The organism is Nocardioides pinisoli, assembly GCF_024199985.1.
Lineage (GTDB): Bacteria > Actinomycetota > Actinomycetes > Propionibacteriales > Nocardioidaceae > Nocardioides > Nocardioides pinisoli.
In genome coordinates, this window is record NZ_JANARS010000012.1 from 55,538 (window position 1) to 100,054 (window position 44,517).

At 74.0% G+C, this 44,517-nt stretch carries 46 protein-coding genes (1 of these 46 running past the window's edge); 22 read left to right on the top strand and 24 right to left on the bottom strand.

Annotated features, from left to right (window positions below):
- The 3 genes in view from NCI01_RS20500 to cobU are tightly spaced (at most 17 nt apart) and all read right to left on the bottom strand, a layout consistent with a single transcriptional unit that may run on beyond the window.
- A protein-coding gene (locus NCI01_RS20500; protein ID WP_254183344.1) for a nucleotidyltransferase domain-containing protein crosses the window boundary here: on the bottom strand, positions 1-278 show its 5' portion. It extends 334 nt beyond the left edge of the window; the window shows 278 of its 612 coding nt (coding positions 1-278); the start codon lies at positions 276-278; the stop codon falls past the left edge of the window.
- Positions 275-808 (bottom strand): AAA family ATPase, encoded by a 534-nt coding sequence (locus NCI01_RS20505; RefSeq protein WP_254183345.1) that lies wholly within the window; start codon positions 806-808, stop codon positions 275-277. Before NCI01_RS20505 ends, NCI01_RS20500 begins: the two co-directional genes overlap by 4 nt.
- 17 nt (positions 809-825) lie before the next feature.
- On the bottom strand, positions 826-1,353 hold the full coding sequence (gene cobU, locus NCI01_RS20510) for a bifunctional adenosylcobinamide kinase/adenosylcobinamide-phosphate guanylyltransferase (protein WP_254183346.1): 528 nt from the start codon (positions 1,351-1,353) through the stop codon (positions 826-828).
- Positions 1,354-1,413: 60 nt separating this feature from the next.
- Here cobU and NCI01_RS20515 point away from each other — a divergent pair, with 60 nt between their 5' ends.
- Positions 1,414-2,259, top strand: coding sequence for an SDR family NAD(P)-dependent oxidoreductase (locus NCI01_RS20515; protein WP_254183347.1), 846 nt, complete (start codon positions 1,414-1,416; stop codon positions 2,257-2,259).
- A 19-nt stretch (positions 2,260-2,278) separates the two neighbouring features.
- Here NCI01_RS20515 and NCI01_RS20520 read toward each other — a convergent pair whose 3' ends face one another.
- Together NCI01_RS20520 and cobT are read right to left on the bottom strand one after the other, a co-directional pair.
- Positions 2,279-3,043, bottom strand: a complete 765-nt coding sequence (locus tag NCI01_RS20520; RefSeq protein ID WP_254183348.1) for an adenosylcobinamide-GDP ribazoletransferase — start codon at positions 3,041-3,043, stop codon at positions 2,279-2,281.
- The gene (gene cobT / locus NCI01_RS20525; protein WP_254183349.1) at positions 3,040-4,104 is read right to left on the bottom strand and encodes a nicotinate-nucleotide--dimethylbenzimidazole phosphoribosyltransferase; all 1,065 of its coding nucleotides are present in this window, start codon (positions 4,102-4,104) and stop codon (positions 3,040-3,042) included. Before cobT ends, NCI01_RS20520 begins: the two co-directional genes overlap by 4 nt.
- A 54-nt stretch (positions 4,105-4,158) precedes the next feature.
- On the opposite strand from cobT, the gene NCI01_RS20530 reads away from it, so the two are divergent.
- From NCI01_RS20530 to ctlX, 5 genes are all read left to right on the top strand, one after another.
- Positions 4,159-4,707, top strand: coding sequence for a 2'-5' RNA ligase family protein (locus NCI01_RS20530; protein ID WP_254183350.1), 549 nt, complete (start codon positions 4,159-4,161; stop codon positions 4,705-4,707).
- A 33-nt stretch (positions 4,708-4,740) separates the two neighbouring features.
- Positions 4,741-4,944 carry a hypothetical protein gene (locus tag NCI01_RS20535; protein WP_191196112.1) on the top strand — a complete coding sequence of 68 codons (204 nt, stop codon included), beginning with the start codon at positions 4,741-4,743 and terminating at the stop codon, positions 4,942-4,944.
- Between the two features lie 28 nt (positions 4,945-4,972).
- The gene (locus NCI01_RS20540; RefSeq protein WP_254183351.1) at positions 4,973-6,073 is read left to right on the top strand and encodes a threonine aldolase family protein; all 1,101 of its coding nucleotides are present in this window, start codon (positions 4,973-4,975) and stop codon (positions 6,071-6,073) included.
- 78 nt (positions 6,074-6,151) lie between these two features.
- Positions 6,152-8,449: a hypothetical protein gene (locus NCI01_RS20545; protein ID WP_254183352.1), complete on the top strand. Its 2,298-nt coding sequence runs from the start codon at positions 6,152-6,154 to the stop codon at positions 8,447-8,449.
- Between the two features lie 31 nt (positions 8,450-8,480).
- On the top strand, positions 8,481-9,512 hold the full coding sequence (gene ctlX / locus NCI01_RS20550) for a citrulline utilization hydrolase CtlX (protein WP_254183353.1): 1,032 nt from the start codon (positions 8,481-8,483) through the stop codon (positions 9,510-9,512).
- On the opposite strand, the gene NCI01_RS20555 is transcribed toward ctlX, so the two are convergent.
- The 4 genes from NCI01_RS20555 to NCI01_RS20570 form a co-directional block, all read right to left on the bottom strand.
- Positions 9,491-10,291: a ceramidase domain-containing protein gene (locus NCI01_RS20555; RefSeq protein ID WP_254183354.1), complete on the bottom strand. Its 801-nt coding sequence runs from the start codon at positions 10,289-10,291 to the stop codon at positions 9,491-9,493. The two genes, ctlX and NCI01_RS20555, sit on opposite strands and share 22 nt — an antisense overlap.
- 19 nt (positions 10,292-10,310) lie before the next feature.
- Complete coding sequence (locus NCI01_RS20560; protein WP_254183355.1) at positions 10,311-12,359, bottom strand: PhoX family protein; 2,049 nt, start codon at positions 12,357-12,359, stop codon at positions 10,311-10,313.
- A gap of 128 nt (positions 12,360-12,487) precedes the next feature.
- The gene (locus NCI01_RS20565) at positions 12,488-13,780 is read right to left on the bottom strand and encodes an endonuclease/exonuclease/phosphatase family protein (protein WP_254183356.1); all 1,293 of its coding nucleotides are present in this window, start codon (positions 13,778-13,780) and stop codon (positions 12,488-12,490) included.
- Positions 13,781-13,881: 101 nt separating this feature from the next.
- Positions 13,882-14,328 (bottom strand): protein-tyrosine phosphatase family protein, encoded by a 447-nt coding sequence (locus NCI01_RS20570; RefSeq protein ID WP_254183357.1) that lies wholly within the window; start codon positions 14,326-14,328, stop codon positions 13,882-13,884.
- Positions 14,329-14,373: 45 nt separating this feature from the next.
- Here NCI01_RS20570 and NCI01_RS20575 point away from each other — a divergent pair, with 45 nt between their 5' ends.
- Positions 14,374-14,994: a DUF6198 family protein gene (locus NCI01_RS20575; RefSeq protein ID WP_254183358.1), complete on the top strand. Its 621-nt coding sequence runs from the start codon at positions 14,374-14,376 to the stop codon at positions 14,992-14,994.
- Between the two features lie 4 nt (positions 14,995-14,998).
- Positions 14,999-15,661 carry a GOLPH3/VPS74 family protein gene (locus NCI01_RS20580; protein ID WP_254183359.1) on the top strand — a complete coding sequence of 221 codons (663 nt, stop codon included), beginning with the start codon at positions 14,999-15,001 and terminating at the stop codon, positions 15,659-15,661.
- An 80-nt stretch (positions 15,662-15,741) separates the two neighbouring features.
- Here NCI01_RS20580 and NCI01_RS20585 read toward each other — a convergent pair whose 3' ends face one another.
- Positions 15,742-16,179 (bottom strand): Hsp20/alpha crystallin family protein, encoded by a 438-nt coding sequence (locus tag NCI01_RS20585; protein WP_254183360.1) that lies wholly within the window; start codon positions 16,177-16,179, stop codon positions 15,742-15,744.
- A 142-nt stretch (positions 16,180-16,321) separates the two neighbouring features.
- On the opposite strand from NCI01_RS20585, the gene NCI01_RS20590 reads away from it, so the two are divergent.
- Positions 16,322-16,621, top strand: coding sequence for a MerR family transcriptional regulator (locus NCI01_RS20590; RefSeq protein WP_254183361.1), 300 nt, complete (start codon positions 16,322-16,324; stop codon positions 16,619-16,621).
- On the opposite strand, the gene NCI01_RS20595 is transcribed toward NCI01_RS20590, so the two are convergent.
- Positions 16,613-17,596 (bottom strand): 5'-3' exonuclease, encoded by a 984-nt coding sequence (locus NCI01_RS20595; protein ID WP_254183362.1) that lies wholly within the window; start codon positions 17,594-17,596, stop codon positions 16,613-16,615. The genes NCI01_RS20590 and NCI01_RS20595 overlap by 9 nt on opposite strands.
- A gap of 37 nt (positions 17,597-17,633) precedes the next feature.
- Positions 17,634-19,157 (bottom strand): AAA-type ATPase lid domain-containing protein, encoded by a 1,524-nt coding sequence (locus NCI01_RS22885; RefSeq protein WP_254183363.1) that lies wholly within the window; start codon positions 19,155-19,157, stop codon positions 17,634-17,636.
- 204 nt (positions 19,158-19,361) lie between these two features.
- Between NCI01_RS22885 and NCI01_RS20605 the strand changes: the two genes are divergently transcribed.
- Genes NCI01_RS20605 through NCI01_RS20625 form a run of 5 tightly spaced genes read left to right on the top strand, consistent with a single transcriptional unit; the run spans position 19,362 to position 23,117 of the window.
- Positions 19,362-20,414 (top strand): amidohydrolase family protein, encoded by a 1,053-nt coding sequence (locus NCI01_RS20605; protein ID WP_254183364.1) that lies wholly within the window; start codon positions 19,362-19,364, stop codon positions 20,412-20,414.
- A 2-nt stretch (positions 20,415-20,416) separates the two neighbouring features.
- Entirely contained in the window at positions 20,417-21,238 is an 822-nt protein-coding gene (locus NCI01_RS20610; protein WP_254183365.1) for an iron-sulfur cluster assembly protein, read from the top strand.
- Positions 21,235-22,269 (top strand): NAD(P)-dependent alcohol dehydrogenase, encoded by a 1,035-nt coding sequence (locus NCI01_RS20615; RefSeq protein ID WP_254183366.1) that lies wholly within the window; start codon positions 21,235-21,237, stop codon positions 22,267-22,269. Before NCI01_RS20610 ends, NCI01_RS20615 begins: the two co-directional genes overlap by 4 nt.
- Before the next feature lie 11 nt (positions 22,270-22,280).
- A complete protein-coding gene (locus NCI01_RS20620; protein WP_254183367.1) occupies positions 22,281-22,784 on the top strand; it encodes a DUF1097 domain-containing protein in 504 nt (167 codons plus the stop codon).
- Between the two features lie 9 nt (positions 22,785-22,793).
- Positions 22,794-23,117, top strand: a complete 324-nt coding sequence (locus NCI01_RS20625) for a putative quinol monooxygenase (protein WP_254183368.1) — start codon at positions 22,794-22,796, stop codon at positions 23,115-23,117.
- Positions 23,118-23,143: 26 nt separating this feature from the next.
- Here NCI01_RS20625 and NCI01_RS20630 read toward each other — a convergent pair whose 3' ends face one another.
- From NCI01_RS20630 to NCI01_RS20640, 3 genes are all read right to left on the bottom strand, one after another.
- Positions 23,144-23,443, bottom strand: a complete 300-nt coding sequence (locus tag NCI01_RS20630; protein ID WP_254183369.1) for a hypothetical protein — start codon at positions 23,441-23,443, stop codon at positions 23,144-23,146.
- 262 nt (positions 23,444-23,705) lie between these two features.
- The gene (locus tag NCI01_RS20635) at positions 23,706-25,043 is read right to left on the bottom strand and encodes a PIG-L family deacetylase (RefSeq protein WP_254183370.1); all 1,338 of its coding nucleotides are present in this window, start codon (positions 25,041-25,043) and stop codon (positions 23,706-23,708) included.
- Positions 25,040-26,137 carry an acyl-CoA dehydrogenase family protein gene (locus NCI01_RS20640; RefSeq protein WP_254183371.1) on the bottom strand — a complete coding sequence of 366 codons (1,098 nt, stop codon included), beginning with the start codon at positions 26,135-26,137 and terminating at the stop codon, positions 25,040-25,042. The genes NCI01_RS20635 and NCI01_RS20640 overlap by 4 nt, the downstream gene beginning before the upstream one ends.
- A gap of 521 nt (positions 26,138-26,658) precedes the next feature.
- Between NCI01_RS20640 and NCI01_RS20645 the strand changes: the two genes are divergently transcribed.
- Positions 26,659-28,146, top strand: a complete 1,488-nt coding sequence (locus NCI01_RS20645; RefSeq protein ID WP_254183372.1) for an HNH endonuclease signature motif containing protein — start codon at positions 26,659-26,661, stop codon at positions 28,144-28,146.
- A 743-nt stretch (positions 28,147-28,889) separates the two neighbouring features.
- On the opposite strand, the gene NCI01_RS20650 is transcribed toward NCI01_RS20645, so the two are convergent.
- Positions 28,890-29,555: an AMIN-like domain-containing (lipo)protein gene (locus tag NCI01_RS20650; RefSeq protein WP_254183373.1), complete on the bottom strand. Its 666-nt coding sequence runs from the start codon at positions 29,553-29,555 to the stop codon at positions 28,890-28,892.
- 67 nt (positions 29,556-29,622) lie between these two features.
- Positions 29,623-30,600, bottom strand: a complete 978-nt coding sequence (locus NCI01_RS20655) for a zinc-binding dehydrogenase (RefSeq protein ID WP_254183374.1) — start codon at positions 30,598-30,600, stop codon at positions 29,623-29,625.
- 135 nt (positions 30,601-30,735) lie between these two features.
- On the opposite strand from NCI01_RS20655, the gene NCI01_RS20660 reads away from it, so the two are divergent.
- Positions 30,736-31,104, top strand: a complete 369-nt coding sequence (locus tag NCI01_RS20660; protein WP_254183375.1) for a DUF2256 and DUF3253 domain-containing protein — start codon at positions 30,736-30,738, stop codon at positions 31,102-31,104.
- Positions 31,105-31,129: 25 nt separating this feature from the next.
- Here NCI01_RS20660 and NCI01_RS20665 read toward each other — a convergent pair whose 3' ends face one another.
- On the bottom strand, positions 31,130-31,759 hold the full coding sequence (locus NCI01_RS20665; RefSeq protein WP_254183376.1) for a hypothetical protein: 630 nt from the start codon (positions 31,757-31,759) through the stop codon (positions 31,130-31,132).
- A gap of 59 nt (positions 31,760-31,818) precedes the next feature.
- Positions 31,819-32,112, bottom strand: a complete 294-nt coding sequence (locus NCI01_RS20670) for a hypothetical protein (protein WP_254183377.1) — start codon at positions 32,110-32,112, stop codon at positions 31,819-31,821.
- 105 nt (positions 32,113-32,217) lie between these two features.
- Here NCI01_RS20670 and NCI01_RS20675 point away from each other — a divergent pair, with 105 nt between their 5' ends.
- Entirely contained in the window at positions 32,218-32,832 is a 615-nt protein-coding gene (locus NCI01_RS20675; RefSeq protein ID WP_254183378.1) for a ClpP family protease, read from the top strand.
- On the top strand, positions 32,829-33,446 hold the full coding sequence (locus tag NCI01_RS20680) for a ClpP family protease (protein ID WP_308213241.1): 618 nt from the start codon (positions 32,829-32,831) through the stop codon (positions 33,444-33,446). Before NCI01_RS20675 ends, NCI01_RS20680 begins: the two co-directional genes overlap by 4 nt.
- A gap of 13 nt (positions 33,447-33,459) precedes the next feature.
- Here the strand turns inward: NCI01_RS20680 and NCI01_RS20685 are convergent, their stop codons facing one another.
- From NCI01_RS20685 to NCI01_RS20705, 5 genes are all read right to left on the bottom strand, one after another.
- The gene (locus NCI01_RS20685; RefSeq protein ID WP_254183379.1) at positions 33,460-33,756 is read right to left on the bottom strand and encodes a helix-turn-helix domain-containing protein; all 297 of its coding nucleotides are present in this window, start codon (positions 33,754-33,756) and stop codon (positions 33,460-33,462) included.
- Between the two features lie 71 nt (positions 33,757-33,827).
- Positions 33,828-35,285, bottom strand: a complete 1,458-nt coding sequence (locus NCI01_RS20690; RefSeq protein WP_254183380.1) for a protein adenylyltransferase SelO — start codon at positions 35,283-35,285, stop codon at positions 33,828-33,830.
- Between the two features lie 39 nt (positions 35,286-35,324).
- A complete protein-coding gene (locus NCI01_RS20695; RefSeq protein ID WP_254183381.1) occupies positions 35,325-36,890 on the bottom strand; it encodes a peptide chain release factor 3 in 1,566 nt (521 codons plus the stop codon).
- A gap of 68 nt (positions 36,891-36,958) precedes the next feature.
- Positions 36,959-37,660, bottom strand: coding sequence for a GAF domain-containing protein (locus tag NCI01_RS20700; RefSeq protein ID WP_254183382.1), 702 nt, complete (start codon positions 37,658-37,660; stop codon positions 36,959-36,961).
- Positions 37,661-37,721: 61 nt separating this feature from the next.
- A complete protein-coding gene (locus tag NCI01_RS20705) occupies positions 37,722-38,936 on the bottom strand; it encodes an ROK family transcriptional regulator (protein WP_254183383.1) in 1,215 nt (404 codons plus the stop codon).
- An 88-nt stretch (positions 38,937-39,024) separates the two neighbouring features.
- On the opposite strand from NCI01_RS20705, the gene zwf reads away from it, so the two are divergent.
- The 4 genes from zwf (at position 39,025) to NCI01_RS20725 (ending at position 44,397) form a co-directional block, all read left to right on the top strand.
- Entirely contained in the window at positions 39,025-40,503 is a 1,479-nt protein-coding gene (zwf, locus tag NCI01_RS20710) for a glucose-6-phosphate dehydrogenase (RefSeq protein WP_254183384.1), read from the top strand.
- Positions 40,500-42,386: a phosphogluconate dehydratase gene (edd, locus tag NCI01_RS20715; RefSeq protein WP_254183385.1), complete on the top strand. Its 1,887-nt coding sequence runs from the start codon at positions 40,500-40,502 to the stop codon at positions 42,384-42,386. Before zwf ends, edd begins: the two co-directional genes overlap by 4 nt.
- Positions 42,370-42,999: a bifunctional 4-hydroxy-2-oxoglutarate aldolase/2-dehydro-3-deoxy-phosphogluconate aldolase gene (gene eda / locus NCI01_RS20720; protein ID WP_254183386.1), complete on the top strand. Its 630-nt coding sequence runs from the start codon at positions 42,370-42,372 to the stop codon at positions 42,997-42,999. The genes edd and eda overlap by 17 nt, the downstream gene beginning before the upstream one ends.
- A 123-nt stretch (positions 43,000-43,122) precedes the next feature.
- Positions 43,123-44,397 carry a glycoside hydrolase family 16 protein gene (locus tag NCI01_RS20725; protein WP_254183387.1) on the top strand — a complete coding sequence of 425 codons (1,275 nt, stop codon included), beginning with the start codon at positions 43,123-43,125 and terminating at the stop codon, positions 44,395-44,397.
- Positions 44,398-44,517 lie beyond the last annotated feature (120 nt).

Below are 44,517 nucleotides of genomic sequence, written 5' to 3' on the forward strand. Positions count from 1 at the left end.
GGGACCGCGTCGTCGACCACCGCCGTCAGGGTGCCGCTGTCGGCCTGCCAGACGTCCAGCCGGCCCTCGAGGTGCCGGCGCAGGTCGGCGACGTCGGACCGCAGGATGCTCGGGTCGAGGTCGTCGTGCGGGCGGGGGACGCCGGTGAACGCCTCGATGGCCCAGCCGCCGGCGATCCACCACGGGCGGTCGTAGCCCTCGAGCAGCGCGACGGCGTCGCGGGGCGTCCGGGCGCGCCAGGGCCCGTAGAGGCGGACGGCCTCGTCGTGGTCGGTCACCGCGCCTCCCGAGCGGTGTCCCACCCGCAGTCGGCGCTGACCACGCCGAGGACGTCCGCCGTCGACGCGTCGGCGCCGATGCAGGTCTCCTGCAGGCCGTCGACCAGCGCCCGGCCGTACCACCAGTCACGCATCTCGGCGGCCCCGAACTCCGCTGCCTTGGTCTTGGTCCGGTGGCGGCGCAGCGTCTCCTCGAAGGGCAGGTCCCAGAAGTAGGCGACCGTCCGGCCGAGGTGGTCCCGGGCCAGCCGTCGCAGCATGTCGCCGTAGCGGTCCGGGTGCAGGATGCCCTCCACGACGACGGAGAGGCCCCGGTCCAGGGCGAACCTGGCCATCAGGTCCATCAGGTCGATCGCGGGGTTGCCGGGTGTGTCGTGGGCCCACAGGACCTCGCGGCGCACGACGTCCTGCGAGATCACCGCCAGGCGGTCCCTGCCGAGCCGTTGCTGGAGGGCGCGGGCGACGGTGGTCTTCCCGGAGCCGCTGTTGCCGCGCAGCACGACGAGTGCCGTCCCGGGCGTGCCGACCACGTGTGCTCCGCCGCCCGTCAGAGCCGCAGCACCCGGCCGGCGACGACGAGGTGCACCTCGTCGCAGGCGGCGGCGACGCGCTGGTTGACGACGCCCAGCAGGTCGCGGAAGAGCCGGCCGGAGCGGTGCTCGGGCACGATGCCGAGGCCGACCTCGTTGGTCACGAGCACGACGTCCTGCTCGCAGCGGGTCAGGGCGGCGACGACCTCGTCGGTGCGGGCGAGGACGAGGTCGTGGACGGCGTCGGAGTCGCGCTCCCACGCCCCCTCCGCGTCGATGACCGCGGTGAGCCAGGTGCCGAGGCAGTCGACGAGCAGCGGGGCGTCGGCCTCGGCCAGCACGCCGGCCAGGTCCTGGGTCTCGACCGTCCCCCAGGAGGCGGGCCGGCGGTCGCGGTGGGCGTCGATCCGGGCCGCCCAGTCGGGGTCCTGCTCGCGGTCGGGCGGCGTGCCGGTGGCGACGTAGGTGGCGGGGGCGCCGCCGATCAGGTCCTCGGCGTGGGTGGACTTGCCCGACCGGACTCCGCCGGTGACCAGGATCCGCATGGCGCGCATCCTGTCAGAGTCGGTGACGGATCGGACGCGAAGGCGTGGGTACGGGCCTGCATGACTGCTGACACGACGTCCACCTCCGACGCGACACCGACCGCCACCCCCGGTGGTGACCGCCCGCTCGCGGTCGTGACGGGCGCCTCGAGCGGCATCGGCCTCGAGCTGGCCCGGCAGTTCGTCGACCACCACTTCGACCTCATCGTTGCTGCCGAGGATGCCGAGATCGCCGTCGCGGCCGCGGTGCTGCGCGCGCAGAGCGGCGGCCAGGTGGACCACGTCCAGGTCGACCTCCGCGACGAGCAGGGCGTGGCCGACCTCTACGCCAGGATCCGCGCCGACGGCCGCCCGCTGGCCGCGATCGCGCTCAACGCCGGCCACGGCCAGGGCGGTGCGTTCGTCGACACCGACCTCGCCGACGAGCTCTCGATCATCGACCTCAACATCACCTCGACGGTGCGCCTGGCCAAGCTCGTGCTGCGCGACATGGTGGCCCGCGACGAGGGCCGGGTGCTGGTGACGTCGTCGATCGCCTCGACGATGCCGGGCTCCTTCCAGGCGGTCTACAACGCCTCGAAGTCCTTCCTCCAGTCCTTCACCGAGGCGCTGCAGAACGAGCTGAAGGACACCGGCGTCACGCTGACCTCGCTCATGCCCGGACCGACGGAGACCGACTTCTTCGAGCGCGCCGACATGGCCGAGGACACCAAGGTGGGCACGTCGGAGAAGGACGACCCCGCGCAGGTGGCCAGGCAGGGCTTCGAGGCGCTGATGGCCGGCAAGGACCGCGTCGTCGGCGGCGGCCTGAAGACCAAGGTCCAGGAGGCGGCCGGCAAGGCGATGCCCGACAAGCTCAAGGCGGCCGTGCACCGCCGGATGGCCGAGCCGGGCACCGGCGACTGACCGGAGGGCGCGGGCCTGCTCAGGCGGTGGCGGCCGCCAGCACCAGCACGGCGAAGGAGACCTCCACCACCGCGCCCAGCACGTCGCCGGTGACCCCGCCGAGGCGTCGTACGCACCGCAGCAGCAGCGCGAGCACGACGCCGACCGTCACCACCAGTCCCGCGAGCAGCGCTCCGACCGAGCCGAGCCCGTGGCCGGCGAGGCCGACGACCACCCCGCACAGCAGCAACGACGCGACGGCGGCGACGACCGGCACCGACCCGACGTGCGTCACTCCGAGGCCGTCGGCACGGGCGGCAGGCACGCCGCGGACGCAGGCGAGGGCGAGCGCGACGCGTGAGGCGCACACCAGCAGCCCGACCACCCACCAGCCGTGGTCGTGCCGCACGACCGCGGCCAGTCCGGCGGCCTGCAGGCCGGCGACCAGCACCACCGCGACGACACCGGCCGGTCCCACGGGGCCGGTGCGCATCACCTCGAGCGAGCGCGCGGGGGAGTAGGACGCGGTCAGGCCGTCGGCGGTGTCGGCGAGGCCGTCCCAGTGGAAGGCCCGGGTGCCGAGCGCGAGCGCCAGCAGCACGACGTACGCCGTCGCGAGGGGCGGCAGCCCGATCCAGCCCGCCACCAGCACCACCGCGGCTGCCACGACCCCCAGCGGCAGGACCGCAAGCGGCGCGAGCAGCATCGCGACCCCGGCGACCGACCGGTCGACCCGGCCGGGCGGAGGCACCCTGACGGCGGTCAGCGTGCCGGTGGCGAGCAGCCACGCGTCACGGACGATCACGAGGGCGGGGTCTCGGGCAGGATCTCCGCGAGCAGCGCCACGTCCCGCATCACGGCGATCCCGGAGCGCAGGACCGGCAGGGCCGCGACGGCCCCCGAGCCCTCGCCCAGGCGCATGCCGAGGTCGAGGACCGGCTCGAGGCCGAGCGCCTTCAGGGCATGGGCCTGCGCGGGCTCGGTCGAGCGGTGACCCGCGAGCCACCAGGCGGCCGCACCGGGCGCGTGCGCCTCGGCCACGACCGCGCACGCCACCGACATCAGGCCGTCGAGCAGGACCGGTGTGCCGCGGGTGGACGCCTCGACCAGGAACCCCACGGTGGCGGCGAGGTCGGCGCTGCCGAGGGTGGCGAGCACCTCGACCGGGTCGGACGTGCGACCCTCGGTGCGGGCCAGCGCCTGCGCCACGACGTCGCGCTTGCGGGTCCAGCCGTCGTCGTCGATGCCGGTGCCGCGCCCGGTGACCTCGTCGGCGGGCAGGCCCAGGGTCGCGGCCACGAGCGCGGCGGCGACGGTGGTGTTTCCGATGCCGAGGTCGCCGCTCATCAGCAGCTGGGCGCCGTCGTCGACCAGCTCGCCGGCCAGCTCGGCGCCGAGGGCGAGGGAGCGCTCGGCCTCGGCGCGGGTCAGGGCGTCGGTGAGGTGGATGGCGCCCGAGCCGCGCCGGACCTTGCGCGAGGTGACCTCGGCCGGCAGGTCGTCGAGGTCGGCGTCGACGGCGACGTCGAGCACCGTCACGGTCACGCCGTGCGCACGCGCCAGGGCGCTGACGCCGGCGCGGCCCGCGACGAGGGTGCGCACCATCGCCTCCGTGATCGCGGCGGGGTAGGCCGAGACCCCGTGCGCGGCGACGCCGTGGTCGCCGGCCAGCACCACGAGGCGTACGTCGGTGAGCGGACGCGGCGGCACCACGCCCTGCGCAGCGGAGAGCCAGACGCCGAGCTCGCCGACGCGTCCGAGCGCGCCCGGCGGCGTGGCCAGGCCGGTCAGGCGCTCGCGGGCGCGGGCGGCGACCTCCGGCGAGGGCGGGGCGACGTGCGGCGGGTCGGTGCGGAACTCGGTCATGGCGGCAGCAGCCTAGTGACGACCGGGGCGGGGCGGCCTGCCAGTCTTGCCCGCGTGACCGGCCACTCCGTCCTCCAGCTCCCGGTGCCGCCCCTGGAGGCATGGGTGCGGGAGCGTACCGCCCACTACGACGCCGGCTTCGTCTCCGCAGACCCGCGCTTCGGGCACGCGCACGTCACCGCGCTCGGGCCGTTCGCTCCGTCGCCGTCGGTCGCGGACCTCGAGACGGTCGCCGTGCTGGCTGCGGAGACTCCACCGATCACGGTGCGGCTGGCCGACCTCGCCCAGTTCCCCAGCGGGATCATCCACCTCGTGCCCGACCCAGACGACGCGCTGCGTGGGCTGACCGCACGGCTGGTGGCCGCCTTCCCCGCGTGGCCGCCGTACGGCGGTGAGTTCGGCGCCGACGTGCAGCCGCACCTGACCGTGGACGCGGCCTCCGACCACGTCGACCTCGCCTCGACCGCGGCGTTGCTCGCCGACGTCGTGCCGGTCGACGTGGTGCTCGACCGGCTGCAGCTCGCCTGGTGGGAGACCGACCGGTGCCACGTGATCGAGGAGTGGCCGCTCGGCCGCCGCCCGGCTCGGTGCCCGGCTCGTTGACCCGCGCGGGGACCCGCGTGGCAGGATCACGGCATGGCTTCATGGGCGCACCTCGAGATCACCGTCGACGACCAGGGCAACGTGGAGGTCGGCGGCTACAACGCCGACCCCGAGGCGCTCGTGGAGGGCACGGAGTCGTGGGAGGACCTGCTCTCCACCCTCGGCGTCAACGGCTGGGAGCTGGTGCAGGTCATCCCCGGCGTGGAGACGACCTACTGGTTCAAGCGCCACGCCTGACGTCCCCTGACGTGCGGGTGACGTCGGCGTGAACGACCTCCACGACCGCTTCCGGGCGGCGTCGGCGTCGGCCGAGTGGATCTTCCACCGCCCACCGTCGACGCCCGCGGCGATGCTGCGCGAGCTCGCCGACTTCGCCGAGGACGCCGACCTCGCGTGGGACCGCTACGGCGAGCGCGGCGCGGTCGCCCAGCTCGAGGCCGAGGTCGCCGAGCTCCTCGGCAAGCCGACCGCCGTGATGTTCCCGAGCGGCGTGATGGCGCAGCAGGCGACCCTGCGGGCCTGGTGCGACCGTGCCGGCTCGCGGCGGGTCGCGCTGCCCGACCTCTCGCACCTCGTGCACCACGAGCAGGACGGCCCGCGGCGCGTGCTGGGGCTCGAGCTCGAGTGGCTCACCACCGGGCGGCGCACCGCCACGGCGGACGACCTCGCCGCCGTGGGCGGCCGGCTCGGCGCGGCGATGGTCGAGCTGCCGCTGCGCGACGCGGGCTGCCTGCTGCCGTCGTGGGGCGAGCTCGTCGCCCTGTCCGAGGCCGCCCGTGAGCGCGGTGTGAGCCTGCACGCCGACGGCGCCCGCATCTGGGAGTCGGTGTCCTACTGGGAGCGCAGCCTCGCCGACGTCGGCGCGCTGGTCGACTCCATCTACGTGTCGCTCTACAAGGGGCTCGGCGGCCCCAGCGGCGCACTCGTGGCCTGCCCCGCGGACCTCGCGGGCGAGCTGCGCTCGTGGCGCCAGCGGATGGGCGGCACGCTCTTCTCGCTGACCGCCCCGGCGGTGGGCGGCCTGATCGGCCTGCGGCAGCACCTCGACCGGTTCGGCGCCTACCGGGCCTGGGCGGTCGACCTCGCCGCGGCCCTGCGCGAGCGCGGCTTCCGGACGTTCCCCGACGAGCCGCACATCGGCACCTTCCTCGTCTGCTCACGAGGCACGGCCGACGAGGTCAACGAGCGGGTCGTCAGGTTCGTCGAGGAGCGAGGCCTCGTCGCGTGCGGACTCTGGCGCGACGCCGACGTGCCGGGGTGGGTCCAGACAGAGCTGACCTGCTACGAACCGGCGATCCGCCACGACCCGGCCGACGTGGCTGGTTTGATGTCCGCAGCCGTCGGGGAGGGTCCACCCGGCATCTAGACGGAGCGCGGGGGAGTGACGGTGGACGGACGCGTACGACGCGGGGCACGGCACGCAGCGGCCCGGCACGCAGCAGTCTTGGGCATCCTCGTCGCAGGAGCATCCTGGGGCCTGGCCGCACCTGCCCAGGCCGCGGGCGACCTGTGCGACCCGGCCGTCGTCTTCGACGGGGCCGACGTCCTCGCCGACCGGGCGGTGGCCCGGGCCGCGCGCGCAGCCTTCGACGACGGGCGGGTGACGGTGAAGGTCATCGCCTGGCGCGACACACCCGGGTCCGGCGACCTCTACGACGCACTGGTCGACGCGCGCCGGCAGTGCGGGGGCTGGGGCTTCACGGGCGGCGGGCGCGGGTCGCTCCTCGTCCTCGCGGTGTCGGTCGACGGACGCGAGCTCGGCAGCCACTACGACGGCCGGGCCTTCGACCGCTTCGACGCGGCCCGCGACGGCGTCGAGCTCGACGCGATGGGACCGGCCTTCGGCAACGGGGCCTGGACCGACGGCATGGTGGCCGGCCTCGACGGCTACGCCGACGCGTACGCCACGGGCGGGTCGGCCGACGACCCGGGTGTCCGCCCGGGCAGGCTGCCCGACGGCTACACCCGCGATCCCGACGACGGCGGGAGCGGCGACACGAGCGACGGCGTGGACGTCCCGGGCTGGGCGCTCGGGGTCCCGGTCGGGCTGGCGGCCTTGGGCGGCGCGGGCTGGGGCGCCACCCGCGTACGACGACGGCTCCGGGAGCGCGCGGCGGCGCGGGCCGCGCTCGGCGCAGCGACGAGCGCGATGGCACAGGCGTGGTTCGAGCTCGACGAGAGCAACGAGCTCACCGACGCACGGGTCTCCGCCCTGCCGCCCGTCAGCGACTCGGTCGCCGACCGGATCCGCGCGGAGCACGCCCGGGCCGTCGCGGTGCGCGACGCAGCGACCGAGACCTACCTGCGGCTCTCCGAGCAGCACACCGACGCAGCGATCGCGGAGGCGGACACCGACGAGACACTGCGGGCGGCGCACGACGTCGAGTCGGCGACCGGAGACCTGACCCAGGCGCGCGCCGCGATGGGGGCGGTCGAGGAGCAGCTCTCCGGCTACGACGCGCTCCGCGAGGAGCTGCCCGCGCGCATCGCCGCCCTGCGCGACCGGGCGACGGTCGTGTCCGGCCTGATCGCGGACCGCCGGGACGAGGGCTACCGCACCACCGACAACGACCCGGCCCCGCAGGCCGCCGAGGAGGCGGCCCGCCGGGTCGAGGAGCTGGTCGCCGCCCAGCGCTTCGGCGACGCCGGCGCCGCGGTCGAGCGTGCTGACACCGACCTCGCCGCCCACGAGGCGTGGCTGACCGGCCTGGCCGCCTTCCGGGCCGCGCTGGAGCGTGACACCGCCGCGCTCCGCGAGCGCGCCGTCGGGCTGGACCGTGCGATCGCCGACGCCTACGTCACCACCGAGGGGCTCGAGCGCGACCAGGACCCCAGCTGCGTCGAGGGCGTCCGCGTCGCCGTCGACCGAGCGGCGGCTGCGCGCAAGGCCCTCGACGGGGCGCTCCGCACCGTGGAGGCGCACACCTCGATGGCCGACCAGCAGTTCGCCCGCGCCCGCGAGGAGCTGACCGCGGCCCAGCAGTCCGCCGAGGCGATCGCGGTGGACGCGGCGCTGCCGGCCCAGCGGGTCGAGCGGCTCCGGGCGCTGTCGGTCGACCTGCCGCTGCGCGTGCAGCGCGCCGTCGTCGAGGCCGACGCCGTGCAGGGGCAGGTGACCACGCACCCGGCGGCGATGACGTTCCTCGCCGACGTGCCGGACGTCGCGACGCTGCGCGCCGGGGCCGTCTCGGTCGGTGACGACCTGGCCACGCCCCGCCCGCCCTACCTCCGCCTCGACGAGCAGCTCGCCGAGGTCGAGGCCGGGCTCGTGCGCGCCCGCGCCGAGGTCGACAAGGCCATCGCCGACCACGAGGCGTCGCAGCGCGCCCTGGAGGAGGCCGCCTCCGCCATCGCCGCGGCCCGCGGGGAGGTAGGGCACGGGGACGTCTCCGGCGCCGCCCGCGACCTGCTCGAGGAGGCCGAGGGCCTCCTCGCCCGGGCCGAGGCCGAGACCGGGTCGCTCGCCGCCATCACGTCCGGTGCCGAGGACGCCAAGGACGCCGCCCACCGGGCCGGCGCCCGCGCCCGCCAGGACCGCCGCGACGCCGAGCAGCGCCGCGAGGCCGCTCGACGGGCCGCGGCCGCCAGCCGGCGCAGCTCCGGCGGGGGCGGGTTCGGCGGGGGGGCGCGCGGTGGCTCACGCGGCGGCGGCTCCCGCAGCGGCGGTGGAGGTGGTTCGCGCAGCTTCGGCGGCGGCGGTGGGTCGCGGCGCGGCGGCGGCGGGGGCTCGCGCGGGTTCTGACGACCGCCCCGGGGTGCCCTACATTCCTCCCGTGAGTGCCCAGGCCCCCTCTGCAGTGATCCTCGTCCGCGCGACCAGGTTCGTCCCCAACCCGGCGACCGCGGCCGACAACGCCTTCCAGGCCGACGCCCCGTCGGGGCAGACGGAGGAGTCGACGTCGGCCCACGCGGTGGCCGAGATGGACGCGCTCGCCGAGGCGCTGCGCGCGGTCGGCGTACGGGTCCACGTCTTCGACGACGACGACCACACGCGCCCCGACAGCGTGTTCCCCAACAACTGGGTCTCCACCCACGCCGGTGGCGCGGTCGCCGTCTACCCGATGTATGCCTCCAACCGGCGCCACGAGCGACGCGCCGACGTGCTGGAGATGCTCAAGTCGGAGTACCGCGTGCAGACGATCGTCGACTACTCCGGCCTCGAGCCCGACGGCGTCTTCCTCGAGGGCACCGGTGCCATGGTGCTCGACCACGTCTCGCGCGTCGCCTACACCGCCCGCAGCCACCGCGCCGACGCCGCGGTGCTCGAGCGCTTCTGCACCGACTTCACCTACGAGCCGATGGCCTTCGACGCCGTCGACTCCGACGGTGTGCCGGTCTACCACACCAACGTCATCGCCTGCATCGGCACCGACGTCGCGATGATCGCGCTGGGGATGATCCCCGACGAGCACCGACGCGAGCAGGTGCGCGAGCGGCTCGCCGTCACCGGCCGGACGATCGTCGAGCTCACCGAGGAGCAGATCCGCGAGTTCGCCGGCAACGCGGTCGAGCTGTGCGGTCGTACGGCCGACGGCCGGCGCCGCTACGTGATGGCGATGTCCGCGCGGGCGAAGCGGTCGCTGCGCCCCGAGCAGGTGGCGGCGATCGAGGAGTCGTGCGAGATCGTCGCCGTCGACATCCCCACGATCGAGCTCGCCGGTGGCTCCGTGCGCTGCATGATCGCCGGCATCCACCTCGACCGTCGCCCGCCACTGGCCCAGGCCGAGCTCACCGAGGCCGTCGAGGCGATCAACGAGGACAACCCGGTCACCCCCGACGGCCGCTACGTCGACGGCAACGCCTGAGGCACGCGCGTGTGCTCGGAGGCGTAGAGGCGGTAGAGCCAGTAGGCCGCGACGGCGCCGAGCAGGTGCCAGGCCGCGTGGCCCTGGAGGAGTGAGTCGGGGTCGCACCACCCGGCGTTGCTGAGCAGCCAGACGGTGAAGGCGACCAGCATCGCCGCCAGCGCCACGACGCCGTGGCGGAGCACCCTGCCGGTCTCGCCGCGCCGCCACAGCAGGGTCTCGAGCACGACGGCCACGACGAGCAGCACCCCGAAGGCGAGGTTGCCGGCGTGGTGGACGACGGGGACCGGCTCGGGCCAGAGCCCGACGAGCTCGCACGCCGCGACGCAGGCGACGTACGCCGTCACGAACGAGGCGGTGCCGCGCCGGGTCCACCGGACCCAGGCCCAGGCCGCGGCGAAGCCGGCGACGAGATACATGCTCAGCAGGTCGAGGTGGCCGCCCCAGGCGCTCTGGGTGGCGTGCATCGCCGCGGAGCCGGGGCCGAGCAGCACGACGACGCAGGCGAAGAAGGTCGCCACCGTCGTCGACATCACGTGGTCGCCGTGCGGCGGCGCCGTCCGGCGCTGGGCGTGGTGCGCGACCAGGAGGCCGGCGACGACGAAGCCGAGGTTGGACAGCGAGTTGGCCGGCTGCAGGACGAGCCCGTCGCGGGCACGCTCGCAGAAGTCGCCGCCGCGCCCCACGTCCGGGCCCAGCCAGCCCTGCGTGACAGCGAGCGCCAGCAGGGCGGTCGACCCGGCCGCGACCCCGGCAGTGGTGGTGAGGGGTCGCGGCACGGGTCGATCGTAGGAGCTCTCAGGCGCGGGTGACCTGCACGACCGTCGGGCGCGGTCCGGCGAGCTGGCCGGCCGGGGCCGAGGCGCCGACCGGCACGTAGTCGGGGAAGCGGGACTGCGGGGCGGCCCACGTGCCGTCCTCGCCCGGGTGCTGGACGGCGACGAAGACCGAGTCGTCGCGGTCGCGGATGACCGGCCCGCAGGTCTCGGCGCCCGACGGCACGGCGAGGAACTGCTGGACGTGACCGCGCTCGGGCCCCTCGACCGGCACCTTGAAGAGGCCGTCGTTGACCTTGATCGCGCTGGGCTGGCCGTCGGTCGAGACCCACAGGTTGCCCAGGCTGTCGAAGGCGACGTTGTCGGGGCACGAGATGGGCGAGACCGGACCGGTCCAGCCGCCGAAGTAGCGCCCCGCGGAGGCCTCGTCGCCGCAGACCAGGAACAGGTTCCAGTCAAAGGTGTCGACCGTGTGGTCGCCGCCCGTCGGGATCATCTCGACGACGTGGCCGTCCTTGTTGGCTGGGCGCGGGTTGGGCTCGGTCGGCCCCTCCTTGCCCACCTTGCCGCGGTCGGTGTTGTTGGTGCAGGCGACGTAGATGCGGCCGTTGTGGAGGTTGGGCTCCACGTCCTCGGGGCGGTCCATCTTGGTCGGCTGGACGGCGTCGGCGGCCAGGCGCGTGTAGACCAGCACCTCCTCGAGCGTGAAGCCCGGGACCATGGACTGCCCGCCGCGGGTCAGCGGGATCCACTCGCCCGTGCCGTCGCTCACGCCGTCGCCGAGGCCGTCACCGGTGAAGCGGGCCACGGACAGGTCGCCCTCGCTGAGCAGGGTGAGGTTGTGGCGTCGCGCCTTCGGGCTGTTGCCGGGGCGCATGGTGTCGCGCGAGACGAACCGGTAGACGTAGTCGAAGCGCTCGTCGTCGCCCATGTAGGCCACGACGTGGCCGTCGCGGTTGACGATGACGTTGGCGCCCTCGTGCTTGAAGCGGCCCATCGCGGTGTGCTTGACCGGCGTGGAGGTCGGGTCGCTCGGGTCGACCTCGACGACCCAGCCGAAGCGGTTGGGCTCGTTGCGGTAGTCGGCGGTGGTGGCGTCCCACCGCGGGTCGAGCGAGCGCCAGTTGCGCGAGTCCTGGGTGGCGGAGAGCCCGTAGCGCCTCTCCTTCGGGTCGGTGCCGGTGGCGCGGAAGTACTGGTTGAAGTTCTCCTCGCCCGACAGCACGGTGCCCCACGGCGTGGTGCCGCCGGCGCAGTTGTTCATGGTGCCGCGGACGGTGCGTCCCGTCGGGTCGGCCGCGGTCTGGAGCAGCGCGGACCCGGCGGCCGGACCGTCCACGGCGAACGGGGTGTCGAGGGTGATGCGACGGTTGAGCGGCGCCCCGGGGACGTACGACCACACGTCGCCGCGCTTGCGGCGCCGGAGCTGGACGACCGACATGCCGTGCGCGGCCCAGGCGGTGCGGATCACGGTCGCCGGGTCCGTGCCGGGCGGGAACATGATGCCCTCGTTGGTGTACTCGTGGTTGCACACGAGCAGCGCCTCGGTGCCGGCGCGGTTGGTCTCGATGATGTCGAGGTAGTCGTTGTTGTAGCCGAACTGGCCGGCCTGCGCCTCGGGCGTCTGGGCGTCGGGGTCGAAGGCCGGGGCGCCGGCGAGGATCGGGTCTCCCCACCGCAGGATCGGGTCCCAGCGGTAGCCGACCGGCACGGTGACGTCGTCCACCGTGGTGGCGGCCGGCGCGATGGGGCTGAAGGGGAGGGTGCCGGGCCTGCCGTGGCCACCCTTGCCCGGCTTCGGGCCGGGAGCCGGTGCGGCGGCGGCGCGGCCCATCGGGACCGCGGTCAGTGCGGCGACGGAGAGGCCGGTGCCGACGACGGAGCGGCGGCTCAGGACCGAGCTGGCGACGTCGCGGAAGTAGGACGTCTCGGTGGTGTTGGGCACCGGGGCTGAGCAGGCGTCACCGCACCGCAGGTGGCAGGTCACGGCGCTGCGGCTGCCGTGGGTCTGGCCCACCATCGGCAGCAGCGTGCGGGTCGGGCTCGGGCTCGTGGTCGGACGAAGCGGCATGGGGGGAGTCTCCGGAGATCTCGGGTCGGACGGACACTCCGACTCTGGTCATCCGGGTGGCCCCCCGAGGGACCGGCGGATGGACGTCAGGTGAACGTCCGCCGGCCCCTCGGCGAAGCGGCTGCGGGTCAGCGCCCGTGCGGTCGTCCGGTGTCCAGGTCGAGCCACACCAGGCGGTGGTCGGTGACGGGGAAGGGGTAGACGCCGATCAGCCGGTTGAACAGCGGGTCGCTCGACGTGGGCCAGAAGACGCCGGTGCCGCGGACCTGCAGACGCTCGCTCGGCAGGACGTAGTCGACCCGGAGGTTGCCGGGTGCGCCGTCGGCGAAGTCGGCGGTGTCCTCCTCGGCGGGGCCCTGGTGGGTGAGGTTGATGCGACCGTCGCGCTGGGTCGCCTCGACCGCCCCGGCCGAGGTCGGGTGCGGGTCCTGGACCCGCGGGTGGTCCAGCATCTGGAGGATCGCGTCGTCGTAGGAGTCCCCGTCGAAGGGGTCGGCGTTCTGGTCGCCCGCGATCACGAAGTCCTGCCCGCGGCCGAGCCCGCCGGTGCCGCCCTCGTCGTCGTAGATGTAGGACGCGGCCCTACCGCCGCTGACGTAGTCGGCCCAGAAGCGGATCTCGTCGTGGTTGCGCCGCCCGTTGCGGTCTTCCGTCCCGTCGAAGCTCGGCGGCGTCGGGTGGGAGACGAGGAAGTGGACCGGCTTGCGGCCGGGCACCTTGATCGGCACGTCCCAGTGCGACTTCGAGGACAGGCGGAAGACCTCGAGCTCCTCGGGGGAGTACCAGTCCGCCGGCGCGGGGGTGCCGGCGTCGTCGGGCAGCACGGCGCCGGGCATGTCCTTCCAGAGGAACTCCTGGAACGTGCGGACGTCGTCGACGGCGATGGGGTACTTGGAGTAGACGACCATGCCGTACTGGCCCGGGAAGAGGCCGAACCCGAGGGAGTCGTCGCCGCCCGCCTGGGTGCCGGGCGCGCCCACGGTGCCGTTGTTGTTGAGGTCGAACCCGCTCGGGACGCCGGTGTTGGACGGAGCGACGTAGTAGTAGGGGTAGTCGACCGGCGCGGCGCCGTTCTGGCCGACCGCGAGGTAGTTGTCGCGGAACAGCTCGGCCGCCTCGCCGTCCGGGACGTAGTCGAACTCGTTGACCAGGATGACGTCGGCGTCGGCGCGCTGGATCGTCTCCGCGGCGCCGGACGCCTGCGCGTCGCCGGGCTGCGAGAGGTCCGCGACCAGCCGGCCCTCGGTGGCGCGGTTGAGCGAGGCGTTGAAGGTCGCGAAGCGGACCACGGTCGGCTTGGCGTGCTTGCCGGCGCTGCCGGGGCCCGCAGCGGCGGGGGAGGTGAGCGCCGGGGCGCCGAGGCCGGCGACGGTCAGGGCCGCGACGGCGGCGAGGGCGAGGCGGGTGGGGCGAGAGCGCATCGTGCTGTGCCTTCCGGGAGGGGGAAGTCGCCAACGTACGACGAGCGCGGCTGCCGGCGGAAGACGGGTGCGGGTGGGTTCGGCTCGGAGTCGCCGGGTGTTCATCCCGAGGTCGGGGGCTTCCCGAACCGCCGGACGAAGCGCTTCTGCCGCGGCGTCTCCACAGCACGGGGGTGGAAGCCGCGCCGGACGAATTCCACCGCCGTCGAGGGCGGCACCCCATCGATGACCGCGAGGCACGCGAGGGCCGTGCCGGTGCGTCCGCGACCGCCGCGGCAGGCGACCTCGACCCGCTGGCGGGTCGACCGCTCCCATGCCTCGCGGAGCGCCTCGCGGGCGTCCTCCGGGTCGGACGGGGTCCGGAAGTCGCGCCAGTGGACCCACCGCGTGGGCCAGTCGCGAGGAGCCGGCTCCTCGGCGGCCAGGTGGAGCGCGAAGTCCGGCTGCTCGGCGCGCGATCCGGACAGGTCCAGCACCGTCCCGCGCACCGTACGGCCGCTCGGCAGCACCAGGACGCCCGGTGTCCCCGGCGCCCAGGTCGCTGCCATGGACCAGACGGTAGCGGAGGCCCTGGCGCCTGCCATGCTGTCGCCGTGATCCCCAGCCCCCGGCGTACGGCCATGCTCCTCGTCGGCTGTGTCGTGCTCGGCGTCGGTGTGGCGCTGCTGCTCGCGGCCGACCTCGGGTCGGACGGGTACTCGACCTTCGTCAACGGCCTCACCATCACGACCGGCGTCGACTTCTGGATCGTCAACCTGGTCGTGGGAGTCGTGCTGGTGGCGCTGGCGGCGCTGCGCAAGGTCTACCCGGGGGTGGGCACGGTGGTGCAGGTCGTCCTCGTCGGGGTGACGGTGTCGGTGGTGCTCGACCTCCTGCAGACCCCGGACGCCCTGGGCTGGCAGGCGGCGCTCCTCGCGGCGGCGTTCCCCGTGCTGGCGCTGGGCATCGCGCTCTACCTGGGCAGCCACACCGGCGCGGGACCGGCCGAGGCGGCGGCGCTCGCGTGGGACCCACCGGTGCCCTTCAAGTGGAGCTACAGCGTGGTCCAGGGCGGGGGAGCGCTCGGTGGCTGGCTGCTGGGGGCGACGGTCGGCGTCGGCACGCTGGCGGTGATCCTGCTCCTCGGCCCGGCGGTGGACCTGGCGGCCCGGCTCCTGTCGCTCGATCTCCACCAGGAGAGGGATCCCCGGGCGGAGCAGCCCGACCTAGCCTGAGGGCATGCTCATCGCCGAGGAACTGTTCCTGCTGCTGCGGCGCGACGACGGCAAGCCCGAGAGCGCCACGGCCCAGCGCGGCTACGGCCTCGCCGCCGCGGTCGTCACCGACCTGGTGGTCGCGGAGCGCGTCACCCTGAGCGACGACAAGGACCCCCGCCTGTCGGTGCTCGTCCCCGGGCCGGTCGGCCATCCCGCCCTCGACGCGGCGATGGCCCGGCTGGAGCAGAAGGACGGCAAGAAGCTGTCGTCGCTCGTGACCGACGGCAAGGTCGCGGTCGAGCACGAGATCGCCGCCGCCCTTCGGCTGGCGGGCGTCATCGACGTCGAGGAGAAGCGGGCGCTCGGCCTCGTGCCGGAGAAGTACCCGGTGCGCGACCCCGAGCCGGAGCGGCGCGTGCGCGAGCGGCTGCGGACGGTCCTCATGGGCGGTACGCCGACGCCAGCCGATGCCAGCCTGCTGTCGATCCTCCAGGGCCTCGGGGTCGCGCCGAAGGTGCTGGAGTCCGAGAAGGGGGCCCTCGGCCGGCGCGAGCTCAAGAAGCGCATCGAGGAGGTCTCGACCGACGTCGTGGCGGGCGAGGCCGTGGCGAAGGCCGTCGCGGCGATGAACACCGCGATCCTGACGGCCGTCGTCGTGCCGGTCGTGGTGTCCGGGAGCAGCTGAGCCGGACACGTGACGCGGTCGCGGGACCGCAGCTCACTGCGCAAGGGCTGCGGCCCGCGACCGGGGAGGCGGTCAGCCGGTCAGGCGGTCAGCTCGGCGCGCTCGCCGCTGCGGCTCGAGCCCGACTTCGAGATCTCGATCTTGCGGGGCTTGGCCTTCTCCGCCACCGGCACGACCAGCCGCAGCACGCCGTCGGCGTAGGCCGCCTCGATGCGCTCCAGGTCGAGGTTGTCGCCGAGCACGAGCTGGCGGCTGAAGGCTCCACGCGGACGCTCGGAGGCCAGCGGCTCCCAGTCGCCGTTGCGGGCCACCCGCTCGGCACGCACGGTCAGGACGTTGCGCTCGACGTCGAGGTCGATGCTGTCGGTGCTGACGCCGGGAAGGTCGAACTCGATGACGAAGCGGTCACCCTCGCGCCACGCGTCCATCGGCATGACCGCGGGACGGTTGGTCGTGCCCAGCAGCTGCTGGGTGAGCCGGTCGAGGTCACGGAACGGGTCGGTGGTTCGAAGCAACATCGTCTCCTCCTGGTTCTGCCGGGTGGACCTCCGAACCACGAGGTCCACGACCTGTATTGCTGGTTACAGTTTTTTTATACTCAGGACATCAGGCAGGATCAAGTCGTCCGGCTGAGAATTTCGTGAGATCCGGGAGGTGGCCGTGGCAGGCAGCGACGACGGCGTCTACGCGATCTCGGTGGCCGCCTCGATGGTGTCCATGGAGATCCAGAACCTGCGCGTCTACGAGCGGCGGGGACTGCTGACCCCCGACCGCACGGCGGGCGGCACCCGGCTCTACAGCGACGACGACGTCGAGCGGCTCGAGCGCATCCGTGACCTGCTGGCCGACGGGCTCAACCTCGTCGGGATCGCCCGGGTCCTCGAGCTCGAGGACGAGGTGCGGCGGCTGCGGGCGCGGCTCGGCGAGGGCGAGGGCGAGGGCGAGGGCGAGTCAGCCTGACGCGGGACGGCCGGTGAGCACCCGCACCGCGAAGTCGGTGGTGAAGTCGTTGTCCAGGAAGCCGACCACCTTGGTCACCCGGTCGAGGTCGAGCGGCAGCAGCCCGCGCGAGCCCGGGACGTCGGGGGTCAGGCCCAGGTCGAGGTCGTCGCGCCCGGACATCATCTGCACGTTGAACTCGTAGCGCTCGCGGGCTCCCGGGGCCGACAGGCGTCGTACGACGGTGGCGCCGACGCGGCGGCCCCCGGTCTCGGCCGACCAGTCGTCCAGGGCGGCGAGCAGGGCGCGCCCGCCGTTGTGGTCGACGTCCGACCAGGCGGCGTCCATCGAGCCGGCGACGTCGAGCAGGATCGCGGCCGTCTTCTCCCCGATGCCGTGGACCCCGGGCAGGTTGTCGCTGCTGTCGCCGCGGAGGGCCGCGAAGGCCAGGTAGTTGGCCGGGCGCACGCCGTACAGGTCGAACAGGCGGGCCGGGTTGAGCATGGGGGAGCCGTGGATGCCGCCGTCGATCAGCCGCAGCACCCGGGTGTGGTGGCTGATGTGGGCGAAGGCGTCGCGGTCGGAGGTGATGATGACGCAGTCCCAGCCGTTGGCGGTGGCCCACGTCGCACCCGAGGCGTTGACGTCGTCCGCCTCGAGGCCGGCGGGTGTCACGGTGGCCAGCCCGAGGGCGTCGAGCAGCGCGCCGGCGCGGTCGAGCTGGTCGACGAGGTCGGGGTCCTTCTCGGCGCGACCGGCCTTGTAGTCGGGATAGAGGTCGCGCCGCATCGACCCGGTGCGGTCGTCGAGCCCGAACACGACGGCGTCGGGGGCGAAGGAGTCGATGGACTCGAGGATCTGGCGCAGCATCCCGTGCAAAGCCCAGATCGGGCGCCCCTGTCGGTCGCGGAGCCCGGTGTGCGACCGCGCGTGGTGGTTGCGGTGGAGCAGCGACGGTGCGTCGACGACGAGCAGCAGCCGGCGGGTGCGGGTCACGCGGTCATGCTCGCACGCGCCTCGCCGCCCGCTGCGGTCAGGAGCCCGACCGCGGCACGTGGATGTCGTACTGCGCGAGCTTGCGGTAGACCGTCGCCCGGCTCATCCCGAGCTCCTCGGCCGCGTCCTGCATCGAGGTGCCGGGCCGGGTGATCACCCGGACGATCTCGTCACGCTCGAAGGCCTCGATCCGGGTGAGGCGTCGCGAGCTGCCGGACAGCACGTCGGCCGGGAGGTGGCGTACGTCGAGGGTGTCGGTGCGGCGGGCCGCCTGGGTGACCACGTCGACGAGCTGGCGGACGTTGCCGGCCCACCCACAGGCGGTCAGGGCGCTCTGGGCGGAGGGGGTGACGGTGACGCCGCGGCCCCGGGTGCGGCGGGCGACGTGGTGCGCGAGCGGCATGACGTCCTCGGGGCGCTCGCGCAGGGCCGGCACGGCGACCACCGTGTCGACCAGCGGCGCCAGGGCGGCCGGGATCGCCTCGAACGAGCCCGCCGTCACGCAGAAGGGCACCTGGGTGCCGGGGGTGGTGCGCACGCGCGCCTGGAGCACCAGGTCGCGGATGTGCTCGGCCACCCAGGCGGGCAGCCGGTCGACGTCGCGCACCAGGATCCCCGTGTCGGGCTTGCCGAGCTCCGGCGTCCACAGCCCGATCCAGGCCTCGCTGTCCTGGGGCGCGGGCGGGGAGGCGGCGAGGATGCGCTCGCGCGGGTACTCGCGACGCATGGCCTGGGCCAGCGAGGTGGCGCGGCCGGATCCCTCCTCGCCCACCGCGGCGACGATCCGGCCGTCCGCGATGGCTGCGCGGGCGCGGGCGACGGCCTCGGTCCATCCCGGCCCCAGGTCGGCGAGGGTGCCCGACCCGGGCTCGAGCCGCGGCGTCTCCACCCGGAAGACCTCGCCCCGTTGTGCCGGTCGCGGACGCTGACCGCGCGAGCGCGCGAGCATGAGGGCGGAGGTGTTGCTGGCGGCGGACTGGGCGAGGGCGAGGAGGAGCTCGCTCGACTGGGTCGACCAGGTCGTGAGGTTGACGCAGCCCTCGAGCCGGCCGCTGACCGGGTCGAGGACCGGCACCGCCGCACAGGTGTAGGTGCAGAGGCTGAGGGCGTAGTGCTCGTCGGCGCGGACCACCGTCGGTACCCGGTCGGCGATGGCCAGGCCGAGGCCGTTGGTGCCCACCGTGCGCTCGGCGTAGGCGAAGCCGGGGGCGAGGTGCACCTTGTCGAGCGCCCGCAGCAGCGAGGAGTCGCCGCTCATCCGGTTGAGCACCAGCCCGTCGGCGTCGGTCAGCATGAGCGACACGGGCTCGTTGACCAGCGTCTGGTGCAGCCCGGCGAGCACCTCGCGGCCGCACTCGAAGAAGAGGGACTCGTCGTTGAGCGTGCCGACGAAGGACGGCTCGATGTCGTCGAGCGGCACGCCGTAGTCCTCGCTGCGCTGCCACGACGCGACCAGCCGCCCGGACACGTGCTCGGGGTCGTCACCGGCGAGGTGACCGGGCATGGCGCGCTGCAGCTCGCGGTGGCGGCGTGCGCGCTGGGAGAGGCCTGGGTCGGCCACGGGGACCACCCCCTTCGGGACGTGACCGACGTTACATCCGGCAGGTCCGGAGCGCTGCGGGGTCGCGTCTCAAATTGAGACGACCCCGGATCTCAGATTGAGACGTCGCGCCGGGTCGCAGGACGCCGGAGTCGACCTAGCGTCCGGAGGCATCGCGGGTCGTGACGACCGTCACCCGAGCCCGTCCTACGAACCGGAGGTCCCATGTACACCAAGGACGGCGAGAGCTACTTCATCGTCGACGCCCACATCGCCCTGTGGGACGCGCGGCCGGAGAACGTCAGGAACATCCAGGGCCAGCAGTTCATCGACTGCTTCTACGACTACCACCGCAACCTCTCGCCCGAGTCGGAGGTGTGGTCGAAGGAGGAGTACCTCTACCAGGGCGGCGAGCGGCTGATGAAGGACCTCTTCGAGGACGGCTACGTCGACCACGCGATCTTCCAGCCCGCCCACCTCGGCGAGTTCTACCGCAACGGCTTCGGGCAGACCGAGGAGGCGTTCGCCCTCACGCAGGCCAACCCCGGCAAGCTGACGTACAACCACAACTTCGACCCCCGCAACGGCGAGGCCGGCCTCGACCAGCTCCGCGCCGACGCCGAGCGCTTCGGCCTCAAGGGGGTCAAGCTCTACACCGCGGAGTGGCACGGCGACTCGCGCGGCTGGCGGCTCGACGACCCGATGGCCTACCGCTACTTCGAGCTGTGCCGCGAGCTCGGCATCACGAACATCCACATCCACAAGGGGCCGACGATCCGCCCGCTGGACCGCGACGCGTTCGACGTCGCCGACGTGGACCACGTCGCCACCGACTTCACCGACCTCAACTTCGTCGTCGAGCACGTGGGCCTCCCGCGCCTGGAGGACTTCTGCTGGATCGCCACGCAGGAGCCCAACGTGCACGGCGGTCTCGCGGTGGCGATGCCCTTCATCCACACCCGGCCCCGCTACTTCGCCCAGATCATCGGCGAGCTCCTCTACTGGATCGGCGAGGACCGCATCCAGTTCTCGTCCGACTACGCGCTGTGGACGCCGAGGTGGCTGGTGGAGCAGTTCGTCGACTTCCAGATCCCCGAGGACCTGACCGAGTACGCCCCGCTCACCACGGCGCAGAAGAAGAAGATCCTCGGCCTCAACGCCGCCAGGATGTACGACATCGAGGTGCCGGCCGAGCTGCGGCTGCCCGAGGCCGACGAGACCGAGACCGGTCCGCGCCAGCCCGAGGCCGCCGACGCCGGGCAGATGGCGACGGTGTGACGATGACGGTCACCGCCAGCCCGCCCACGGTCGGCGGCGCCCGCGCCGACGACGTACGGCGCGCACTCGCCGTCGTCATGGACCCCGAGCTCGACGAGCCGATCACCGACCTCGGGTTCGTCCGCTCCGTCGCGGTCGACGAGGACGGGGGAGTCGAGGTGCACCTGCGGCTCCCCACGTCGTTCTGCTCGCCCAACTTCGCCTACCTGATGGCCTCCGACAGCAAGGACGTCCTCGTCGCGCTGCCGTGGACCGGGCGGGTGGTCGTGCAGCTCGACGACCACCACGACTCCGACAAGATCAACGCCGGGCTCGCCGCCGACGCCGGCTACCGCGGGACGTTCGGGCACGAGGCCGAGCAGGACCTCGAGGAGCTCCGGGAGACGTTCCGCCGCAAGGCGCACACCGCCGCGATGGAGCGCTGCCTCACGGCACTGCTGCGCTCCGATCCCGAGCGCACCCCCGACGCCCTGGGGGAGGTCGTCCTCGACGACCTCCCTCGGGGCCCCCACCTCGACGCCCTGGTGCGGCGCCGGGAGGCCCTCGGCCTGCCCGTGGCAGGCACGTCCCCGGTGCTCGTCGACCACAACGGCGTCCAGCCCGACGACGTGCCGATGGCGCTGCGCCGCGCGCGGTCGACCCGGATCTCGATCGACGGCAACGCGCACTTCTGCCGGGGCCTGCTCCGTACCCGCTACCCCGGGTCCGAGGACGACCAGGTGCACCGCGCCGAGGGCGCCGAGCCCGCCGACGCCGGCCACGACCCGACCTTCATCCCCCTCACCACGCTCACGACCACCCAGACCCAGGAGACCACCCGATGAGCAAGATGCGAGCCGTGCAGGTCGTCGGCTACCACCAGGACCTCCAGATGAGCGAGGTCGACGTCCCGGAGGCCACCGGCCCCTTCGACGTCGTCGTCCGCATCGGCGGCGCCGGGGTGTGCCGCACCGACCTCCACATCCTCGAGGGACAGTGGGAGGAGAAGTCCGGCGTCACGCTGCCCTACACGATCGGCCACGAGAACGCCGGCTGGGTGCACGCCGTCGGGTCGGCGGTGACCAACGTCCGCGAGGGCGACAAGGTCATCGTGCACCCGCTCATCACCTGCGGCCTCTGCCGGGCCTGCCGCACCGGCGACGACGTGCACTGCGAGCACAACCAGTTCCCTGGCATCAACACGCACGGCGGGTACGCCGAGTACCTGAGGACGTCGGCGCGCAGCGTCGTGCCCATCGACGACTCGCTGGAGCCGGCGGACGTCGCGGCGCTCGCCGACGCCGGGCTGACGGCGTACCACGCCGCGGCCAAGGCGGCGCGTCGCCTGACCCCGCGCGACACCTGCGTCGTCATCGGCGCGGGCGGGCTGGGCCACATCGGCATCCAGGTGCTGAAGGCGCTCTCCCCGGCCCAGCTCGTCGTGGTCGACCGCAACCCCGAGGCGCTCAAGCTCGCCCTGTCGATCGGCGCCGACCACGGCGTCGTCGCCGAGGGCGGGCAGGTCGAGGAGGTCCTCGACATCACGAAGGGGCTCGGCGCCGAGGTGGTCGTCGACTTCGTCGGCGAGGGCGGCTCGACCGCCGAGGGCCTGGCGATGACCAGGCAGGCCGGGGACTACCACGTCGTCGGCTACGGCGAGGACGTCGTCGTGCCGACCATCGACCTCATCTCTGCGGAGAAGAACATCATCGGCAACCTCGTCGGCTCCTACAACGACCTGTGCGACCTCATGGCGCTCGCCGCCCGCGGCGCGGTCACGCTGCACACCCAGAAGTACGCGCTGGACGACTTCCAGACCGCCATCTCCGACCTCGACGCCGGCCGGGTCCGCGGCCGCGCGATCCTCATCCCCTGAAGGACGACACCATGAACGCAATCAAGCCCTTGCTCGGCATCGGCGTCTCCGTCGGCGTGCTGGCCGGCGTGTGGACCTTCGCCAGCGTCGAGCTGACGTGGATCACCTGGGTCGCCTTCGTGGCCTGGGCCTGCTTCTTCGCCGCAGGAGGCGGCACCACCGGCCTCGCCAAGGGCCTCGCCGCCAACCTGGCGGGCGTCTTCTGGGGCTGGGTGATCAGCCAGGGCCTCGACAACGTGAGCGGGTCCACCCTGGCCCTGGCGCTGATGGTGACCGTCGTCGGCTTCGTCCTGTGCGTGGAGGCCGCCCTGCCGCTGCTGTCGTTCATCCCCGGCGGCTTCGCCGGGACGGCCGTCTTCTTCGGCACCGGCTTCGACCTCGGCGGGGTGCTGGTCGCCGTCGTCGCTGGTGCGCTGCTCGGTATCGTCTCGGAGAAGCTCGGCGCGGTGCTCCAGTCCGCGATCGACGGACGGTCGCCCGCGCCGGCCGCGCCCACCCCCACCCCGGCCACCTGAGGAGAGACGTTGATCTTCATCACCGCCAAGTTCGCGATCAAGCCCGAGCACGCCGACGACTGGCCGGAGCTCTCCCGCGCCTTCACCGAGGCCACCCGGGCCGAGGAGGGCTGCCTGTGGTTCGAGTGGTCGCGCAGCCTCGAGGACCCGACCGTGTACGTCCTCGTCGAGGCCTTCCGCGACGGCGACGCCGGCGGGGCCCACGTCTCCTCCGCCCACTTCAAGGCGGCTCAGGCCGAGCTCCCGCAGTACCTCGTACGCACGCCCGACATCGTCAGCACCGAGGTCGACCAGGACGGCTGGAACGAGCTGGGGGAGATGCAGGTCGGCTGAGGCCCTCGGCCCTCAGGCGCCGGCCCTCAGGCGCCGAGACCGTCGAGGTAGTGGGCGAAGCCGCCCGGTGCCCGCCCGCTGCGACGTCCTGAGGTGACGACCGGGACCGCACCGGTCGCGAGGGACGGCACCCCGGCGTCGCGCATCGCCGTCACCAGCCCCAGGTCCTCGTGCGTCGGCAGGAGCGGGAAGCCGCCGGCAGACCGGTAGGCGGCCAGCGTGAAGCCGAGGTTGGCACCGTGCACGTGGTCGTGGCCGTCGGCGCTCGTGTGGCGCTGGTGCCAGGCCGAGAGCGCCCCGGGGGAGAGGTCCCCCGGGCCGCCCACGCCGCAGCAGCCTCGACACCCTCCGACCGGGCGACGCCGACGCTCCCGGCGAGGGTGCTCAGCACGTGGACGCCGGCCCGACCGCGCGCCACCTGCGCCGAGTCGTCCTGGCAGACGTCGAGAACGACGACCACCCGGGCGCGGACGCGGGGGTGGGCCGACCGCAGCTCGCCGACGGCGGCGGCGACCGCGTCGAGGCACGCGGGCAGCAGCTCCTCCTCGTCGCGGGCGGGGACGACGACCGCCACGGCGTCGGGCTGCGTCACGAGCGCCGACCCAGCACGTGCAGCAGGAAGTCGGGCTCCTGGTGCTCGACCAGGACGCTGCCGCCGGCACCGACGAACGCGTCGACGAACGCGGCGTGGACCGCAGGCCCCGCCAGGGGCCACCCGACCGGCTGGTGGCGCCAGTGGCACAGGAGCACGTGCCCGTCGTCGGTCAGGGAGGACAGGCACAGGTCGACCAGCTCGGCGAGCCCGCGCGGGCTGAGGAAGTAACCGATCTCGGACACCGACACCAGGTCGAACCGGCCATCCGGCCACTCGTCGGGCACGCGTGCCAGCCGCACCTCCAGGCCGTCGGTGCCTGTCGTACGCCGTCGGGCGAGGTCGATCGCCGTGGGGCTGCTGTCGACGGCCAGCAGCCGGTCGCACCGGGCAGCGAGGTCCACGGCGACCGCGCCGACCGAGCAGCCCACCTCGAGCGCCTCGCGGTAGCGCTCGCGCGGCAGGCTGGCGAGCGTGACGGCACGCTTGCGTCGCTCATAGGCGGAGTCGACGTCCCAGGGGTCGGGCCGCTCGCGGTGGACGCGGTCCAGCGCGTCGTCGGTGTCGGTGCCCATGTCGGCGTCGGGGCCGGCGAGGAAGACCTCGTGGTCGCGCTGGACGTGCTCGAGCAGGTCCGGGCCGAGGAGCACCTCGTCGCCCGGCGCAGCCGAGAGGGGCTGGACCTGGCTGGCGTGCGCGGAGATGGCAGCGCGTTTGGCCGCCACGGCGTCCGCCGCCAGCGGCAGGCGAGCGGACCGCTCGAGCGGGAGGTCGCCGGGTCGCCCCCAGTGCCAGAGCCACACGGGGTACTCCCACAGCAGCGCGTCGGTGCGGTGGGCGGCGATCGCGGCCGCCCGCCCCATCGCCTCGTGGTCGGGATGGCCGTCGCCGCGCCACGGGGCGCAGAGCAGCACGTCCTCGCCGTCGGTGCCGATCGTCTCGACGAGCGCGGCGACGACGGCGTCCTCGTGCTGGGCGACCGCACCGTCCGGTACCTCGAGGCAGGTGACGGCGGCAGCGGGTGCCAGGAGCGAGATGGCCCGACGCAGCTCGGTGAGGCGTACCCGGGCGAGGCGGTGGGCCGGGTGGGTGGGCGAGTGCGGGTGCGAGCCCTCGCCTGCCGTCGCCGTCACGACCTCGACCCGGCGACCCTGCGCGGCGGCCGTGTGGATCAGGCCGCCCGCGCCCAGGGTCTCGTCGTCGGGGTGTGCGCCCACGACGACGACCCGGCCGCGCGAGCCCGGCAGGTCGACGCTCGGGATGCTCGCCAGGGTCGGCGACCACGACGCGGCCGGCGTACCGGGGCGGTCGTGCCGGAAGTCGGGGGCCGTCACCAGCTCGACGCCGGGTCGTCGAGGGCCAGCCGGCCCAGGGAGGCCTGGTCGCGCTCGGCGTGCCACTGCCGCAGGTAGAGCTCGAGGTCGGCCACCCGGCGCGCGTGCGCCTCCTCGGTGGCCAGGGGGCCGGGACCCAGCCCGTGCGCCGCCCGTCGCAGGACGTCCTCGCAGGCGTCGGCGACGACCTCGCGCACGCGCAGGGCCGCGCGCCAGCCCTCCGGTCCGGACAGGTCGCCGGCGTCGAGGGCGGCGGCCGCCCGCTCCAGCGTCGCCCGGGCACCGTGCAGCCGGGCGTCGACGGCACCGAGGTGCACGAGCGCCACCTGGTCGGGCTCGCGTGTGCCCGCAGCCGCGACCATCCGGCGCGCCAGGCCCACCGCCCCGCCGAACCACACGGCAGCGACGCCGATGGCGCCCCACGCGAAGCCGGGCCTGTCGAGGTACCACCCCGGCGCCCCCACCGGTCGCGCCGGCACCGCTTGGAGGTCCAGGGGGCCGGAGTCGACGGCCGCGAGCCCCCGCGCCACCCAGGTCCCGGGCACAGCCGTCACGCCGTGGTGGTCGAGGTCGACGGCGAAGAGCTGGCGTTCGGTCCCCACCCACGCGCTGATCAGCGCGTGGTCGAGCTCGCCCGCCAGCGAGCACCAGTGCTTGCGCCCGCTGAGGACGAAGGACGTCCCGTCGGGCGTCGCTCGCAACGGCTCGCCCGGACCCTCGGCGGCGAAGACGCCCCACGTGCCGGCCCCGGCCTCCACGCCCGCCTGCCCCAGGATCGCCTGCGCATCGAGGTGGGGCTCCAGGACCCGCGCGACGGTCAGGTCGACCGCAGCGACGCTGGCGAGGGCCGACCACAGGTGGGCGGTGTCACCGGTCCCGGGGGCGGGAAGCGTGGCGACGTCCCCGGCAACGAGGGCGAGCGCGGCAGGCACGTCGCCCGCGGCGGCCAGCGCCCGTCGGCACAGCTCGACCAGCTCGTCCCGCCGCTCGAGGCTGGTGGGCCCCAGCTCGACGGGCCGTACGTCCGCCGCCGGGAGGTCGCTCGCATGGTCCGTCGTCATGTGGTCCTTCGGCTCGCGGGGCTTGCGGGGCACGGGTGCGCCTGCACGAACACTACGAGCACCGACGTCGTCGCCGGGACCGCCCGGTGTCCGCCCACCTCGCTGGGTGAGGAGGGACGAAGTCCTGTCACGCCCCGCGGCCCTCGCTGATGGTGTCCGCCTTCGTCGTAGGTCGAGTAGGCCGCGAGGAACGAGCGGGCGTATCGAGACCCCCGCACCACCCGCTGGTCGAGCTGCCACCCTCGCTGGTCGAGTAGCCCGTGAGGAACGAGCGGGCGTATCGAGACCTCGCACCCCCGCTGGTCGAGCAGCCGCCCTCGTTGGTCGAGTAGCCCGTGAGGAACGAGCGGGCGTATCGAGACCCCTCGCCCGCCGCCCTCGTTGGTCGAGTAGCCCGCGAGGAACGAGCGGGCGTATCGAGACCCCGCGCCTCGTTGGTTGAGGAGGGACGAAGTCCCGTCCCGAAACGCGTCCGAAAGGTCGCCCAGCGACCGTCCACACCCGGGCCGTCTCGGCAGCGGCCACTGTCGGTGGTCGAGCGTAAGATCGAACACATGATCGAAGTGCTGGCAGGGCCCGGAGCAGGCGAGGTCGAGGACCTCACCGCCCGTGACCTGCTCGCGCTTGCCCGCGATCGCAAGGCGACCGAGGACCGGGCTGCGGCCGACCTTCTCACGATCGCTGCGCAGTGGGCGGACCTGCATCCGCCGGAGTCGATCCACGACGCGGCCGTGTTCTCAATGGCTGCCGGCGGTCGTGAGCACGAGGAGCCCATCGCGGGTGAGGGGTGCCCGCTGGTGGCCGAGTTCTGCGTCGCCGAGCTCGGCAGCGTCCTCGGGATCTCCACGACGGCGGCGAAGAAGCTCATCGGCCACGCCCTCGAGCTGCGCCACCGCCTCCCACGCCTGTGGGCGCAGGTCCACGCCGGCCGGGTGCCGGCGTGGCGGGCCCGACTGGTGGCTGAAACCACCATCCACTCCACGCCGTCGCTGACGCGGGAGGCGGTCGGGTTCGTCGACGCCCAGGTCGCGGCCGTGGCCGGGAAGGTCGGCCCCGCCCAGCTCGACCGGCTGGTCGCCGAAGCGATCAAGCGGTTAGACCTCGCCGTCCCGGACCCGACGGCGGATCCGGAGGACGGTTGGCTCCACGTCGACCCCCGCCACGCCAGCATCGACACCCAGGACGTCCACTACGCCGGCACCATGCGGATGGAGGCCGAGCTCGGCATCGCCGACGCTCTCGACGTCGACCGTGCCCTGGCCCACGGTGCGGCCACGTTGAAGGCGTTGGGGTCCGCGGAGTCGCTGAACGTCCGACGCGCGAAGGCCCTCGGCGACCTCGCGCGTACCCAGACCGCCCTCGACCTCCACGCCCAGGGCACCGGCACCGCGGCCCAGTCCACCGACATCAGCACGGACCCCGACACCAGCATGGGCACTGACAGCGCCACGGGCGCCGTCCCCGACGGGCTGCCGGCCGCGCGGGAGGTCGTGCTGCACGCCCACTTCGCCGCCGACCTCGACGGACTGTCGACGGTGTTCGGTCCTACCGGACGCCTGGAGGAGGGCCAGCGGCTGGTGCTGCTCGACCAGGTCAAGTCGTGGTGCGCCGACACCCGCACCAGGGTCACCATCAAGCCCGTCATCGACCTCAACGCCGACCTCTCGACACCCGCGTACGCGGTGCCGGACAAGCTGCGCGAGCAGGTCATCCTCCGCGACCGCACCTGCGTCTTCCCCTGGTGCACGCGACCCGCGCGGCGAGCCGACATCGACCACGTCATCCCCCACGACCCCGACGCCGCCGCAGAAGGACGCGAGCAGCCAGGGCCGACACAGACCGACAACCTCGCCTGCCTGTGCCGCACCCACCACCGGCTCAAGACACACTCGGCCTGGCGCTACGCGATGGTCGCACCCGGGATCTACGAGTGGACCAGCCCGCACGGCCACCGCTACCGCCGCGACCACACCGGCACCGAACGCATCGACCCGACCGGCCCGCCGGATCCACCCGGCATCCCGCGACCCCGCCGACGATGACCCCGCCCCACACCCCGCCACCCACCAGGTAGCGGGGCCACAGGCACGTCCGGACGTCGCCAGAGCCTGAGTAGATCGGCACCGACCCACGCCGGCCCACACCGATCGGCACCGACCCAGACCGCGGGCACCGACCCCACCGATCGACACCAGCTGAGCCGATCGGTACTGACCCATACCGAGGGGCACCGACCCACACCGAGGGGCACCGACCCACGCCGGCCCACACCGATCGGCACCGACCCAGACCGCGGGGCACCGACCCGCACCGATCGACACCAGCTGAGCCGATCGGCACCGACCCACACCGAGGGGCACCGACCCGCACCGAGCGGCACCGGTCCACCGATCGGCGCCGGCCCACCGATCGGCACCGGCCCACGCCGGCCCACACCGATCGTCACCGATCGATGCCGGTTGCCGCCGCAGTGTCGACCGCAGGTAGATCCGGTCGTGGCCCCGCCCCGGCCCGTCGGGGCTCTTGCTGCAGCCGCGGCACGACGCGTTCCCCGGCGGCCCCGGCCCCGTCGTCATCGTCCCCTACGCGGCGTCGCCGAGCGGGTCGCCGAGCGGGTCGCCGAGCGGGTGGTCGGGTGCAGCGTCGTGGCGCACGGCTGTGGCGCTCACCTCGGCCTCGGGTCCACCGGGGTTCAGCGAGGCGGCTGCGGGACAGGGTCATGGCCACCGCGTTCGTGTCGACACCGTGGTCGACGGGGGCGCGCGGAGCGGCCAGAACGCTCCCGTCAGTTCGCGACGTCGACGACGAGGCGCGGCGGGTCAGTGAGCGTGAAGACGCGGAACGGCCGCTCGTCGCCGTCGACGCCGGCGAACACCTGGGTGTAGCCCTCGAACCACCCGTTGACGTGGACCTCGGCGATGCCGCCGGCCGCGCCGAGCCGCTGCGGGACCTCGAAGGACCCCGCGGCGGGCATCGCGGTGCCGGACGCGCTGATCGTGAGCACGTGGTCGCCCGCGAGCGGCACGACCTCGCCGCTGCCCTCAGCGACCGCCCGGTCGGCCCAGGCCACGCCCCAGCCGGGGGTGGCGGTGCCGCTCATCTCGAGCACGACGCGGTCGAAGCCGTCGTGCACGCCGGTGCGTACGTCGACCAGCTGCAGGTCCCAGTCGCCCGACGGCTTCGCGGTCTGCGGCTCGGTCGAGTCGGGGAATGGCGGTCCGTCGGGGGCGGGCGAAGGGGAGGACGGCTCCGGGGACGGCTGCGGGGAGGACGGCTGCGGGGAGGACGGCTCGGTGGGCGCGGGGGACGCGCTCGGGGACGACGCCTCCGACGGCTCGGGCGAGGACGTGGCGGTGCCTGCCGCGGAGGCGGGAGCGGGGTCATCGGTGCCGCTCCCGCAAGCCGTGAGCAGCAGCGCGGCAGCCAGTGACGTGCCCATTGCTCGTCGCATCGTTCCCCCTGTCAGTGCCGCGGACCGGCGGCCCCAGCCTAGGGGCGGGGGCCGCCGGTCCCGGGGATCACGGCCGCAGCAGGATCTTGCCGCGGCGGCCGGGCTCGCCGTTGGCGCGCGCGGCGTCGGCGATCTCGTCGAGGCCGTAGACCTTCTCGACGGGGAGCGTGAGCGCGCCGGAGCCGATGCCGGTCACCAGCTCGCCCATCAGCGCCGCCCGCTTCTCCCGCGACATCGCGCCGAAGACCTTGCTGCCCCAGAAGCCCTTGATGACGACCTGCTTGAAGATCACGTCGCCCGACCCGATCTCCATCGTCGGCGAGGCCATCGCGCCGAAGACCACGAGCACGCCGTCCTCGGCCAGGAGGGAGACGACGTCACCGGCGGACCGTCCGCCGACCGAGTCGACGCCGGCGACGATCGGGGCGTCGCCCACGATCTCGCGCACGCGGTCGCGCCAGCCGTCGTCGTCGGTCGCGACGACCCGCTCGATGCCCTGCTCGGCCAGCTCCGCGACACCGTCGGCTCGGCGGACGAGGCCGAGGACGTTCACGCCGCGCGCCGCGGCCAGCTGGGCGACGAGGCGGCCGACGGCGCCGTTGGCGGCGTTCTGGACGATCCAGTCACCCTCGGACACGTCGAGGTGGTCGAGCAGCGCGATGGCGCTGAACGGCATCGACACCAGCTGCGCCGCCGCCTCGTCACTCATGCCGTCCGGCACCGGGACCAGCCCGGCGGCCGGCGCGACGATGAGCTCGGCCCAGGCGCCGAACGTCCCGCCGGTGGCGACCCGCTGGCCCACCTCGAGCCCCTCGACGCCCTCACCGAGCGCCTCGACGACACCGACGGCCTCGGTCCCGGCGCGGGCCGGCATCTCGGGCTTGAAGCCATAGCTGCCGCGCGTCGTCCAGAGGTCGTGGTTGTGGATGGGGGAGAGGAGCACCCGCACGAGCGCCTGGCCCGGACCGGGCACGGGGTCCGGCACCTCCTGGACCGAGAGGACCTCGGCCGGGTCGCCGAACCTGGGCTGGACGAGTGCGCGCATGGGGACTGCCTTTCGTTGCGGTGGTGAAGACGTACGTCGTGGCACAACCACCGTCGCGGGCCGCCTATGCCGCGGACAAGGCTGCTGAGGGGGAGGTCACAGGCCGCGCTGGCGCCGCGCGGCACACTGGGCGGCATGCCCCCGGAGCCGAAGACCTGCCAGTCGTGCGGGCGCACCATCGAGTGGCGCAAGAAGTGGGAGCGTGACTGGGAGCAGGTGCGCTACTGCTCGACCGCGTGCCGCAGGCGCGGCGTCTCCGACGTCGACCGGCGGCTGGAGGAGTCGATCCTCGACCTGCTGGCCCAGCGGGCTCGTACGTCGACGATCTGCCCGTCCGACGCGGCCCGGGCCGTCGGCGACGACGACTCGTGGCGCGAGCTGATGGAGCCGGCCCGACGGGCGGCCCGCCGGCTGGTGGACCGCGGCGAGGTCGAGATCACCCAGGGCGGTCACGTCGTCGACCCGTCGACCGCGAAGGGACCGATCCGGATCCGGCGCCGGTGACGGGGCGCCCAACGCTCCCGGCCGCTCAGAAGGAGTAGCCGAAGCGGTCGAGGTCGTCGGCGTGCGCGGTCGCGACCAGGCGGCGGCTCGCAACCGAGTAGGAGCGCCAGTAGGCGCGCTCGCGGTCGGTGACGTTGGTGGCCGGCACGGTCAGGTCGAGGCCGAGGAGCTCGCGGGTGTCGGGCTCGAGGTGCTCCATGCGCAGCACGACGTCCGCCTCGGACACGTGACCGCGGTTGATGCGCAGCGGCTGTGCGGGGTCGCCGACTGCCCGGGCGATCCACTCGTCGAAGTCGAGCGTCACCGCGTCGACGATGCGGTCGACGGCGCCCGGCACGTGGTGGACCCAGGACTCGGGCCGCCGCAGCTCGTGCACCCAGCGCGTGCGCGTCCGGGTGTACTCCGCGACGTAGAAGTCGAAGGGATTGCGGGTCGTGGTCACGACGCGCATCCCGTGGGCGGGGTCGACCACCCCGGCGTCGACGAGCTGCCGCACGGTCGCGTGCTTCGCGTCCACCCCCACCTGCCGGGCTCGCTGCGGCTCGACCACCTCGGTCGCGCCCCGCTGGGCGACCAGCGCCTCGCGGAGGGCCGTGCTGCCGGTGCCGGGGGCCGCGGTGACGAGGAGTCCGGCGTCGTGGTCGAGCAGCGCCATCAGCGGCGGCCGTGACAGGGAGAGCCTGGGTGCATGCAGGTATTGCAGCAGACGCCCGGTCAGTCGCCGAAGAGGTGGTCCTCGGCCTCGACGGACGTCACCTCGAGCCGCAGCGCCATCACCTTCTCCGACGGCAGCCCCAGGCGGGCGAGGATGACCTGCACCTGGGGCAGCACCCAGCTGTAGGACTCCACCGCCACCCGGCCGGCCTCGCTCTGCACGCGGATCCAGACCACCGGGTCGCCCGCGCGGTCGGGGAGCCAGTGCGCGCCGATCACCCCGGCGGGGGCGAGCGACGTGACGACCGGCAGCATGGCCGCGTCGGCGGCGCGCCGCAGCTGGTCGTCGGTCACGCGTCCACGCTAGACCTGCGGTCGCCTCCGTCGCTCCGCTGCCGGCGGATCCGCTCGCGGCAGAACGCCCTGTGGTCGCGCGCCCGGCCGGGTCACGCTGGCGTCATGACCACCCACACCACCTCCGAACGCATCGAGGACGAGCTCGTCCGACGGCTCATGCACCAGCGGATCATCGTCCTGGGCGAGGAGCTCGGCGAGCGCAACGGCAACCGGCTCATGCACCAGCTCCTGCTGCTGTCCGCCGAGGACCCCCGCTCCGACATCAGCCTCTGGATCAACTCGCCGGGCGGCTCCGTGTCGTCGATGCTCGCGATCCACGACGTCATGCGGCTCGTCCCCAACGACGTCAGCACCCTCGCCATGGGCATGGCGGCGAGCGCCGGGCAGTTCCTGCTGTCCGCGGGCACGCCCGGCAAGAGGTACGCCCTCCCGCACGCGCGCGTCCTGCTGCACCAGGGCTCCGCCGGCATCGGCGGCACGGCCGTCGACATCGAGATCCAGGCCGACGACCTGCGCCACACCCGCGACACCGTCCTCGGCCTGATCGCCGAGCACACCGGCCAGGACCGCGAGACCGTCGAGCGCGACTCCCGGCGCGACCGGTGGTTCAGCGCCGACGACGCGCTGGCCTACGGCTTCGTCGACCAGGTGATCAGCTCGGTCGACCACGTGACGCCCGCGCACACGCGGACCATGGGCCTGGCGGGTGCGCGATGAGCACCTACGAGATGAGCAGCTACACGATCCCGTACGTCGTCCAGCAGACGCCGCGGGGCGAGCGGACGCTCGACCTCTACTCGCGGCTGCTGTCCGAGCGGATCGTCTACCTCGGCACCGAGATCGACGACGGCGTCGCCAACGCGGTCATCGCCCAGATGCTGCACCTGGCCTCGGAGAACCCCGAGCTCCCGATCAGCCTCTACCTCAACTCGCCCGGCGGCTCCATCACGGCGATGCTGGCGGTCTACGACGCGATGCAGTTCGTGAAGCCGCCGATCGAGACCGTGTGCGTCGGCCAGGCCGCGTGGACCGCGGCGGTCCTGCTCGCCGGGGGAGCGCCCGGCCGGCGCGCGATCCTGCCGCACGGACGGGTCGTGCTGCACCAGCCCGCGACGCAGGGCCGGGGCACCATCCCCGACCTGATCCTCGAGGCCGACGAGGTGGCTCGCGTGCGCCTGCTGCTCGAGGAGGTGCTGGCCCAGCACACCGGGCGCACCCCCGAGCAGATCCGGCAGGACACCGACCGCACGCTCGTGCTGCCGGGGGAGGCGGCGGTGGACTACGGGCTCGTGGACACCGTCCTGCGCGAGCAGGGGCCTGCTCTGGCCTGAGACCGGCGAGCGGTCAGGCGGCCAGGGCGAGGGCGTCCGGCCGCCCGACCCGCACCGCGAGGCGGCGCACGCTCAGGTCGAGGGCCCCGGCGATGGCGTGGAGCATCTCCGACGACGGGTCCTTCAGGCCGCGCTCGACCTCGGAGAGGTACTGCACCGAGACGCCGGCACGCTCGGCCACGTCCACGAGGCGCTCGCCGCGGTGGCGGCGCTCGCGGTGCAGCTCGCGGCCGACCAGCTCGCGCCACAGGGGCTCGGGCTCGCGCGCGCCGTCGCCGTCGGGGTCGGGGAACCGCAGGATCTCGCCCATGGGCCGAACCTAGCCCCGCTCGCGCCCGAGCGCGGAGCGATTCCGCTCAGGGCGGAACGGCCGCGGGGACCTCAGGTGCCGCAGAACGTCGTGTAGGACCCGAACGAGTCGGGCGCGGGCTCGGCGTAGCGCTCCAGCCCGGCGCGCTCGTCGAAGGGCGCCGACACGGCCTCGAGCAGCCGGTCCAGCGGCGCGAGGTCGCCGGCCGTGGCGGCGTCGAGCGCCTCCTCGACGAGGTGGTTGCGGGGCACGTAGACCGGGTTGGTGCGGTCCATCGCGTCGGCGTCGGGGCCGAGCCGGAGCCAGCGGGCGGTCCAGGCGTCGAACCCGGCGAGGTCGAGGAACATCCCGCGGGCGGCCTCGGCGTCGCCGCGAGCGGCCGCGCCCAGGCTGCGGAAGAACGACGTGTGGTCGACGTGGTCGGCCTGGACGAGGGCGACCAGGTCGGTGACGAGGGTCGACGCCTCGGCGCGGTCGACGCCGTCGGGCAGGCCCAGCTTGGTGCGCATGCCCGCCGACCAGGCGGCGGAGTAGAGGTCGCGGAACGTGCCGAGCGACTCGACGGCGACGGCCACGGCCGCGTCCTGCTCGTCGGCCAGGAGCGGCAGCAGCGCCTCGGCGAGGCGGGCGAGGTTCCACTCCGCGACCACGGGCTGGTTGCCGTAGGCGTAGCGCCCGCCGGTGTCGATCGAGCTGTAGACCGTGGTGGGGTCGAAGGCGTCCATGAACGCGCACGGCCCGTAGTCGATGGTCTCGCCGGAGATGGTCATGTTGTCGGTGTTCATCACGCCGTGGACGAAGCCGACGTGCATCCACTGCGCGACCAGCGCCGCCTGGGCGGCGACGACGGCCTCGAAGAGCGCGAGGTGGGGGTGCGGCGCGTCTGCCGCAGCCGGGTGGTGGCGGGCGATCGCGTGGTCGGCGAGGCGTCGGAGCAGGTCGACGTCGTCGGTGGCGCGGGCGTACTGGAAGGTGCCGACGCGCAGGTGGCTGCTGGCCACGCGTGCCAGCACGGCTCCGGGCAGCACGGTCTCGCGCTGCACCGGGCGGCCGGTCGCGACGACGGCGAGGCTGCGGGTGGTGGGGACGCCGAGGGCGTGCATCGCCTCGCTGACGACGTGCTCGCGCAGCATCGGGCCGACGGCTGCGAGGCCGTCGCCGCCGCGGGAGAACGGCGTCCGGCCCGAGCCCTTGAGGTGCAGGTCGCGCAGGCGCCCGGAGGCGTCGACGAGCTCACCCATCAGCAGCGCACGTCCGTCGCCGAGCCGCGGCGAGTAGCCGCCGAACTGGTGGCCGGCGTAGGCCTGGGCGACCGGGGTCGCGCCGTCGGGGACGAGGGTGCCGGTGAGCAGCCCGATGCCGTCGCCGCGCAGCCAGCCGGGGTCGAGGCCGAGCTCGGCGGCCAGCGGCTCGTTGAGGGCGAGCACCCGGGGGTCGGGGGTGTCGGCGGCCTGCCACGGCAGGGCGAGCTCCGGGAGCTCGCGGGCGAAGCGGCCGTCGAGGACGAGGGTGGCGGGGGCCGAGGTCACTCCCTCGACGATACGCGCCGGGCGGGGACGACCGGCCGGTCAGCCGCCGCCGGCGGGCAGCGCCTCGAGCATGATGTCGGGGTTGTCGCGGGCGGTGACCTGGGCGCGCCACTGGTCCACGAAGAGGGCCAGGCGGGTGCCGTCGCGGCGCTCGAGCACCTCGACGCCGCGCTTGCCGGCGAGGGCGGCCGCGCCGGCGGCGTCGGTGCGCCGGGCGACCTGGTAGTCGAGCCGGGAGAACCGGATGGGCGCGTTGAACTCGTTGGTCATGCGGTCCTCGACGACCTCGAACTGCATCGGGCCCACGGCGGCCAGCACCGGGTTCTGGTCGCCGCGCAGGTCGGAGCGCAGCACCTGCACCACGCCCTCCTGGTCGAGCTGCTCGATCCCGCGGCGGAACTGCTTGTAGCGGCCGATGTCGCCGGCGCTGGCCGTCACGAAGTGCTCGGGCGCGAAGCTCGGGACGGGCGGGTACTCGATCGGGTCGCCGACGTAGACCGTGTCGCCCACCCGCAGGGCCTGGGCGTTGACGAACCCGATGATGTCGCCGGGCTCGGCGCTGTCCACCGCGGCGGTGTCGCGGCCGAAGACCGACTGCGCGAACTTGGTGGCGAAGGGGCGGCGGCTGGCGGCGTGGGTGACGACCATGCCGCGCTCGAAGGTGCCCGACACGACGCGGGCGTAGGCGAGCCGGTCGCGGTGGGCGTTGTTCATCCCCGACTGCACCTTGAAGACGAAGGCGCTGAACTCGTCGGACACCTCGCGCACCGAACCGTCGACGCCCTCGGTCGCGCTCGGGTCCGGCGCGATGTCGAGCAGGAGGTCGAGCAGCTGGGCGACGCCGAAGTTCTGCAGGGCCGAGGCGAACATGACGGGGGTGGTCTGCCCGGCCAGGAAGCGGTCCTGGTCGTGGTCGGCCTCGTCGAGCTCGAGCAGCTCGTGCTCCTCGACCGCGGTGGCCCAGGCCAGGGCGTCGGCCTCCTCGACCTCGTCGGCGGCCATCCGTCGCTCGGGCGCGCGGGTGGCGCCACCGGCGGTGCGGGTGTACTTCACGAACTCGCCGGTGCGCCGGTCGAGCACCCCGCGGAAGTCGCCGGCCTCGCCCACGGGCCAGGTGAGCGGGGTCGGCCGGAGCCGGATCTTGTCCTGGATGAGGTCCATCAGCTCGAGCGCCGACAGGCCGGGACGGTCCCACTTGTTGATGACCGTCATCACCGGGATGCCGCGCAGGGCGCAGACCTTGAAGAGCTTGAGGGTCTGCGGCTCCAGCCCCTTGCCGGCGTCGACCAGCATCACCGCTGAGTCGACGGCCGAGAGCACGCGGTAGGTGTCCTCGGAGAAGTCGCTGTGGCCGGGGGTGTCGACCAGGTTGATCACGTGGTCGCGGTAGACGAACTGCAGCGCGGCCGAGGTGATCGAGATGCCACGGGCCTTCTCCATGGCCATCCAGTCCGACACGGTGGCGCGACGGTCACCCTTGCCGTGCACGGCCCCGGCCTCGGTGATGACGCGCGCGTGCAGGGCGAGGGCCTCGGTGAGGGTGGACTTGCCGGCGTCGGGGTGGCTGATGACGGCGAAGGTACGGCGTGGGCGGGTGTCGGGCACCGCGTGAATCTACCGGCCGGGGTGCCGCACGGTCGCTTCGTGGGCGCCCGGCCCCGGGGTGCGGTTGCTCACGCGCCGCCGAGCCCCACGACGACGCGTGCCAGCCGGACCAGGGGGACGCCGGCGCAGCGGGCGGCGTCCTCGAGCTGCGCCCGGGCCTCGGTCACCGTGACGTCACGCTGCGCGGCGATGATGCCGGTCGCGGTGTCGACCAGGGCCAGCTCCTCGAGCCGGGCCGGGGCCTCCGCGGCCGCGCGGCGCGTCGAGAAGGAGAGGTCGGCGTTGGTCACCGCGCCCGGGGCCCAGGCCCCGAACACGTCCGCCAGCTCGCGGTGCCGGCCCTCGAAGGTGTCCGCGGTGCTGCCGTAGAGGTTGACCGTCGCGACGACGTCGCCGTCCCGAGCCACGACGGGCAGGGTCAGGGTGCTGTGCACGCCCGCGGCGGCGCTCGCCCGGGCGAAGTCCTGCCAGCGGGACTCGCTGAGCAGGCCGTCCGGCGACGTGGCGACGCCGTGGCCCAGGTCGATGGCGTCGACGCACGGGCCGCTGGCGACGTACTGCACCGCGTCGAGGGTGGCGATCTCCTCGTCGGTCGCGACCAGGGTGAAGGTGACGTCGAGCCGGCGCAGGGCGACGCTCACCCCGACGAGCCCCGGGGCGACCTCCCGGGCGCGCTCGGCGGTCGCGAGCAGGCCCGTCGTCAGGGCGGTGTCGTCGATGTCGGTCTCGAGCTCGTCGAGCGCCTGCAGGGTCTCCGGAACGGGTTCCACATGAGGGTCGTACCCGACGCCGCACCGGGTCATGCCCGCCCGACGGGGTCAGCGGGCCGGGTCAGCGGGCCAGGGCGGCGTCGACGGCGCGCGGGGAGAGCACCGAGTCGAGGGCGAGCCGCACGCAGCCGACCAGGCCGGCCCGGTCGCCGTACACCGCGGGGACGACGAGCAGGTCCCGGCCGGCGAGCGCGGTGGTGGCGCTGAAGACGCCCTCGCGCAGCCCGGCGGAGAAGGTGTCGAAGGCGCCGGCCATGTCGCCGCCGACGACGACGGTGCGCGGGTTGAGCACGGTGACGGTCGCGGCGAGCGCCTCGCCGATGTGGCGTCCGGACGCGCGTACGACGGCACGTGCCCGCCCGTTGCCCCGCCCGGCGGCGGCGACGAGGTCGCGGACGTGGTGGACGTCCTCGCCGTCGGCGCGCAGCTGCTCGACCAGTGCCCAGCCGCTCGCCACGGTCTCCAGGCACCCGTGCTCGCCGCAGCGGCAGCGGAGACCGGCGGCGGCCGGGACCTTCACGTGGCCGAGCTGCCCGGCGGCGTCGCGGTGCCCGCGGACCAGCCGCCCGTCGGCGACGATCGCGAGGCCGATGCCGGTCGAGGCCTTGAGCACCAGCGCCTCGTCGTGCTCGCGCACGGTCGGCTCCGCGTCGGCCCGGGCCGACGGCATCTGCGACAGCGCCATGACGCGCATGTCGTTGTCGAGTGTGAGTGGCGCCGTGGTGATCTCGCGGAGGTAGGGGGCCAGGGGGACGCCGTCCCAGCCGGTCAGGGCGGGGGAGTCGACGCTCATCGCCCGCGCCGGGTCGACCGTGCCGGCCAGCGACATCCCCACGCCGCGGACGTCGTCGCCGCTCCTGCCGAGCTCGGCCAGCATCCGGTCGAGGTGGCTGACGACGAGCGGCATCAGGACGTCCGGTCCCTGGCCGGTCTCCTGCTCGAGGCTCACCGACGCGAGCTCGGTGCCGTCGAGGGAGCTCACCGAGAGCTGCGAGCGGCTGCGTCCGACGGCGACCCCGAGGACCAGCCCGGCGGCGGCGTTGAGGACGAGGGTGGTGGCCGGGCGGCCACCGGTGGCGGACTCCTCCTCGCCCTCCAGCACGAGCCCGGCGTCGGCGAGCGCGGTGAGGCGGGCGTTGACCGCCGTGCGGGACAGGCCCGTCGCGCGGCCGAGCTCGCCGCGGGTCGCGGCCTGGCCCGAGCGGATCAGCGCGAGCACCTCGCCGGCGGTCGCCGCCGGCAGGACCGGCGGGGGAGGCGGGGAGGTCTTCGGCATGGTGGGGCGATTGTGGCACCCCAAATATGTCTTGAAAAGACGGAAGTTCCGTTGCATCGGGACGGAAGCGTCCGTACGGTGGTGCGCCATGGACTCGATCACCCCCGTCGACGCCTGCGACTTCACCGTCTTCGGTGGCACCGGCGACCTGGCCCTGCGCAAGCTGCTGCCGGCGCTCTACCTCCGCGACCGCGACGGGCAGCTCCCCGACGGCTTCCGCGTCATCGGTGTCTCCCGCGCCGAGGTGGACGACGACGGCTACCGCGCGCTCGTGGCCGACGCCCTCCGTGAGCACGTGGTGGCCGACGACCTCGACCAGACGGTCGTCGAGCGGCTGCTCGGCCGGCTGCACCACGTGCGGCTCGACGTCGCGGACGTGGCCGCCTGGCACCAGCTGCACGACCGCCTCAAGGACGGCGCCGCGTCCGACGACGTCATCCGCGTCTTCTACCTCGCGGTCGCCCCCGGGCTGTTCGGCACCATCTGCGAGCACCTCGACGAGGCCGGCCTGGTGACCGAGCGCTCGCGCGTCGTGCTCGAGAAGCCGATGGGCACCGACCTCGCGACCGCCCAGCAGGTCAACGCCGCGGTCGGGCGCGTCTTCGAGGAGTCGAGCATCTTCCGCATCGACCACTACCTCGGCAAGGAGAGCGTGCAGAACCTCCTCGTCACCCGCTTCGCCAACACCTTCCTCGAGCCGCTGTGGAACAGCCGGTGGGTCGACCACGTGCAGATCACCGTCTCGGAGTCGATCGGCGTGGGGGAGCGCGGCTCCTACTACGACCGGTCCGGGGCGCTGCGCGACATGGTGCAGAACCACCTGCTGCAGCTGCTCTGCCTGGTGGCGATGGAGCCGCCGACCTACGTCGACCGCGAGACCGTGCGCGACGAGAAGCTCAAGGTGTTGCAGGCGCTTCGGCCCATGACGCCCGAGCTCGTCGACCGTGACACCGTCGCCGGGCAGTACGCCGCCGGGCTGTGCGAGGGCCGTCCCGCGGCGTCGTACGCCGACGAGGTCGGCCACGCCAGCACCACCGAGACCTTCGTGGCCCTCACGACCGAGGTGCAGAACTGGCGCTGGGCCGGCGTGCCGTTCTACCTGCGCACCGGCAAGCGGATGCCGGAGCGGGTCTCGGAGATCGTCGTGGTCTTCAAGGAGCCGCCGCACGCGATGTTCCCGCACAGCGAGGGGCCGACCGAGCCCAACCGCCTGCACATCCGCGTCCAGCCCGACGAGGGCATGCGGCTGCACATGACGGCCAAGGAGCCGGGCCCGGGAGGCATCCGGCTGCGGCCGGTGTCGCTCGACCTCAGCTATGCCGCCGCCTTCGGCGGCCGCTCGCCCGACGCCTACGAGCGGCTGCTCATGGACGTCGTGCGCGGCAACACCACCCTCTTCATGCGCCGCGACGAGGTCGAGGCGGCCTGGACGTGGGTGGCCCCCATCCTCGAGCGCTGGTCCCAGCCCTCGCACCGGCCCCGGAAGTACCCGGCCGGCACGCACGGTCCCGTGGCCGCCGTGACGCTCCTCGAGCGCGACGGCCGATCCTGGCAGGAGACAGAATGAGCACCAGCACCGTCCACCCGGTCGTCGCCGACGTCACCGACCGCATCGCCCGGCGCAGCGCCGCGACGCGCGCGGCCTACCTCGCCCGCGTCGGCGCCGCCCTCAGCACCGGCCCCGCGCGCGGCAGGCTCGCGTGCGCCAACCTCGCCCACGGCTTCGCCGCCGCCGAGGAGCCGGTGAAGTCCGGGCTGAAGTCGGGCCGCAAGCCCAACGTCGCGATCGTGTCGTCCTACAACGACATGCTCTCGGCCCACCAGCCCTTCCGCGACGTGCCGGAGGTGCTGAAGAAGTCGATCATCCGCGCCGGCGGCCTGGCGCAGTTCGCCGGCGGCGTGCCGGCGATGTGCGACGGCATCACCCAGGGCCGCGCGGGCATGGAGCTCTCGCTCTTCAGCCGCGACCTCATCGCGATGTCGACCGCCGTGGCGCTGTCGCACGACATGTTCGACGCCGCGATCATGCTCGGCGTCTGCGACAAGATCGTGCCGGGCCTGCTCATCGGCGCGCTGTCCTTCGGCCACCTGCCGACCGTCTTCGTGCCGGCCGGCCCGATGCCCTCCGGCCTGCCCAACGGCGAGAAGGCACGTGTGCGCCAGCTCTACGCCGAGGGCAAGGTGGGTCGCGAGGAGCTGCTCGAGGCGGAGTCGGCGTCCTACCACTCGGCCGGCACCTGCACCTTCTACGGCACCGCCAACAGCAACCAGATGCTGATGGAGGTGATGGGCCTTCACCTGCCCGACGCCACCTTCGCCAACCCGGGAACGCCGCTGCGCGAGGCCCTGACCCGCGCTGCGGGGGAGCGGGCCGTCGCCATCACCCACTCCGGCGGCGAGCCCACCCCGGTCGGCCACCTCGTCGACGAGAAGGCGATCGTCAACGCCTGCGTCGCGCTGCTCGCGACCGGCGGCTCGACCAACCACACGATGCACCTGGTCGCGATGGCCGCCGCCGCCGGCATCACCCTCACGTGGGACGACCTGTCCGACCTGTCGGCCGCCGTGCCGCTGCTGACCCGCATCTACCCCAACGGCTCGGCCGACATCAACCACTTCGTCGCCGCGGGCGGTACGCCGTTCCTGGTGCACACGCTGCTCAAGCACGGCTACCTGCACGACGACGTCCTCACCGTCTCGGGTCGCGGCCTGTGGCGCCACACCCGCGAGGCGCGGCTCGACGGCGCCGGCGACCGGGCCGGCGTGGTGTGGGAGGAGGGCCCCAAGTCCTCGCTCGACACCGACGTGCTCCGCGGGGCCGACGACCCGTTCGCCCCGGACGGCGGCCTGCGGATGCTCTCGGGACGCCTGGGCCGCGCGGTCGTCAAGACCTCGGCGGTCCGGCCGGAGCACCGCGTCGTGACCGCGCCCGCGATGGTCTTCGACGACCAGGCCGACTTCCTCGCCGCCTTCGCCGAGGGCCGCCTCGACGGCCGCGACCTCGTCGCCGTCGTGCGCTACCAGGGCCCGGCGGCCAACGGCATGCCCGAGCTGCACAAGCTGATGCCCGCCCTCGGGGTGCTGCAGGACCGTGGGCAGCGCGTCGCGGTCGTCACCGACGGCCGGATGTCCGGTGCCTCCGGCAAGGTCCCGGCCGCCATCCACGTCACGCCCGAGGCCGCCCTCGGCGGTCCGCTGGCGCGGGTCCGCGACGGCGACCTCGTCACCGTCGACGCCGAGGCCGGGGTGCTCGAGATCGAGCTGCCCGACGCCGAGTTCGAGCACCGCGAGACCACGGGCCGCGCGCCCCACGACGTCGAGTGGGCGGGCACCGGCCGCGAGCTGTTCTCCGGCTTCCGGGCCATCGTCGGTACCGCCGAGACCGGCGCCAGCGTCATCCGCCCGCTGCCCGCCCCCACCGAGGAGGCCCCCGTTGTCCAGCCCGTCTGACTCGCTGCTCTCGCTGGTTCCCGTGGTGCCGGTCGTCGTGCTCGACGACCTCGACCACGCGGTGCCCGTCGCCCGGGCCCTCGTCGCCGGCGGCCTGCCGGTCATCGAGCTCACCCTGCGCACCCCCGTCGCCCTCGACGCCATCGCGGCGATCTCCGCCGAGGTGCCCGACATCCTCGTCGGCGCCGGCACGATCACCTCGCCGGAGCTCGTCTCGCGCGCGGTGCGGGCCGGGGCGCAGTTCCTCGTCTCGCCCGGCACGACGCCTGCTCTGCTGCGCGAGATGGCCGGCTCCGGGGTGCCGTTCCTCCCCGGCACCGCGACCGTGTCGGAGGCGATGGCCGTGCTCGAGGCGGGCCTCTCGGAGATGAAGTTCTTCCCCGCCGAGGCCTCGGGCGGCGCGGCCTACCTGAAGTCGCTGGCCTCGCCGCTGCCGGCGGCCCGGTTCTGCCCGACCGGAGGCATCACCGCCGCGACCGCGCCGTCGTACCTCTCGCTGCCCAACGTCGGCTGCGTCGGCGGCTCGTGGCTCACCCCGGCCGACGCGCTCGCCGCCGGCGCCTGGGATCGCGTCGCCACCCTGGCCGGGGAGGCCGCGGCGCTGCGCGCCTGACCGGCGACCCGCTCGCTCGCTCGACAACCATCTCGGCCTTCGGTGCGTCCCAGACGCACCAGCACCTCACCAGCGACCGACGCCCAGCCGCTACCCGTCGCGCCCACACCACGAAGGCCACCCATGTCCGTGCGACGTCCTGCCCGCCCGCCCGCCCGTCGATCCGCCCGCCTGCTGCTGGGCGCCGGGACCGCCCTGCTGCTCCCGGCCACCCTGCTCGCCTGGTCGGCGCCCGGCTCCGCCACCGACTCGGCCCCCTCCGCGAGCCCGGCCGCCGTCGGCGAGGTGCCTGCCAGCACCAGCGTGCGCGCCACGGGCCACCAGCGGATCCGGCTCGAGGCGCTGCCGCCGGTCGTCCAGCCGGGCGGCACGGCGGCCAGCCCGGCGGCGGCGCGGGCCGCGGTCGTCGCCACCCTCCGACCGGTGCGTCCCGGCCGCCGGGTCCAGCTGCAGGTCCGGGAGGGGGAGTCGTGGCGGGCGGTCGCCACCCGGCGGCAGGACGGTCGCGGCCGCGTGCAGTTCGCCGCTGCGGCCTCGGTCGGCGGCGAGGCGGTGAGCTATCGGGTCAAGGCGATGGCGTCGGCGTCGTCGAGCCCGCTCAAGAGCGAGCCGGTCAGCACCGCCCGGTGGCTCGACGCGACGTGGACCGACGAGTTCGACGGCACCCACCTCGGCCCGGTCTGGAACCACCGCGGTCGGGAGTACGCCCACGGCAGCCGACGCTCGTGCGCCAAGGGCGACCCGAGCGCGGTCAGCGTCGGCGGCGGCGTCGTACGGCTCAGCGTCATCAAGGACCCGGACGCCACCACCAGGTGCCGCATCCAGGGCCGCGACGCGCGGGCCGGGCGCTTCGGCTACCGGCTCAACGGCCACATCGGCACCCAGCACGCGTTCGCCTTCCGCTACGGCGTCGCGGCGGCGCGGGTGAAGTTCCACCGGCTGCGCGGGCAGCACGGCGCCTTCTGGCTGCAGCCGGCCGACGGCATGCACGCCGGTGCGCTCGGCAGCGAGATCGACGTCGTGGAGTACTTCGGCGACCACCACCCGCAGGGCGGGCTCGCCTCCTTCATGCACCGCTACGACGGCAAGCGCCGGATCGCCTCGGGCGGCTGGATCCCCCGCTCACGGTCCTTCCTCACGGGGCGCCGCGACGGTTGGTCGAAGAACTACCACGTCTTCTCGGTCGAGTGGACCCCTCGCATGCTCGTCTTCCGCATCGACGGCAAGGAGACCGGCCGGCTGCGCGGGAAGATCTCCGCGGTGCCGCAGTTCCCGATCCTGAGCCTGATCTCCGCCAACTACGAGATCCCGAAGATCAAGGAGAAGCGGCTCCCGCAGCACATGTACGTCGACTGGGTGCGCGTGTGGGAGACCGGCGCGCAGGACTCCGCCGGGTGAGTAACGGTCTGCTTGTGTCAAGGGGGCGGGCGGGCAGGCGCGGCTGACCGCTCGTCGTCGGGCGGTTTGGGGCGGGTCGTTGCTGTCGGCGCTGGTGGCGTTCCGGCGGTGCTCACTGAT

Bases quoted from the DNA above. Each gene is read 5' to 3' on its own strand.
- cobU (WP_254183346.1), bottom strand. From the start codon at position 1,353: ATGCGGATCCTGGTCACCGGCGGAGTCCGGTCGGGCAAGTCCACCCAC.
- NCI01_RS20515 (WP_254183347.1), top strand. From the start codon at position 1,414: ATGACTGCTGACACGACGTCCACCTCCGACGCGACACCGACCGCCACC.
- cobT (WP_254183349.1), bottom strand. From the start codon at position 4,104: ATGACCGAGTTCCGCACCGACCCGCCGCACGTCGCCCCGCCCTCGCCG.
- NCI01_RS20535 (WP_191196112.1), top strand. From the start codon at position 4,741: ATGGCTTCATGGGCGCACCTCGAGATCACCGTCGACGACCAGGGCAAC.
- NCI01_RS20560 (WP_254183355.1), bottom strand. From the start codon at position 12,359: ATGCCGCTTCGTCCGACCACGAGCCCGAGCCCGACCCGCACGCTGCTG.
- NCI01_RS20565 (WP_254183356.1), bottom strand. From the start codon at position 13,780: ATGCGCTCTCGCCCCACCCGCCTCGCCCTCGCCGCCGTCGCGGCCCTG.
- NCI01_RS20570 (WP_254183357.1), bottom strand. From the start codon at position 14,328: ATGGCAGCGACCTGGGCGCCGGGGACACCGGGCGTCCTGGTGCTGCCG.
- NCI01_RS20580 (WP_254183359.1), top strand. From the start codon at position 14,999: ATGCTCATCGCCGAGGAACTGTTCCTGCTGCTGCGGCGCGACGACGGC.
- NCI01_RS20585 (WP_254183360.1), bottom strand. From the start codon at position 16,179: ATGTTGCTTCGAACCACCGACCCGTTCCGTGACCTCGACCGGCTCACC.
- NCI01_RS20605 (WP_254183364.1), top strand. From the start codon at position 19,362: ATGTACACCAAGGACGGCGAGAGCTACTTCATCGTCGACGCCCACATC.
- NCI01_RS20610 (WP_254183365.1), top strand. From the start codon at position 20,417: ATGACGGTCACCGCCAGCCCGCCCACGGTCGGCGGCGCCCGCGCCGAC.
- NCI01_RS20615 (WP_254183366.1), top strand. From the start codon at position 21,235: ATGAGCAAGATGCGAGCCGTGCAGGTCGTCGGCTACCACCAGGACCTC.
- NCI01_RS20620 (WP_254183367.1), top strand. From the start codon at position 22,281: ATGAACGCAATCAAGCCCTTGCTCGGCATCGGCGTCTCCGTCGGCGTG.
- NCI01_RS20645 (WP_254183372.1), top strand. From the start codon at position 26,659: ATGATCGAAGTGCTGGCAGGGCCCGGAGCAGGCGAGGTCGAGGACCTC.
- NCI01_RS20650 (WP_254183373.1), bottom strand. From the start codon at position 29,555: ATGCGACGAGCAATGGGCACGTCACTGGCTGCCGCGCTGCTGCTCACG.
- NCI01_RS20655 (WP_254183374.1), bottom strand. From the start codon at position 30,600: ATGCGCGCACTCGTCCAGCCCAGGTTCGGCGACCCGGCCGAGGTCCTC.
- NCI01_RS20660 (WP_254183375.1), top strand. From the start codon at position 30,736: ATGCCCCCGGAGCCGAAGACCTGCCAGTCGTGCGGGCGCACCATCGAG.
- NCI01_RS20665 (WP_254183376.1), bottom strand. From the start codon at position 31,759: ATGGCGCTGCTCGACCACGACGCCGGACTCCTCGTCACCGCGGCCCCC.
- NCI01_RS20675 (WP_254183378.1), top strand. From the start codon at position 32,218: ATGACCACCCACACCACCTCCGAACGCATCGAGGACGAGCTCGTCCGA.
- NCI01_RS20680 (WP_308213241.1), top strand. From the start codon at position 32,829: ATGAGCACCTACGAGATGAGCAGCTACACGATCCCGTACGTCGTCCAG.
- NCI01_RS20685 (WP_254183379.1), bottom strand. From the start codon at position 33,756: ATGGGCGAGATCCTGCGGTTCCCCGACCCCGACGGCGACGGCGCGCGC.
- NCI01_RS20705 (WP_254183383.1), bottom strand. From the start codon at position 38,936: ATGCCGAAGACCTCCCCGCCTCCCCCGCCGGTCCTGCCGGCGGCGACC.
- zwf (WP_254183384.1), top strand. From the start codon at position 39,025: ATGGACTCGATCACCCCCGTCGACGCCTGCGACTTCACCGTCTTCGGT.
- edd (WP_254183385.1), top strand. From the start codon at position 40,500: ATGAGCACCAGCACCGTCCACCCGGTCGTCGCCGACGTCACCGACCGC.
- NCI01_RS20725 (WP_254183387.1), top strand. From the start codon at position 43,123: ATGTCCGTGCGACGTCCTGCCCGCCCGCCCGCCCGTCGATCCGCCCGC.